44 protein-coding genes and 1 pseudogene (1 of these 45 only partly in view) are annotated in these 47,182 nt (G+C 68.0%); 21 read left to right on the top strand and 24 right to left on the bottom strand.

Translation table 11 applies throughout. The annotated features are described in order from the left end of the window. Positions 1–1,018 carry the 3' portion of an ATP-binding protein gene (locus ACQE3M_RS08845; RefSeq protein ID WP_430505231.1) on the top strand. 500 nt of this gene lie to the left of the window's left edge, so 1,018 of the gene's 1,518 nt are visible here — the last part of the coding sequence; its start codon lies off the left edge, out of view; the stop codon is at positions 1,016–1,018. Between the two features lie 100 nt (positions 1,019–1,118). After that, positions 1,119–1,541: a hypothetical protein gene (locus ACQE3M_RS08850; RefSeq protein ID WP_430505232.1), complete on the top strand. Its 423-nt coding sequence runs from the start codon at positions 1,119–1,121 to the stop codon at positions 1,539–1,541. A gap of 84 nt (positions 1,542–1,625) precedes the next feature. Here ACQE3M_RS08850 and ACQE3M_RS08855 read toward each other — a convergent pair whose 3' ends face one another. Together ACQE3M_RS08855 and ACQE3M_RS08860 are read right to left on the bottom strand one after the other, a co-directional pair. Next, positions 1,626–3,983 (bottom strand): AAA domain-containing protein, encoded by a 2,358-nt coding sequence (locus ACQE3M_RS08855; RefSeq protein WP_430505233.1) that lies wholly within the window; start codon positions 3,981–3,983, stop codon positions 1,626–1,628. Positions 3,984–4,118: 135 nt separating this feature from the next. After that, positions 4,119–4,604 (bottom strand): hypothetical protein, encoded by a 486-nt coding sequence (locus ACQE3M_RS08860; RefSeq protein WP_430505234.1) that lies wholly within the window; start codon positions 4,602–4,604, stop codon positions 4,119–4,121. Positions 4,605–5,084: 480 nt separating this feature from the next. Here ACQE3M_RS08860 and ACQE3M_RS08865 point away from each other — a divergent pair, with 480 nt between their 5' ends. Together ACQE3M_RS08865 and ACQE3M_RS08870 are read left to right on the top strand one after the other, a co-directional pair. Next, positions 5,085–5,441 carry a 4a-hydroxytetrahydrobiopterin dehydratase gene (locus ACQE3M_RS08865; RefSeq protein WP_430505235.1) on the top strand — a complete coding sequence of 119 codons (357 nt, stop codon included), beginning with the start codon at positions 5,085–5,087 and terminating at the stop codon, positions 5,439–5,441. A gap of 287 nt (positions 5,442–5,728) precedes the next feature. Next, positions 5,729–6,190, top strand: a complete 462-nt coding sequence (locus ACQE3M_RS08870) for a universal stress protein (protein WP_430505236.1) — start codon at positions 5,729–5,731, stop codon at positions 6,188–6,190. An 18-nt stretch (positions 6,191–6,208) separates the two neighbouring features. Here ACQE3M_RS08870 and ACQE3M_RS08875 read toward each other — a convergent pair whose 3' ends face one another. From ACQE3M_RS08875 to ACQE3M_RS08905, 7 genes are all read right to left on the bottom strand, one after another. Continuing rightward, positions 6,209–6,772, bottom strand: coding sequence for a DUF7261 family protein (locus ACQE3M_RS08875; RefSeq protein ID WP_430505237.1), 564 nt, complete (start codon positions 6,770–6,772; stop codon positions 6,209–6,211). Beyond that, positions 6,769–7,299, bottom strand: coding sequence for a DUF7262 family protein (locus tag ACQE3M_RS08880; RefSeq protein ID WP_430505238.1), 531 nt, complete (start codon positions 7,297–7,299; stop codon positions 6,769–6,771). The genes ACQE3M_RS08875 and ACQE3M_RS08880 overlap by 4 nt, the downstream gene beginning before the upstream one ends. Next, the gene (locus ACQE3M_RS08885) at positions 7,292–7,963 is read right to left on the bottom strand and encodes a DUF7263 family protein (RefSeq protein ID WP_430505239.1); all 672 of its coding nucleotides are present in this window, start codon (positions 7,961–7,963) and stop codon (positions 7,292–7,294) included. The genes ACQE3M_RS08880 and ACQE3M_RS08885 overlap by 8 nt, the downstream gene beginning before the upstream one ends. Then, complete coding sequence (locus tag ACQE3M_RS08890) at positions 7,960–8,454, bottom strand: DUF7266 family protein (RefSeq protein WP_430505240.1); 495 nt, start codon at positions 8,452–8,454, stop codon at positions 7,960–7,962. The genes ACQE3M_RS08885 and ACQE3M_RS08890 overlap by 4 nt, the downstream gene beginning before the upstream one ends. Then, positions 8,447–9,181, bottom strand: a complete 735-nt coding sequence (locus ACQE3M_RS08895) for a DUF7289 family protein (RefSeq protein WP_430505241.1) — start codon at positions 9,179–9,181, stop codon at positions 8,447–8,449. Before ACQE3M_RS08895 ends, ACQE3M_RS08890 begins: the two co-directional genes overlap by 8 nt. Before the next feature lie 65 nt (positions 9,182–9,246). Then, entirely contained in the window at positions 9,247–11,220 is a 1,974-nt protein-coding gene (locus ACQE3M_RS08900) for a type II secretion system F family protein (RefSeq protein WP_430505242.1), read from the bottom strand. Then, complete coding sequence (locus tag ACQE3M_RS08905) at positions 11,217–13,661, bottom strand: type II/IV secretion system ATPase subunit (RefSeq protein ID WP_430505243.1); 2,445 nt, start codon at positions 13,659–13,661, stop codon at positions 11,217–11,219. The genes ACQE3M_RS08900 and ACQE3M_RS08905 overlap by 4 nt, the downstream gene beginning before the upstream one ends. A 344-nt stretch (positions 13,662–14,005) precedes the next feature. Between ACQE3M_RS08905 and ACQE3M_RS08910 the strand changes: the two genes are divergently transcribed. The 3 genes from ACQE3M_RS08910 (at position 14,006) to ACQE3M_RS08920 (ending at position 17,612) form a co-directional block, all read left to right on the top strand. After that, positions 14,006–14,995: a hypothetical protein gene (locus ACQE3M_RS08910; protein ID WP_430505244.1), complete on the top strand. Its 990-nt coding sequence runs from the start codon at positions 14,006–14,008 to the stop codon at positions 14,993–14,995. Continuing rightward, a complete protein-coding gene (locus tag ACQE3M_RS08915; protein ID WP_430505245.1) occupies positions 14,992–16,965 on the top strand; it encodes an Asp23/Gls24 family envelope stress response protein in 1,974 nt (657 codons plus the stop codon). The genes ACQE3M_RS08910 and ACQE3M_RS08915 overlap by 4 nt, the downstream gene beginning before the upstream one ends. A 167-nt stretch (positions 16,966–17,132) precedes the next feature. Further along, positions 17,133–17,612 carry a hypothetical protein gene (locus ACQE3M_RS08920; RefSeq protein WP_430505246.1) on the top strand — a complete coding sequence of 160 codons (480 nt, stop codon included), beginning with the start codon at positions 17,133–17,135 and terminating at the stop codon, positions 17,610–17,612. Between the two features lie 533 nt (positions 17,613–18,145). On the opposite strand, the gene ACQE3M_RS08925 is transcribed toward ACQE3M_RS08920, so the two are convergent. Together ACQE3M_RS08925 and ACQE3M_RS08930 are read right to left on the bottom strand one after the other, a co-directional pair. Next, positions 18,146–19,468 carry an LVIVD repeat-containing protein gene (locus tag ACQE3M_RS08925; protein WP_430505247.1) on the bottom strand — a complete coding sequence of 441 codons (1,323 nt, stop codon included), beginning with the start codon at positions 19,466–19,468 and terminating at the stop codon, positions 18,146–18,148. A 320-nt stretch (positions 19,469–19,788) separates the two neighbouring features. After that, the gene (locus tag ACQE3M_RS08930; protein ID WP_430505248.1) at positions 19,789–20,406 is read right to left on the bottom strand and encodes a DUF6517 family protein; all 618 of its coding nucleotides are present in this window, start codon (positions 20,404–20,406) and stop codon (positions 19,789–19,791) included. Between the two features lie 275 nt (positions 20,407–20,681). Here ACQE3M_RS08930 and ACQE3M_RS08935 point away from each other — a divergent pair, with 275 nt between their 5' ends. From ACQE3M_RS08935 to ACQE3M_RS08960, 6 genes are all read left to right on the top strand, one after another. Continuing rightward, complete coding sequence (locus ACQE3M_RS08935; protein ID WP_430505249.1) at positions 20,682–21,614, top strand: DUF4382 domain-containing protein; 933 nt, start codon at positions 20,682–20,684, stop codon at positions 21,612–21,614. A gap of 276 nt (positions 21,615–21,890) precedes the next feature. Further along, complete coding sequence (locus ACQE3M_RS08940) at positions 21,891–23,162, top strand: digeranylgeranylglycerophospholipid reductase (RefSeq protein ID WP_430505250.1); 1,272 nt, start codon at positions 21,891–21,893, stop codon at positions 23,160–23,162. Between the two features lie 179 nt (positions 23,163–23,341). Beyond that, on the top strand, positions 23,342–24,127 hold the full coding sequence (locus tag ACQE3M_RS08945; RefSeq protein ID WP_430505280.1) for an aldo/keto reductase: 786 nt from the start codon (positions 23,342–23,344) through the stop codon (positions 24,125–24,127). 171 nt (positions 24,128–24,298) lie between these two features. After that, on the top strand, positions 24,299–25,075 hold the full coding sequence (locus tag ACQE3M_RS08950) for a hypothetical protein (protein WP_430505251.1): 777 nt from the start codon (positions 24,299–24,301) through the stop codon (positions 25,073–25,075). A gap of 1,315 nt (positions 25,076–26,390) precedes the next feature. Beyond that, on the top strand, positions 26,391–27,173 hold the full coding sequence (locus ACQE3M_RS08955) for a DUF7388 family protein (RefSeq protein ID WP_430505252.1): 783 nt from the start codon (positions 26,391–26,393) through the stop codon (positions 27,171–27,173). A 95-nt stretch (positions 27,174–27,268) separates the two neighbouring features. After that, positions 27,269–28,492 (top strand): NAD(P)/FAD-dependent oxidoreductase, encoded by a 1,224-nt coding sequence (locus ACQE3M_RS08960; RefSeq protein WP_430505253.1) that lies wholly within the window; start codon positions 27,269–27,271, stop codon positions 28,490–28,492. Between the two features lie 27 nt (positions 28,493–28,519). Here ACQE3M_RS08960 and ACQE3M_RS08965 read toward each other — a convergent pair whose 3' ends face one another. Both ACQE3M_RS08965 and ACQE3M_RS08970 read right to left on the bottom strand, forming a co-directional pair. Further along, positions 28,520–28,990: an Hsp20/alpha crystallin family protein gene (locus ACQE3M_RS08965; protein ID WP_430505254.1), complete on the bottom strand. Its 471-nt coding sequence runs from the start codon at positions 28,988–28,990 to the stop codon at positions 28,520–28,522. Positions 28,991–28,994: 4 nt separating this feature from the next. Further along, complete coding sequence (locus ACQE3M_RS08970) at positions 28,995–29,150, bottom strand: DUF7559 family protein (RefSeq protein WP_430505255.1); 156 nt, start codon at positions 29,148–29,150, stop codon at positions 28,995–28,997. A 130-nt stretch (positions 29,151–29,280) separates the two neighbouring features. Here ACQE3M_RS08970 and ACQE3M_RS08975 point away from each other — a divergent pair, with 130 nt between their 5' ends. From ACQE3M_RS08975 to ACQE3M_RS08985, 3 genes are all read left to right on the top strand, one after another. Further along, positions 29,281–30,210 (top strand): DUF429 domain-containing protein, encoded by a 930-nt coding sequence (locus ACQE3M_RS08975; RefSeq protein ID WP_430505256.1) that lies wholly within the window; start codon positions 29,281–29,283, stop codon positions 30,208–30,210. A gap of 90 nt (positions 30,211–30,300) precedes the next feature. Next, positions 30,301–32,115 carry a radical SAM protein gene (locus ACQE3M_RS08980; protein ID WP_430505257.1) on the top strand — a complete coding sequence of 605 codons (1,815 nt, stop codon included), beginning with the start codon at positions 30,301–30,303 and terminating at the stop codon, positions 32,113–32,115. 24 nt (positions 32,116–32,139) lie between these two features. Further along, positions 32,140–32,931 carry an MBL fold metallo-hydrolase gene (locus ACQE3M_RS08985; RefSeq protein ID WP_430505258.1) on the top strand — a complete coding sequence of 264 codons (792 nt, stop codon included), beginning with the start codon at positions 32,140–32,142 and terminating at the stop codon, positions 32,929–32,931. A 159-nt stretch (positions 32,932–33,090) separates the two neighbouring features. On the opposite strand, the gene ACQE3M_RS08990 is transcribed toward ACQE3M_RS08985, so the two are convergent. The 6 genes from ACQE3M_RS08990 to ACQE3M_RS09015 all read right to left on the bottom strand — a co-directional run bounded on the left by ACQE3M_RS08990 (position 33,091) and on the right by ACQE3M_RS09015 (position 38,098). Then, positions 33,091–33,957, bottom strand: a complete 867-nt coding sequence (locus ACQE3M_RS08990) for an adenosylcobinamide amidohydrolase (RefSeq protein WP_430505259.1) — start codon at positions 33,955–33,957, stop codon at positions 33,091–33,093. After that, positions 33,950–34,957 (bottom strand): threonine-phosphate decarboxylase CobD, encoded by a 1,008-nt coding sequence (gene cobD, locus ACQE3M_RS08995; RefSeq protein WP_430505260.1) that lies wholly within the window; start codon positions 34,955–34,957, stop codon positions 33,950–33,952. Before cobD ends, ACQE3M_RS08990 begins: the two co-directional genes overlap by 8 nt. Positions 34,958–35,071: 114 nt before the next feature. Next, positions 35,072–35,698 (bottom strand): NTP transferase domain-containing protein, encoded by a 627-nt coding sequence (locus ACQE3M_RS09000; RefSeq protein ID WP_430505261.1) that lies wholly within the window; start codon positions 35,696–35,698, stop codon positions 35,072–35,074. Continuing rightward, positions 35,683–36,489 carry an adenosylcobinamide-GDP ribazoletransferase gene (gene cobS, locus ACQE3M_RS09005; protein ID WP_430505262.1) on the bottom strand — a complete coding sequence of 269 codons (807 nt, stop codon included), beginning with the start codon at positions 36,487–36,489 and terminating at the stop codon, positions 35,683–35,685. Before cobS ends, ACQE3M_RS09000 begins: the two co-directional genes overlap by 16 nt. Then, positions 36,486–37,481: an adenosylcobinamide-phosphate synthase CbiB gene (gene cbiB, locus ACQE3M_RS09010; RefSeq protein WP_430505263.1), complete on the bottom strand. Its 996-nt coding sequence runs from the start codon at positions 37,479–37,481 to the stop codon at positions 36,486–36,488. Before cbiB ends, cobS begins: the two co-directional genes overlap by 4 nt. After that, positions 37,478–38,098 (bottom strand): HAD family hydrolase, encoded by a 621-nt coding sequence (locus ACQE3M_RS09015; protein ID WP_430505264.1) that lies wholly within the window; start codon positions 38,096–38,098, stop codon positions 37,478–37,480. Before ACQE3M_RS09015 ends, cbiB begins: the two co-directional genes overlap by 4 nt. Positions 38,099–38,392: 294 nt before the next feature. Between ACQE3M_RS09015 and polX the strand changes: the two genes are divergently transcribed. Further along, positions 38,393–40,141, top strand: coding sequence for a DNA polymerase/3'-5' exonuclease PolX (gene polX / locus ACQE3M_RS09020; RefSeq protein ID WP_430505265.1), 1,749 nt, complete (start codon positions 38,393–38,395; stop codon positions 40,139–40,141). Position 40,142: 1 nt separating this feature from the next. Next, complete coding sequence (locus ACQE3M_RS09025) at positions 40,143–40,634, top strand: Mut7-C RNAse domain-containing protein (protein ID WP_430505266.1); 492 nt, start codon at positions 40,143–40,145, stop codon at positions 40,632–40,634. A gap of 31 nt (positions 40,635–40,665) precedes the next feature. On the opposite strand, the gene ACQE3M_RS09030 is transcribed toward ACQE3M_RS09025, so the two are convergent. Next, a complete protein-coding gene (locus ACQE3M_RS09030) occupies positions 40,666–41,832 on the bottom strand; it encodes a cell division protein CdpA domain-containing protein (RefSeq protein ID WP_430505267.1) in 1,167 nt (388 codons plus the stop codon). A gap of 218 nt (positions 41,833–42,050) precedes the next feature. Here ACQE3M_RS09030 and ACQE3M_RS09035 point away from each other — a divergent pair, with 218 nt between their 5' ends. Together ACQE3M_RS09035 and ACQE3M_RS09040 are read left to right on the top strand one after the other, a co-directional pair. Continuing rightward, a complete protein-coding gene (locus ACQE3M_RS09035) occupies positions 42,051–42,335 on the top strand; it encodes a DUF5789 family protein (protein ID WP_430505268.1) in 285 nt (94 codons plus the stop codon). Between the two features lie 85 nt (positions 42,336–42,420). Then, positions 42,421–42,873, top strand: a complete 453-nt coding sequence (locus tag ACQE3M_RS09040) for a DUF302 domain-containing protein (protein ID WP_430505269.1) — start codon at positions 42,421–42,423, stop codon at positions 42,871–42,873. Positions 42,874–43,280: 407 nt separating this feature from the next. Here the strand turns inward: ACQE3M_RS09040 and ACQE3M_RS09045 are convergent, their stop codons facing one another. Beyond that, on the bottom strand, positions 43,281–43,535 hold the full coding sequence (locus ACQE3M_RS09045) for a DUF8066 domain-containing protein (protein ID WP_430505270.1): 255 nt from the start codon (positions 43,533–43,535) through the stop codon (positions 43,281–43,283). 77 nt (positions 43,536–43,612) lie between these two features. Here ACQE3M_RS09045 and ACQE3M_RS09050 point away from each other — a divergent pair, with 77 nt between their 5' ends. Further along, the gene (locus tag ACQE3M_RS09050; protein ID WP_430505271.1) at positions 43,613–44,251 is read left to right on the top strand and encodes a hypothetical protein; all 639 of its coding nucleotides are present in this window, start codon (positions 43,613–43,615) and stop codon (positions 44,249–44,251) included. Between the two features lie 15 nt (positions 44,252–44,266). On the opposite strand, the gene nreA is transcribed toward ACQE3M_RS09050, so the two are convergent. The 3 genes and pseudogenes from nreA to ACQE3M_RS09065 all read right to left on the bottom strand — a co-directional run. Next, a complete protein-coding gene (gene nreA / locus ACQE3M_RS09055; protein ID WP_430505272.1) occupies positions 44,267–45,541 on the bottom strand; it encodes a DNA repair protein NreA in 1,275 nt (424 codons plus the stop codon). Positions 45,542–45,624: 83 nt separating this feature from the next. After that, positions 45,625–46,770, bottom strand: a complete 1,146-nt coding sequence (locus ACQE3M_RS09060; protein WP_430505273.1) for an SPFH domain-containing protein — start codon at positions 46,768–46,770, stop codon at positions 45,625–45,627. A 55-nt stretch (positions 46,771–46,825) separates the two neighbouring features. Next, positions 46,826–47,182, bottom strand: a pseudogene (locus tag ACQE3M_RS09065) (IS6 family transposase); the annotation flags it as partial.

Raw genomic sequence — 47,182 nt, forward strand, 5'->3', positions numbered from 1 at the left:
ACGCGTCGCCAAGCGGGGTCGCAAGCGCGGCCTCGGGATCTGCGGCGTCTCGCAGCGCCCCTCGTCCGTGGACAAGGACTTCATCACGCAGTGCGACTGGATGGTCTGGCACAAGTTTACCTGGGAGAACGACCTCGACATCGTCCGTAACGTCATCGGTCGCGAGCGGGCGGACGAGCTCGAGAACTTCGACCCCGGTGAGGCGTACCTGATGACCGACTGGGACGACTCCCTCGAGCGCGTGAAGTTCCGCCGAAAGGAGACGTTCGATGCCGGCGCCACCCCTGGCCTGGAGTCCTACGAACGGCCCGACCTCCAGAAGGTGGGCCAGCAGCTGATCGCCGAGATCGAACGCGAGGACGGTGTCGCGCAGGAGGGCAGCGAGGAGTTCGATGGCCCGGAGTTCGACTCGTCGGCGGGGTCGGACGACCCGGATGCGACCGATCTCGGGAGCGAGGTCGTGGGGGACGCGAGCGACGACCTCGGCGACCTCCCTGCCGGTGGAGGAGGAGAGTCAGGCGAGATCCCGTCGGATCTGACGCCTGGCACCGACCCGGACGACCTCGCGGACGAGGACACGGAATCGCTCGACGAGGAGGAACTCGTGGAGCTGGTCGAACGGCTCCAGCGGCGCAACCAGGTACTGACCGACGAGATCGACGAACTGCGGGAGATAGAAGGGAGGCTCGACGAGGGCGCGACGTTCACCACCAGCCCCGGTGACCCAGGGATGGAAACCGGCGGTGGCGACTTCGGCAACGGCGATTTCGAGTCCAGGGACTTCGCCGACGGAAGCCCCAGCTACGGCGGCGACGCGTCCGGTAGCCCCCCAGAGAGCGACGAGGTCGACCTGGAACCGCCGACACCGCCTGAGCCCCCGGAGAACCCGCAGTCGGAGCCCGGACTGAGCCGAGTCCTGTTCGAGATCGGCGAGTTAACCATGTACAGCGGCCAGGTCGTGAGCTACCGACTGCGACGGGCCATGTACGGCGTGCGCAAGTGGATGCGGACCCGATGAACCGGGTGGTCTCCATCGAGTGAGAACAAGGGGTCGATCCGGGAGCCCACGGCCGGGGGCCCGCGCTGAATATAAATAGTGGGTCGGTAATGGTACGCCCATGATAGAGGATCCGCGTCGGCGCTACCTGGCGCGCACCTCCGGGCTCGCCTCGGCGTCGACGCTCGTGTTGACTGCCAGTTTCATCGGCGTGCTCTCGTTCGTCGAGAGCGCAACCGCGGGCATCTGGAACCGGGTTCCCTGGTACCTCGTCGGCGCCGCGGTGCTGTTCACGGCGACGGTCGTCCTGCTTGAACGACACGACGCGTCGGGGAAGGTTATCATCGGGACGGCGACGATAAGCGGGGCGATCGCCTTCGTCGTGATCACGTTGCTGGTCGAAGGGCTGTACTACACGGTCCGGTATCCGGAAGAGGTGTTCGTCACGCAGTACGTACTCTACTTCCTCACCGCCGGGCTGCTCGGCACGGGGATCGGCTACTGGGGGATCCAGCACTGGCGGGAGTTCACGCCGAATCAGTGACGTCCGGAGTCGACTCGACGTCCGACGTTGAGGATCGGTAGCGGTGGCTCGTTTCCAGGCCACTGAGGACGACGCCAACCCGACTTACTCCCTGAAGCAGTCGGTGGTTCGGAGGTGCTCGTAGAGGTCCCGGTAGTACCGTTTCGGCGACTCGGGGTCGTCGCCGCCCGCGGTCAACGTGTCCCAGTTCCCGACGAGGACGAGCCGCTTCTTCGCCCGGGTTAGTGCGACGTTGAGCCGCCGAGGGCCCTCGGTCGGCAACCCCAGGAAGCCAACCTCCCCATCGGGATTGCTCCGGACGAACGAGACGACGATCGCGTCGCGCTGCCCGCCCTGGAACGAGTCGATGGTGTCGACCTTGACCCCGGACGTCACCGCTTCCCCCAGATCCGACTGTAAGACCGACCGGATCTTCCCGATCTGGCCGTTGTATGGCGTAATAACCCCGATGTCCGTGGCCATCACCCCGTGCTCGAGCAGTCGCTTGACCTCGTTCGCAACGGTTCGAGCCTCCGCTCCGTTGATGTACGAGTACATCGGCGTCTGCGACTCCTCGCCGTCGACGGCGACGGCGACGAGCGGGTCCATCGACCCGATCGTCCACTGCCGATTGCGTTGACCGTGGGTCAACACGCCGTCGTAGAACGCCTCGTTGGGGAAGGCGGCGATCGCCTCGTGCATTCGATACTGCGTGGTCAGCGTGGTGCTGACCTCGGCGGGGCCGTAGGTCTCGAGCAGCCGTTCGAACAGCGAGAATTCCAGTTCCTCCACGTGCTTGCCGTCCCCGGAGTGATACGGCGGCAGCTGTCGGTGGTCCCCCGCGAGGATCGACGTCTCGGCCTTCGAGACCGGGATCAACGTCGACGGGATCGTCGCCTGCGTCGCCTCGTCGATCACGGCGACGTCGAACATATCGTCGGCGAGCTCGCTCGCGGCGCTCATCGTGGCGCCGACGACGTCCGCCTGCCACTCGTCGCCGTCGACGTAGTGATCGGTGACGACGTCGTTCGTGGAGTTCCTCCCCACCCGCGCGATTCGCACGTCGCCGTCGACGGCGTCGGCGTGGATCGACCGGGGGTCCGCGCGAGCGTCCGTGCTGTCGCCGACGAGCAGCGTGTCCACCGCCTGATTCGAGTGTGCGGCGGCGAGGACGCGGAGTCCCTCGTCGACGGCGGCCCGGATGATCGCCGTCAGCGTTCGCGTCTTTCCGGTTCCCGGCGGCCCGTGGATGCAGAACACGTCGTTCGCGCGGAGGACGCGGCGCGCGGCCGTCGCTTGCGACGCGTTGAGGTCGCTGCCGAGATGGTTGTAGCTCTTCTCCTCGGCCGACAGCGCTCGCTCGCCTGTGACGATCGCGCGCTTCCGCTCGTCGGACTCGACGGCGTCGATAGCGTCCAGTTGCCGGTCGAACGGGACGGGGTTGACGAGCGCACACACCGCGAACTCGCCGCCGGACTCGGCCTTGAATGCGCGTTCTGCGGCGGCCTTGTCGTCGGCGGTGTCCCAGTAGACGCCCATCTCCAGCTTCTCGCCGTCGACGGCGAACAGCTCTGCCTCGACCGGGAAGCCGGTGCCGTCGTCGGTCCGGTCCGCGAGTACCTCCATTCCCGAGTAGAGTTCCGACGACGGGTCGGCGCCGTCGGTCCCCGCGGCGTCGACTCCGGCGCCTTCGGCAGCCGTCCCGGCGCCATCAGCTTCCGTGACGGCGCTTTCAGCAGCCATGCCGGCGTCCCCCGCTGCGGGTACCCGGAGCGTGACGACCTGCTGGCCGTAGTCGTCCGTCCGCCGGCCGCCGGCGACCAGTCCCTGCACGCCCTCGTTGTTCGCGAAGAAGGCCCGACGCCGCATCGACTCGTAGGCGTCGCGCGTCGCCTGTCGCGCTGCTTCACGTTCGCGCTCGACGAACTCGCGGAGCGCGGTGAACTGTTCCCCCCTGTCGCCACCGTCCTCGCCGGTGTTCTCAGTCGTGCCTCCCGAGGCGACCCCGACCGCATCGAGCAGGCCGTCCGGCGAACTCGTCGTCGACCCCGCTGGGGTGCCGTCGTCGAGATACGTCGGAACGTCCTCCGGATTAGTGCCGGCCGACCAGAACCGGACACGCCTGGCTGGATACGTCCGCCCGAACTCCGCGAGGGGCAGCCGCCGAAACCCCTCGATGGAGAAATCGTAGAACAAGACGGCCGGCGCTGGGTCGTCGTCGAGATACAGCAGGTACTCCCCGGTGAGCTCCGCCGAATCCGGTTCGTGAAGCGGCACACGAACCCGCGACGGCGTCTCGTCGAACCCGCCGTGATCGACCAGTGACGAGATTACGTCCCGCACGTCGACGGGGTCGGCTAGCCACCACCGCCCGGCGGCCTGCCGTGCTTCACAGTCGAAGACGGCGGGCCGTTGTGGCAGCTGCCCGAACGCCCGCTGGATGTGGTCGAAGGCCCCGGTCATGGACACTCCCTTTCTCGGAGAGGTATTTGAGTGTTTTATCAGTAATGAGGGATGTACCGGGGGAACTACTCCGTCGTCCCCCCGACCCGCGATCGGACTGGCGAACGGGGGTCACGTTGCTCTCGGCTCCGTGACTCAGTCCCCTTCCGTTCCCGCCTTCGCTTTCGTTCGATGGCGACGCCGTTGGAGCAGGAATACGGGGCCAGCGACCACGGACGTGCAGACGAGCCCGACGACGAAGACGCCGACGAGTGCCGTCGGGCGTGCGAGCACGACGCTCGGGTCCTCGAGGGTGCCAACGACGAGCGCGGTGACGCCCATCGCACCGCCGAGGACGTACCACCAGGGGTTCGGGGCCCAGTCGACGTCGCTGTCGTGGAGCCGCGACGCTTCCGCAAAGAGGCGTTCCGTCGCCAGCGCCGCGACGCCGATCAGCAGGGCGTCGTACGCGACGGTGACGCCGCCGGCGACGCCCGCGAGAAGCAGCGCCCCGCGGCCGAGTGCCAGGAGTGCCGGGACCCCGATGACCCACACTGGAAGCAGTTCCTCGTCCGTTTCCGTATCGAACAGCGAGAGATCGTCCGACGCTTCGATCGTCGGGGTGTCGTCAATCGGCGTCACGACGCGGCCCCTCCGGACGGCAGGACACGCTGATCGTCGCGACGCTCGTCGCCTCCCCTCGGTCGTGGCCGGTGCGGATTCGGGTTGATATACATGAGTCTTCGGTCCGTGGAGCCGGTCACGGATCACCGCTCCGGCGGCGAAACTCCCGCTACAGCAGCCGCTCTGGGAGTAAAGCTTATGTGGCCGGAGAGGGAAGGAGAGGATGTTCCACCAACCTTTCCGTCCCTGCTTTTTGGATTCGTACGTTACGAACACGGATGTCTCCCGTATTAACTTTGTGAGTGGTTCTGGACATGTCAGATGTCGAGTTTCCAGAACACCCCCGTAGAGAGTCCTTCTGGAGGATAGGAACCCGGGTCTCTCAGTAGAATTCTCCTGTTGACATGATTTGCTGTCGGGTCGCCGTGTTGCAACGACGGTCGCTCGCCACGGCAGCCCCACCGAGTCGTTATATTGCCACGGTACCACCCTTCGACTATGCCCGAACTCGCCGACCGAGAATGTACGGCCTGCACGAGCGACGACGAGCCCCTCACCGGCGACGCTCTCGAAACTCTGCTCGAGGGAGTCGACGCTGACGTCTGGGACGTAGTCGAGGAACACCACCTCGAAGGTACCTACGAGTTCGAGGACTTCCGCGACGCGTTGGAGTACACCTACGAGGTCGGGGAACTCGCGGAGGAGGAGTGGCACCACCCCGACATACACCTGTCGTGGGGCGAGGTCGTCGTCGAGATGTGGACCCACAAGATCGACGGTCTCCGCGAGACCGACTTCGTCATGGCCGCCCGGATGGATCGGATCTACGACGAGTACACCGCGGAGGAGTCGTAACCGGATCCAGGCACGTTCTTGCTATCTGGTCACAATAGCTAATAACTCGAAGCCGCTATCTTCACCTACAGGCCGCAGCCCCACGCACTGGCCCACTGTGGCGAAGAACAAGGGTTTGCAGCCACACGCCGGTGCTACAACCGCGCTCGACCGGTCCGGTTTTCACCCTTTCCCGGGCCGGGAGCTGACAGGGGCAGGCCTACTTATCGCCCCACTGTCGCCTCGCCGTCGTGGCCATCGCTGCCGGTGCCATCGTCCCTTTAGTGATTCGGTGCGGAGTATCGGCAATGAGTCTGGAAACCGTCGTCGTCGCCATCGGCCCAACGGAGGAATCCCGGATCGAGCAGCTGAGTGACACGCTCCTCGACGTCGTCGAACCGTGCCGGGCGACGGTCGTTCTCTATCACGCGTTTTCCGAACGTGCGCTGGAACGCGGGGCCCAGGAAATCGGGATCGAGTCGGAGGGCATGCCGGACCCCGAAACGGTCGTCGGCCGCCTGGAGAGCGTGGACGCGATCACCGACGAGCTAGACGACGTTGGCGTCGACTACGAGCTCAGGAGTGCGGTCGAGCCCGCGCTCGACGGGATCATCCGCGTGACCGAGGAGACGGGCGCGGACATGGTGTTCATCGGCGGCCGGAAGCGCTCCTCCACCGGTAAGGCCGTCTTCGGAAGCACTGCCCACGGCGTGATGATGAACGCGCCGTGTCCCGTCACCTTCGTTCGAGAGGACCTCGACGACCACTGATCCGTTAGAGGAACCGCCTCACCCGTACACGTCGACGACGAGCGTGAGCTCGGTGACGCCGTCGGGCCGAGTAATGCGGACGTCGAACGCGACGGCGAGGATCACCGTCTCGCCAGCCCGCTCCTGCACGACGACGCCGTCGATCGCCTCGCAGGGACCGAACTCGCGGTTAGGTCCGCCCGGACACGAGCTCTCGGCGACCGTTCTCGCGACTGCCTGCCGATACTCGATCACCGCGGCAACGCCGCCGGACAGCCGTGCCGTTTCGAGGTCGGCCAGGTCGTTTCCGAGATCACTCCTGTACTCGACCACCGCCGCCTCGCGGTCTTCCCACGCGTACTCGCCGGCGACGTCGTCGGTCGCGGCGTGGGCCGCGCGGTCGAGTGCGCGTTCCAGCTCCGCGCTCGGCGCGTCCTCGGTCGGTTCGGCGGCGACGTCGCCGGCGTAGCCGAGCTGGAGATACGCCAGCGCGAGGGGGAAGATGGCGAGCGCGATGGCGGCGGCCGCGAGGACGACGAGCTGCGCTCGGTCACGTCCCCGGCGTTGCTCCCGATTCCCAGCTGTCCGTTCCGTCCCGATCATGCGTACCACACCGTGATCGAGACCGTTCCGTTTCGCGTCGGTACCGCCGCTCGCCCGACGGCGACCCCGGCCGGCTGCTCGAACCCGACGCTCCCGTGTGGCGTCTCGATCCGATAGAGCAGGTTCGCCGGCAGGATCCGATCGACTCGCCGGTCCAGTCCCTCGCGTTCCCGCTCCAGTGCCGCCGGCGACTGCGCCACCTCCGCGAGCCGCGTCTCGCCCGCGTGCCGCGGGGGCTCGTTCGCGAGCACCGTGGCCGTATCCTCAGCGTACGCGTCGAGCTGGGCCTCCGTCGCCCCGGTCGCCGGGAGCCCGAGGCCGAACACGGCCGCGACAGTCAGGATGAACAGGACGCCGATGCCGGCCTCGACGGCCGCGAGCGAGAGCTGGGCGCGGTCCGCTTCCGATTCGGCTTCCGATTCCGACTCGGGTTCCGATTCCGACGCGGATTCCGATTCCGACGCGGGTCCCGACCCCGTTCCCCATTCGTCGGCGGGCCTGGTGCGGTGGTTGGGACGGCTAATCATCGACGGTCACCACGATGAGCGCCTTCTCGGTCGTTTCCGGCGTCGCTTCCACAGTAACGTTGCCCTCGCCGGCAGCGGTCACCGCCAGCGTGTCGTACCGAGACACGTTCACGGTCGCTTTGCGGTCGAGGCCGTCCGGGTCGTGGAGGACGACGCGGCCATCCACCCGGACGGTTTCGACGTCGCCGCTCGGCGTGACCGTGATCCGGTCGGTTCGGCGCGGAACGGTGAGCGACTCCCCACCCGCGGGCACCGTTCCGGCCCAGGTGTCCGTCGTCGCGAGCAGCCCCAGTCGGCGGATCGTCGTGCCGCCCGTCGGGTCCCCGCGGTCGACGACCGCCACCCCGCCGATCCGGACGCGAACCGCGCGTCCGGCGAGTTCGGGAACGAGCCGCTCCAGATCGCCCGCCGTGAGGCTCATCGCTGCCTCGCGATCGAGGACGTTCGTGCGGCGAGTGACAGGGCTGTCGGCAGCGACGAGTCGCTCCGCGACGGCGACGGTGGTCGCTCGCTCGGCGCTGTCCCGCTCCGCGGTTACGAGGGCTCCTTCGGCCATCGCGACTGCCGTCCCGGTGACGGCGGTGAGCACGACCAGCGCGACGGCCACGACGAGCAGGTTCGCCTGCGCTCGGGTCCTCGGCGAGCCAGCGCGTCGTGGGCTCATTCGTTCACCAGGCGCACAACGACGCCATCACCCTCGGTTTCCGCGACCACGGTCGTTTCCGCCCCGCTCCGCCAGGCCCCTTCCACGTGACGGACGTAGCCCGGGAGTGCGAGCCGGTGTGTGCCGGCTATCTCGTCGTCGGGATGCTCGAGCCGGAGCGTCGTTCCGTTGGCAACGATCCGGTAATTCGCGTTGCGGATGGCGGACGGGAGCGTCACCCGCGTCTCGGCGGTGACGTCCCTCGCGTTCGGCGGGACGGCTCCCTCGATCTCGCCGGCGGCAGCGACGAGCGCGCGGTCCGCCACCTCGTCGCCGGCTGCGGCTTGGTACTCCGGGACCACCCCGCCGTACAGGGCCGTCGTCATCGTCCCGATGAACAGCACGACGATGGCGGCTTCCAGCGCCTTGCCGACCATGGGGACGACCGCGCGACTGCTCCCTCGCCACTGCGGTGGCGCCTCGCTGCCACGCTCCCGTCGAGCGCTACACATGGCGGACCTCCAGCCCGAGGGTGTGCCGGACGAGGTACCCCGTTCGAGTGCCGTCGAAGCGCGCGACGACGCTGTCGTGAGCGTCGCCCGCGAACGATTTCCGCTCCACATCGGCACCGATGCGCTCGAAATAGCGCTCCCAGGCTCCCGGCGCGTCGGTTTCGATGGCGACGGCGAACTCCCCGTCGCCAAGCGCCGCCCGTTCGTGTGAGACGTTGCTCGTAAGCGCGAGGGTCGTCGCGTCGTCCGCCGTGACCGAGCGCGTGTGCTCACCGTCGAGGACCGCGATTCCGAAGAGGGCGACGCCCTCGGAGACGGCGAAGGGCGGGTCGCGGTACATCTTCGCCCCACCGCCGTAGTCCCGGACGACGGCACCCGCCACGGCGAGCACCCGATGGGATCCAGACTCGTAGGCGACGCCGTCGGCCGCGTAGGCCGTCCAGCCGGAGCCATCGTGGATCCGCACCGTACGGTCGACCGTCCGGAACTCGCCGTCGGTGAAGGATACCCGTCCGGTGTGCCGTCCCGTCGCTTCGACCGGCTGGATCGCCGCTTCGAGGTCGTCGGCGACGCGGTCGGCGTTGGCGGCCGCGGCGTTGCTCTCGACCACGGTGCCGACGGCGGCCGTGAGCGTGCCCAGGCTGATCATCGTGAGCCCGATCAGGACGGCGACGCCGATCACGTTCGACTGGCCGCGGTCGGCGGCGGTTGGGACTTCGATCGACACCGCGGGCGGTCGGGCGCCGCCTCGGCGTGAACGGGTACGTGGTCGACTCTCCGAGTCGTCTGCCGTCATATCATCCCCACCCCGGCGAAGATGACGTAGCAGATGCCGACGAGGAGCCCGGAGTGGAGCAGCGCCTCGTACCAGCCACGGCTCGCCACGCCGGCGAACCACCCCGAGGAGAGCATCGTCGCTTGCGTCACCACGTAGAACCGGAATCGCTCCCGGGCCGGCTGGATGGCCGTCGGGTCGAGCGCGGAGCCTGACATCGACGACAGCTGCGCGAAGCCGTCGATGACGTGGAGGTTCACGGCCGCGACGATGCCGATGACGAGCAGCGCCGTCGTCCAGCCGACGGCGACGTAGACTAACATTGCGGAGCGGAGCGCCTGCTTCTCGTGGTAGAGGCGGCCGATCTCGGTCTGTAGCGTCTCGAAGACCGTCTCGGTGTCGCTGCCGGCGTCGAGCGCGCCGGTGACGAGGCCGACGGTCTGCTCCGACAGTGGCGTGCCGACCGCCGCGACGAATTCCTCCAGGGCAGCCGTCCGGAGTTCCGCCTCGTCGTCGTGCGCCGAGAGCGCATCCCGGTCGTCACCGGACGCCTCGGTCGCCGCGGTGGTCAACCCGAGATTGAACGCGAGGTCGGCGACGTCGTCGTCGAGCGCGCCGAGGTCGACGTCGCGTGCGACGATCTCGACGGCCTCCGAGAACGGGCGCCCGAGGCTGACGTGGCCCGAAACCGCGTGGACGAAGTCCTTGATCTCGCGGTCCTTCGCGTCGTCGAGGCGAGCGCGACGGACCGCGACGGAGCCGACGGGCACGGCGAACGCGACGTAACCCAGCAAGGTCACAGTGATGGGACTGGCACCGCCGACCGCGACCGCGGCCGTGAGCACGACGCTCGGAACCGCGACCACGACGGCAGCGGACGCCGGGTTTCGCGTCGCTGTCGCGAGTACCGCAAGTGACTCGGACGGGAGCGCGTACGAGATTTGCTGGTCCGCCGGTCGGAGGGTTTCGACGGTAGCCGCGGCGGCGAGGCCGACGACGAGGATGAACGCCGCGCTCCCGTAGACGATGAGCGCGCGGGTCGAAACCGCGCCGACTGGCGTCGCTATCGGCGCGGAGAGCCCCGGCGCGAGAACGCTCATCACCGTCAGGACGATGACGAGCAGCGCCGGGAGGACGAGCAGGACGATGAACAGCTCCGCGAGGAGCTCGAGGAACCCCTCCGCGCGCTTACGGGCGCGGTCCTGCCGATGGCCGAGCATGCGGCTCTCCATCCGCAGGTAGTTCGCCAGCTCGTCCTCGCCCTGACTCGCGTGCTCGCGGAACTTGAGCAGGAAGGGCGCGAGTAAGTCCCGTGACGGCGTGTCGCGGGCAGTCCGTCGGAGCGCGTCGTCGAGGCTCCCCGTCAGTCGCGTCGTGTTGAGCGCCGTGCGGAACGCCACGGCCGTTTCGCCGTAGGCGTCGTTGGCGGCGGTCTTGCGGAGCATACTGCGGGGATCGTCGCTCCCGGAGGAGAGCGCGTGGAGATACCGTACCGCGCCCGGCAGCGTTCGCTCGATGTCAGTCCGGCGGGCGCTCGCGGCCCACTTCAGGTAGCGACCGCCGGCCCTGACAGTGACGCCCTTGGCGACGGCGCCGATACCGCCGGCGCCGACGACGGCGACCCAGAACCGGGGAACCGACGCCAGCGCCGGAACCTCTCCCGGCACGAGTCCGTCGAGGAAGGCGTCGACGCCGGCGATCGTTTCGGCCGGGAGGCTCGCGAGCACGACCAGCGTCGGCACCATGACGAGGACGCAGACGAGCCACGAGAGCCCGTAGACCCGTGCGAGGTAGACGTCGAAGCTCACGCGGAGATCCGTCCCGCGGTAGCGCTTCCGGTCGGCGGTGTGTTTGCGGGCGTCGGCGTGTCGCGCGAACAGCGCGTACAGTGCCCGGTCGAGCACGGAGAGCCGGGTGTCGGGGTCGCTACCCGGGAGCCGCGCTCCCGCGGTGAGCCCGGCGCCGTCAGGGACGCCGCTTCCGCCCGTCATCTTCCAGTTCCCCCGTTGCCGTCGGTTCTGCCCCCGGTTCCCGCGTCCGTCGTCCGCACGGCGCGTTCGACGGTTGCGGCTTCGTCCGTTCGAAGGTCGGCGAGGAACTCGAACAGCTGGTCGAAGTCGGCGACGCCCTCGTTCACGAGGTACTGGACGTACCGGTGTTTGCGGTGGAACTCGTCCTCGACCGCGGCGACGTCGCGGTCGGTCCGTTCGGCGATACGGTGGAGGAAGCGGAACCGGAGGGTGCCCTCGGTTTCGGCGGATGCGGCAGCGGACTCGTTCGCCGCGGCGGTCGCGTCCGCGGCAGCGGTCGCATCCGTGGCAGCGGTCGCGTCCGCGGTATCGACGTCGTCGCCCAGGTCCGGATGGTCGTACTCGAGGTGGAAGCTGCCGTCGGTGTCCCGCCAGCCGACCGTGTTCCAGTGGATCGTGGCACCGTTCTTCTCGACGGTTCCGGCACCGCCGCGACGGGCGAGCGTGCCGTCGCTGTCGTGGGCGGCGTCGTCCAGCGCCTCGAACTCCGCGTCCGACAGCAGCTCGACGACGTGGGAGACGTAGCGGTCGCCGTCGACCTCGTGCGGGAAGGCGACGAGGTCGAGTTCGCGCAGCAGGTAGGCCGGAAGCCCCTGTTCGATGACCCGGTTAACGAGGGTCTCGACGTCCTCGGCGTGGGTGGTGCCGACGACGCCGTGGCCCGTGTTCAGCGTCTCCGCGAACGTCTCAAAGCTCTCCGGCGTGTTGATCTCGGCGATGACCTCGACGTCCGGGTTCAGGTAGTTCGTCTCGGTCATCAACTCGGCCATCGTCACGCGCTTGTACTCGTTCTCGTGGTCCCGCGTCGTCAGCGAGACGCCCGTCTCGTGGGGGAGTCGCACCTCGCGGGACCCCTCGTCGATGGAGATCGGCCGGTCGTCGAAGGGGACGAACGGCATGTGCGCGTTCATCAGCGTCGTCTTCCCGACCCCGGTCGGACCGGAGAAGAGGACGACGCCGTGATGCTCGTAGAGGAGCCAGAACAGCGCGACCAGCTCCGTCGACAGCGACCCGCGCTCGACGAGGTCGACCGGGGTCATCGCGTCGGGCGACTGCTTCCGGATGGAGACGTAGGGGCCGCCCTCCGAGATGGCCGGCAGGGCGACTGCACAGCGCACCGTTTCGGGCACGTCGTCGAGGTCGATGTTCACCTTCGCGGACGGCGCGGAGGCGTTCAGCTCCGTGCCGTCGTGGGCGGCCAGCTGCGTGACGACGTTGACGAACGTCGTCTCGGACTCGAACGAGAGGTTCGTCGGAACGCGGTCGCCGGGACTCGCCCCGCGTGGGCCGTCGCTGGCAACGCTATCGGAGTTCGTGTCGCCGGTACTCGCGTCGTAGATGGACGCGCGCGGGACGACCTTCACGCGTTCGCCCACGCGGTTGGCTTCGACGTCCTCCAGGTGCGGGTCGCGGATCGGGACCGAGAGGATCCCCTCGCCGACGTAATCGCGGAGGACGTAGTAGACGAGGTCGTCGAGCCGATCGCGGGCGAACCGGGAGTCGACCGGCGGGACGACGAGGTCGTGCTCGGCCAGCGCCGCGCGGAGCCGGTACTCGGTCGCGTCGACCCAGGCCCGCGTGTTGCGAGCGGTAAGCCGTCGCGAGAGGAACTGGCGCGCGCGGTCGGCGACGAACGTCCGGCGGTCCTCGACGACGCGGTCGACGTTGGCCTCCCAAATTCGCTCCTTGCACTGCTCGATGAGGTCGTCGTCGCCCGGGAGGAGGTCCGGTTCGAGGACGGCGTACTTCGTGGTGAACTGGTCGGAGCCGAGCAGGTGCTCCCGGTAGACGACGACCTCGACGTCGAAGTCGAAGAAGTCGACCTCGTAGGTCCGGAGTCGCTCGCCGGCGACGCGTTCGACGTACTCCGTCCCCGCGTCGACGCCGGTCCGAACCGGCGCGAAGGCGTCCGTGTGGACCACGAGCTCCTCCTCGTCGCCGACGTCGGCCACCTCGATGCGGTCGTCGACGGCCAGTGGCGTCACCTCCCCCAGCAGGCGGAGCTCGCTCAGCGCGTGGTAGTCGATCCGCCGCCGCGCGGCCGCGGAGGTGTCGAGCAGCCGGTTGAGCGCCCGCTCGTACTTCGGCTCGAAGCCCGCGTCGGCGCGCTCGACGACGCCCTGCCTGGTGAGCGGGCGCCGGTGCCGGACCGCCGAGAAGTGGTCGCGCACGCTCTCGAGGGCGGCCTCGTCGCCGACGTCGAGGGGCGGCTCGCGGGTGTCGTAGGCGAACCCCGTCCCGGTCTCGGTCACCGTCGCGACGACGCCGGGGATCGGTTCGTACTGGGCCCGCACGTCCTCGGCGTACCAGGCTTCCGGGTCGTCCGGCGGCACCGGCGCAGGAACTGTTCCCAGGTCAGTTTGCCCCTGTCCGCCGATTTCGAGCGTTGGCGCGGAGTTCACGTGAGTTACCTCTGGATGAAAATTTAGTCCCTCAGTATCGTATTTAAATGTTCAGATCGGTAGAAATAGAACTTTCCCGCCGGGATGTTGGCAGTGATGACTACCGGGGCAACGGTGTCGGGCGGAGAGTTGGGTCAAAGGAAAAATTGATCGGCTCTACGTTCATTTTCGAAGGCTAGATAGGTTTTAATTAATATTGTTAACTTATAAAACATCTCGCTGTGAGAGACGGGGCGTGATACGTTGGATTGGAGTTATTTTCACAAATAAAGCAACATTTATTATTCAATTGTCTGTAAATTACTAACTTTTATTGTTATGCATATATAGATTCCATTTAAATTATGAATGGATTACCGACAGAGAGGCGAACATTTGTGAAAGGTGTCGGTTCGAGTATGCTCGGGTCGCTACTACCGGCAACGGTTGTCGATGCGGCGGAGTCGGATACAGTGACGATACTTGGTGACTTCGAGGGTTCGCTCGACAACTGGAGGACCAACGGGGGCAACACGCTCAAACAGCAGTCCAGTGACGAGTGGAACCGTCCGGTGACTAACGGCGAGGGTGTGCTAAAAGTTCACGCAAGTGGCGACCCCTATCCAATGGTATACAACCGCAAGCGTGTCCGGGCAGCAGATCTGATTGAAACACCGTACCTGCTCGCGGACGTGACGGTCGGTCAGTTCGAGAACGATTCCACCGACCTTGCATTCAATTTCCGGTACCATCGTTTGCCAGGAGAAGATGCGAACCACGGTAGTAACTCTACCAGCGGAAAAGGGGGCAGTGGGGGTGGCAACAACGGCGGAGTCGGAGCGAGTGGCAGCAGCAACGGTGGAAGTGCCAACGACAAGCCCGGACAGAGTCAGTCGCCGCTGGTTGCGGCCTCCGAGACGATGGTAGTTCCTCAGTACGTCAAGACGACGCTTACGTGGGACCTCAGCGATCTTGCAAAGATGAAGCGGGACGAGTCCGACCGCATCGATCTCGCATGGCACGCCGCGGGCGAGGAGCCGAAAACGGGACCGTCGGGACGAGGGCCAGGGGCGCCGTTGAACGGGAGCGTCTACCTTGATAACATTCGGCTCGTTGATAGCATCACGGAGCTATCCGAGCGGGCAATGGCGCGGAAGCTGACTCGACTGAAGGCCAAGCACGGGACACTGGAGTACAGGAACGAGAGATCCGATGTTGAGTCACTCACCGAGCGCGGCCGGTTCGTATTCAACGATGGCACCGAGGTCGGCGTCGAGTTCAGCGCCGAGACGGTGAATAAGTGGCACTACAGCATCGGTGAGGAGACCTACCGTCTCGGAGGTGGGTGGGAATGAACGTCGACCGCCCCGAGAAGAGTTTACCGACGGGCGCGGACGGCGACAACAGCATCTACCTCGACAATGGCCAGTACAGCGTCGACGTGGGCGAGACTGAGTCTGGCACGTGGGTCTGGCAGTTCGATGGCCACACGACGCTGTATCACGAGTACTTCGCGATGCAGGACGAAAGCGGCAACGACCGGTCGGTTGTCCCTTCGTACAAAGAAGGACCGCTCAAGCGCGTCGAGGACTTCCCGAACACTGGAGAACCCGGCGAGCAGCACCAAGCCGTGATGAAGTACGTCGTTGGCAACAACATCCTCGCGGTGAAGCGGACAGTCAAGCTGGCTATCGACAAGCCGACGCTGATCGTCAAGTACGATATCAAGAACGATTCCGTCATTGACGACTCGAAGGATGAGACGGTTGACCTTGATTTCTTCCAGTACGCTGACTTTGACGACGGATCTTCCGACTTTTGGGATGATATCGCATACTATGACGACGCTGCGGAGATGGTGTATACTCGCGACAGAGCGGGTGGCGCTTACTCCGGGTTCACTACCAATAAATCACCAAAGAACCACCACGTCGGCGAATACCCTGGCTACTGGGCTGTCAACAATGATCAGTTGAACAACGACGATAAGTTCCCCGATAGTGGATCCGACGACCCGGTAGTCGCGATGGAGTGGGACCTAGGCGAGTTGGAACCCGGCGAGTCGACCAGCATCACGGTCCAGTTCGGGGCCGAAACTACGTTCACAGACCTCGAACAGAATATCGAGAACCCTCCGGAGATTCCGACCGACCCGCCGCTCAGCAGTTCGATACGAGGGTCGGCCACAGTCTTGAGCTACGCACCCGCGCTCAATGAGAACTCCAACTACTCCGGGAACAGATTCCACGCTGTTTTCCCAAACAAGGCGGTCTCGCCTGTGCCGCTCCTCAAAATGCCACAGGACGGTGCCTACTTTGGCGACCACGTTACGTCCCCGCCGAAGGACCTCGTGGAGTTCCTCTCGATGCGTAAGGAGGTCGACGGACTCAACGAGGTGTTCCGGAACTACCGGGTGCGCAACTCCGTCAAGGTCGAGTTTGACCCCGACGACGGTGGAACTATCGACGGCGGCGTGACCGTGAACACGAACGTTCCTGAGGATAACTGGAAGATCGAAATCGGCGACAACGTGGACGCCGAAGTCGAGACGTTCCTGCACGCCCCCTCCCACACCGTCGTCCACGAGGAGATGGTAGACAAGTCTTATCCGAACCTCGTCGGGAACATGGTCCAGAACGATGCGGATCGGTCGCTGCGCGCCCACACGCGAAAACGGTTCCTTACGGTCACCAAGTCGACGATGAACGATCCGGATGGCGGTGAGATAGATGCAGTGACAGTCTCGGCACTCTACGGCAGTGAAAATCCCTACACCCGCGCCCTTGTGAACGCGACCGGCTTCAACGACGTGCCGATTGCTGAGGAACTGGTTCAGGACAACCCACGAATCTACACTTGGATCGAGTTGACGGTCGGGGCCGACGGAACCCGCGTCGTCCGCGTCCCGGACGCCAGTGTCTTCCCGAAGCATTTGGGCTATGTCAACCGGCAGTCGGAACCGCCGGAGGGGTACCAAGTCAACGGCCGCCGTGAGGACCAGAACGGTCTGGAGGTTCTGTACGACACCAGCGCAGAGTCGGGAGACGGCTACGACGTGGCGGTCAATGAGCAGACAAACAACGTCTGGAACAAATTCAAAGGGGAGGTCGAAGCCGGAAATACTCCCTACGCCTCGTCGCACCTGCTCTACTACTTAGGGTACAGCGACGAAAACTACGCGCATCCCGTAATGCTCTACGGGGCAGGCACAGAGGGTGAGTCCCTCTCGAAGAGCGAGTGTCGGAACCGACTCACTAATGAGTTCCCACAGTCGCCGTTCCCGGCACTGCTGGGCATCAGCGAGGTGGTAGCTGACGAGCAGTAGTCAGAACTGAGCTCTCTTCGGGATTGATCCCGGACTCGCTGGGGCAGACCATTTCCACAGAATCGGCTGACGAACGCTGCGTGGGGAGGTGGGACAAACTACACCTCCACCACAGCGATATTGAGATAGCCACGGGTTTTATTTCACAGAGACGTAACAATTGTAGTATGTCCCGAGCGACGGCTGACGAAGGACGCGGCTGGACGAACGCGGTCGCTCGACTCTCTACAGGCGTCGGCGTTCTCTACTTCGTCGGGTACACTGTCTACGTCCTCACCGAATTGGACCCGTCGTTCTATCTCCCGCCGGTGGTGCTGCTGGGCTACCTTCTGTCACGGAGTCCCATCGACGACCGCTACGAGGGGACGTCGATGCTCCGGGTCGTGGGCCTGTACGCCTGGGTAATTCCGGCGGGTGCGGTCGCCGTCGAATTACTCCTCCTGTTCTGTCAGGCGCTGGCCTTCTCGTTGCTCGGGTGGATTCCGCTGGTCGCATGGTACCAGCGTCAGTGGCTCAGCGTCACTGGGTTCGCGGGCCCGCTACCGCTACTGGTGTACACACTGCTGTCCGCCATGGTCGTCGCCCTGGTGGCAGTCGGGATACGGACGGTGCAGGCCGAGACCGGGTCGCGACTGCTGGCCCGGTAGTCGCGGAGAATGTCGGTCACCGGATAGCGACGGTCACGCTTCTGTGAGGGGATTCATCTCACAGCGATTGGGGTGGGAGTGGCGCTGCTCGCCGGTATCGGAGGAGCCGGCGCTTCGGCCCGTTAGCGGCCCCAGCAGTCAATTTCTCTCAGAAGGGTTTACTCGGACACATGGCGGACCAACCGGATTCCGAACGACTGTCTCCCGGCGGTCTTCTCTACATAAACGCGCACCTCTCTTGCTGTCGGCTTCCTGAGCATCGCGCTCTTCGGCTGGCGGGGTATCGAGCGGTTCATCGAATTTCTGAACATCCTAGTCGATCCGACGAATGGGTTTATCGGGGGCTTCTGCTGATCGGAATTGCCGTCGTCATCGCCATTGTCGACGAGAACGAATAGTAATCGCCGGACTCGGTCCGCCGCCGAGCGCTCCGTCGCCGAATTCGGCTGCGCCGACGACGATGGCGACCGAATGCTCAGGCTTGCGCGAGTAAGTCGATGTGAGGAAAAGAAGGGAACCCAACGCGCCCGGAACTACAGCGGGTTCTGCATCGTCGGCTCCAGCACGTCCCGCGGGCCCAGGTTCTCGTCCGTGTCCCAGTTCTGAGTGCCCGGCGTTTCGTGGTTCAACTCGAGGATGGTGAGCCCCTTGCCGATGTCGCTGCCGAGGTTGTACGTCGTCGTCCCGGATTCCGGCAGGTCGACGTTCGTCCAGTAGGCCGTCCCCAGCGGCGCGAAGGCGGCCAGCTCCTCCGGAGCCGTCGGGTCCTCGATGCTGTAGGCTCGAATCCCGCCCTGGTAGAAGCTCGCGAACACCTTGTCCTCGCGGACGTCGAAGTTGTGGGAGGTGCGAAGCCCGTCACTGGGGCGGTCCGGCGACGGAATGAAGCCGATCTCGTCCTCGGTCGGGTTGCTCGGCGACGAACTCGTGGAGACGTCGCTCGTGTCGAAGATGCGGATGCCGCCGTGGTCGCCCGGGATCACCGTGTCCTCGAAGGGGCCCGGGAACGTCTCGGCGCCGACGAGCGTGTAGTCACCGCTCGGGGTGGGCTGGACGTAGTGCGCGTTCCCCGGCTGGCCGAGGTAGCGCTCCTGGCGCTCCTGCGTCCCGGCCGGTTCGACGCCCGCGTCGTCGGTCGCGCCGAAGTGGGCGACCGCCTGCGGATCCGACGGGTCGGAGACGTCGGCGACGACGACGCCGGCGTCCCAGAAGCACATGTACGCGAGGTCGTCCTGGACGTAGAGGTCGTGGATCGGGTTGATACCCGCCTTCGCCATGTCGGGATGGGCGTCCCGGAGCATCCAGGCGCCGCCGGAGCCGCGTTCGGTACCCTCGAGGCTCACCGGGTTCGCCGGGTCGCTGACGTCGAGGACTACCATGCGGGCGTACCCGAAGTCGTCGTTGATACAGAGGTACGCGTAGTCGCCGTCGAGGAAGCAGTTGTGGACGCCGCTGGCCGCCTCGTAGAAGGACAGCTCGACGGGCGTCGTCGGGTCCGAGACGTCGAAGAACGTGACGCCGGCGGGGTTCGTGTCGCTGCCGGCGTCGCCGTCGTTCGCGAGCGCCGCGAGGTTGCCCTCGACCTTGACGTCCAGGTTGTCCTGGCCGTGACCGGCCGCGGTGCCACCGAGGAGCGGGGTCGAGGGATCGCTCACGTCGACGGTCGATATCTCCGCGCCGTTCGCGGAGTACGCCCAGTCGCCCTGGACGACCGCCTCGTAGGTGCCGGCGTCGAGCGCCTCGCCGACGAGTTCGTAATTCCAGTCCGATTCGGCCGTGGCACTGGCGCTCGTGACCGCGAGGCCACCGAGCGCCGCACCGGTCGTCTTCAGGAACTGCCGTCTGTCGAATGTCACGAGTTGAATCCGTGTCGGAGGCGGGAATCGGTCGTCGACATCACAGTCGACACCGTCCGCAATTCGCGTATGGCTGGCTGCCCGGGCCCCGACACCAGTCCGAGTGTGTCGTCTTGTTCCCTTGACCTGTGTCCCTAATTTATCGGGTGTCGTAGGATAATAATAGGGCGGCTGGTCGACCGTCGTCGCCAACAAGTGGAGAGTGCTGGTGAGCACTCATCGAGATAAGAAGGCGACGGCGTGGCGGCTCCGTCAGCGTAGCTTACCGAATCAACCTCCCGCGCCAGGCTGAGAAATATCGGCCGCAGCCGGGATCGACGCTACTCCTCGTCGCCCTGGTGGTCCACCGATTCCATCAGCGTCAGCTGGGTCGACCGCTCGTCGACTTCCTCAGGGTGAACGCCGACGAGGACGACGGCGTCGCCCTGGTGTGAGACACTCGCCAGGTGGATGCGGATCGGCACGTCGCCCTGCTCGGTCGACGCCGTCGTCGCGAAGGTGGTCACCTCGGTCTGCGTGCCGAGGATCTCCCGGTTCTCGCGCTGGACGACCTCGACGTCCTCGAGGTCGACCTGGTCACGGTTGCCGATCTCCTGTGCGACGCGCTGGAGGAGCTCCTTCCCGGTGAGCCGCGCGATCGGGTTCACCGACTGCCCGGCGACCGTCGCATCCGGCGTGCTCGCGACGACGAGCGTCGCCGGCGTGTCGTTGGCCGCGTAGCTCGCCGTCCACGTCGTCGCGGAGACCTGCTTGCTCATTCCGGCGACCTCGACGGTCTCGTTGATCGTTACCTGCTCGGGTGCCTGCCCGGTGTAGTTGGCCTCGTCCAGCGCCGCCTCGTCGACCGTCGCCGGTGACGCCGCGAAGCTGAGCGCCCCGCCGGTACAGCCCGCGAGGAGCACGACCACAGCGAGTGCAGCGATTGCCCGTGGTTGCATACTCCGTGATAGTCGCTCGGGCAGTTATAAAGAATACGAGGCGGACCCGTCCGCCGCCGTAACGGGGCAGCTCGGACTGCGTCGCCGCGGCGACTATCGGGGCGACGATGGCGACAGGCGACCCGAAGATCTTCGGTTTCGGTGGGTTGCCGTCCGTCGCTTCGCGCGATACGGGCGGCCGTGAATCCGGACTCGACTACCGGATGGTGTTGCTGGATCCATGGTACGCGTACCCTCGCAGATGGTTTACGTCCGGGGAGTTAATTTCAGTTACAATGACTCAGCGACGAAACGTCATCAAGGGCGTCGGGGCAGCGGTGACGGCCGGGCTTGCGGGTTGTACGGGCAACGATTCGGCGTCGGACGGCACGACGACGGATGGGTCGACGGAGGACTCGTCGGACGACGACGCGTACGGGCTGCTGTCGACGAGCATCACGGACCAGCCGAACGACATCGGCGACTTCGAGTCGCTGATCGTTACGATCGACGGGATCTGGGTGAAGCCGGACGCCGAGGACGCCGAGGACGGCGACATGGACGGGACGGAGACGGAGACCGCGGACGAGACCGAAACCGCCACCGCGACGGAGTCCACCGAAACGGCGACGGAGACCGACTCGGACGCGACCGAGACTGAAGAGGAGGACGACATGGAGGACTCCGAGACGGAAGAGGACGACATGGAGGACTCCGAGACGGAGGAAGACGGCGAGAACGGTCGCCGGTACATCGAGTTCGAGGAGCCGCAGGAGGCGGACCTCGTGGAGCTCCAGGACGGGAATACGGCGCTGATCGACGAGACCGAACTCGAGGTTGGGACCTACAAGTTCCTCCAGCTGAACGTCAGCAACACCGAGGGCACGCTCACTGACGGCTCGGAGGCTGAGGTTGAGACGCCGGGCAACGCGCCCCTCAAGTTCAACCAGTCGTTCGACATCCGGCAGGACGTCGTCACGAACTTCCTCGCCGACTTCGCGCCGCACAAGCGCGGCAACGGCTCGTACATCATCCGCCCCGTCGCGTCCGGCACGGAGGTCACCTACACGGATTCGACCGCGACGGCGGACGGCACGGAAACCTCGACGACCGAGGCTGAGGGCGACGCGACCGCCACGGAGACGACTGCGACCGAGTCGACTGCAACGGAGTCGACCGCAACCGAGTCGACCGCGACAGAGCAGGCCGGCACCGAGGACGGCTCCTAGTCGGACTGGACGCGTTTCGCGTAGAGTTCGTTTTTCGTAGCTGATTCCGAGAATCTGAATCTGTGTCGTCCGATCAGGAGCGCCAGCGCTCGGTATGGACAACAATTGGTCATCGGCTCGCAGCTTCGGTTTTATACTCAGTCACAACGGCGTCAGTCGACCGACTCGGTGTGGGCGACGCGTGCCTGAGCGCGGTTACCGTATCCCTTTTTGACTCCCTGAGAGGACGCGTATTCGCCTCGTAGTCTTTATAACCACGAGGTGAAACCATCCCCTATGGCTGACCGTTTCGACGTCGTGATCGCTGGCGCCGGCCCCGCCGGGGCCCAGTGTGCACGCGATCTCGCTGCGCGGGACTACGACGTCGTCGTGCTCGAAACCGAACCCGAAGACGAGTTCCCACGGCAGAGCAACAAATCGACCGCCGGGACGTTCCCGTCGATGATGGCGGCCTTCGGCGTTCCCGACGACGTCGTGATGCAACACACGGACAGCGTCGTGCTCGAGTCCACGAACGAGCATTTCGTGCAGGACCAGGCCGGCGCCGTGCTCGATTTCGGCGAGTTCAAGCAGTGGCTGGTCGCCGAAGGGCGCGAGCACGGCGCGGAGTACCGGTTCGACTCCCGGGTCGCTGCCCCCGTGATGGACGACGACGGCGACGAGATCGCCGGCGTCCAGTACGACGGCCAGGAGGAAGTGTACGGGGAGATCGTCATCGACGCGACCGGGCCCGCAGCCCCGCTGGCGAAGGCACTCGACGTCACCGGACTGGAGCGGGAGAACCAGGCCATCGGCGTCGAGTACGAGATGCGCGGCGTCGACGTGGACCACGACGACTACGCCGACCTCTCGGACGCGATGATGCTCCGGCTGGACCACCACATCGCCCCCGGCGGCTACTCGTGGATCTTCCACACCGGCGAGGACACCGCGAAGGTCGGGCTCTGCTACATCCAGAACAACCGCCATCGCGAGTACGGCGACGAGGGGATGAGCATCGACGACTACCTCGAACGCTGGCTCGCGGAGGACCCGCGCTTCGAGGACGCCGAGCGCATCGAGGGCGGCCAGCACCGCGGCTCCGCGCACATCCAGATGCCGAGCAGCTTCAGCACGGACCGCTTCATGGCGATCGGCGACACCGTCCCGACCATCGACCCCCTCTGGGGCGAGGGCATCCACAAGGGGATGCTCTCCGCGCGTGCCGCCGCCAAGACCGTCGACAACTGCCTCACGCCGAAGGAGCAGGAGCCGGACACGTCGGCCGAGGCGATGTCGTTCTACGACGAGCTGTGGCGAACCGAGGTCGCCCCCGACATGCGATCGCGGCTCCTCATGACGGAGCTGCTCTACCTCGCGCCGAACGAGCGGTACGACGACATGATGCGGGACCTCCAGCGGCTCGACGACGACACGCTGGCGAAGGCGAACGCCGGCAACAAGCTCGCCATCGCGAAGCTGCTTCACCTGAAGGACCTGCCGCACATCGCCAAACTCGTCCGCGAGTACCTCAACGGCGACACGGGGCGCTGGCAGCAGCCGGCCTGAGACGGGGGCGACGCCGAGAGCGAACGTCCCCCGGCGGCGATTCCCGGCCGTCGGAAGAACGCCCCGATGCCACAATCTCTTTCCCCCCGCCGGGCGTCCATTCGAGTATGCCCGAAGAGGTCGAAGTGACGACGGTTGACGGAGTGCCGACTGCTGGTGATACGCCGCGGCTCGGCGGGATGCCGATGTTGGGGCTCGGGACGTGGAAGCTCGAGGATCCCGAGAGCTGTGAAGAGGCCGTCCTGACGGCGCTGGACCTCGGCTACCGCCACATCGACACGGCGCAGGCGTACGGCAACGAGGAGGACGTCGGCGCCGCCATCGAGAAGTCCCACGTCGACCGCGAGGACGTCTTCCTGGCCACGAAGGTCTGGATCGAGAACCTCGAGCACGAGGACGTGCTCAACACGGCCCACGAGAGCCTCGAGAAGCTCGGCGTCGACTACGTCGACCTGCTGTACGTCCACTGGCCGGCCGGCGAGTACGAGGCCGAGAGTACGCTCGCCGCCTTCGACGAGCTCCACGCCGAGGGCGTGGCGGAGCGCATCGGCGTCTCCAACTTCGAGCCCGACCAGCTCGCCGAGGCCTGCGAGCTGACCGAGGCGAACATCTTCGCGAACCAGTTCGAGTGTCACCCAATGCTCCCCCAGGAGGAGATCCGCGAGGCCTGCGAGGAGCACGACGTCTACCCGGTCGCCTACTCGCCGCTGGCTCGCGGCGAGATCATCGACCACCCCGTCATCTCGAACATCGCCGGCAAGCACGAGGCCAGCGAGGCGCAGGTCGCGCTCGCGTGGCTCCGCCAGCAGGGCATCACCGCGATCCCGAAGGCCGAAGCCCACGCGCACATCCGCGACAACTGGGGCTCGCTTGCCGTGCGCCTCGACGAGGGCGACATGGCGAAGATCGACGACATCGACGAGCGCGAGCGGATGGTCGACCCCGACTTCGGCCCCTGGAACTGAGATCCCCGGTCGGCTCCACTCCCGCCCCCCCCCTTTTATAAGCACGCCGTCCCGCCGATCGCGCAGTATTCCCGCCGGTCCGTTCAGCGTCGGACGCGCGCACGGTAGATCGCCGCCGCGCCGACGAATGAGGCGCAAAGTTCAATTCCCAGCGCGTGAGAGTAAGGTTCGATGGAACGACGGACTCCCGGGCTCCTCGGCGCGATACGCATCGACGTCGCCCGGCTCCACGACACCTGGATGGAGCTGGCGTTCCCCCGTCAGCTCGACGCCAGCGCGGTCCTGGGCAAGTGGCAGCCGGAGACCCTCCCACAGAAGATCGCGTACTACCTCTGGGCTGGACTGGGCCTCCCGCTCCTGTTGATCGGCTACCCGCTGCTGCTGTTCGGGTTCGCAACCCGGTTTTACGCCGCACGGCTCGACTCGGCGGCGACCAGACTCGGCGTCGCGGGCGCCGTCGCCGTCGCGGCCCTCGGCTGGGGGATCCTGACGCTGATCACCCACCTCCAGCTCTCCTTCAGCGCCGTCAAGGCCGTCGGCGCCGCGAGCATCGTCGCGACCGTGTCGGCCGCGCTCGCGGTCGTCTTCTCGAGGGTCGGCGGGCGTGGCACCAGCGTCGCCCTCGCGTACCCGTTCGCGATGACGGCGCTGTTTCTCCCCCCGGTCGTGGCCGCGCTGGTCACGCCGACGCTGGAGGCGATCATCATCCCGCCGAGCTACGATCTCTCGATCTGGATCCTCGACACCTTCCTGTTCGTCGGCGGGCTGAACGAGTGGCTCCGCGCCTCGTTCAACCTGGAGACGTTCGGAGCGGCCTACGGACTCGAGGGGATCGGCTACCCGCTGATGTGGTTCGCCATCGCGGTGCCGACGGGCTGGCTCCTCGGCGCGCTCGTCGCGCTCGCCGACGTGGTTCGGCCGAAAGAGGACGATTCCGGCCTGCGATAACGGCGCGATTCCGGGCATTTCGTTTCGCAGGGCTCAGGTAGCGAGTACTTACTGTGACAGCACCTTTTCTGGGGTGGGGCGTGACGAAAGGTGCCGACTGGTCTTTTTAATGGAGTCGTCGTTGTCGACGCTGGCACACTTGCCAACGACGGCGAGAAAGCCCTCGGCCGCTCTTCATAAGTCGATTTGAATGGACGACACGGTCTTACTCTTGACGGCACGGCAGACTCCTTGAAAGCCCTCGGCCGCTCTTGTTTATAAACTGGATGCACAGGTGCAGACGCTGCTGCGCTTGACAGCAACGCAAACGCCCAGAAAGCCCTCGGCCGCTCGCGGTCGCTGAGCAGGATATCCGCGCCTCTCCGCACCGCCCGGCGCGGATAGTGCCTGTCTCAGCGACTCCGCTACGCCGCGACCACTGGAAGACGGTCCGGGCTGCTCGCTACGCTGCGCTGCCGGGCTGCGACTTCCAAGCTCTCGTTCACTTCGTTCACGAGACCGGCCGTCGCCCTTTCAGTCCGCCAGGACAGCACCACACAGCAACCGCCACCGCGACAGCACCGCACAGCAACCGCAAGCCTCGGCCCTCCCCAGCCTCGGCCGGGGCGCGCCGGCACAGCACAGCGCGGCGCGCCACCGGCCTCCCTCGCACGCGTTGCTCGCGCGCGCCGACCGCTCCGCACCGCACGCCGGGCAGCCGGCGCACGTCGGCGGCCACCCAACCGCCGCGAGCGACGCCCGGCGACAACTCCGGGGCGGGACTGAAAGGGGCAGCCGCTGAGCGCGACGCCCTGCGACGTAAGCGACGCGAGAGCGAAGCTCTCGCTAGTCTGAGGCTTCGCCTCAGGCACCGAGCCAGCGAACGAGCGAAGCGAGTGAGCTGGCGAGGCGCGCAGCGAGCAGCGCGAGCGCTCAGCGGCTGGGGCTTTCCGAGCATGCTGAGTGGTGTCGCCTCCGACGAGGCCCGGCTTCATTTATAAACTCGACCGGTCAGCGGCTGGGACCTTCCCCTCATACTGAGTGATGTCGCTCGCGTCGACACGCAATTTTATTTATAAGTACGACCGGCTCAGCGACCGGGGCTTTCGGACCCCAACGGGCGGCGTCGCTGGCGACGAATCGTCCACCGAGACGCACGATGGCCTTCCGGACGACAGGTGCCCACGTGCCACGAACCGCCAATATTGCCGCGCCCCGATGCGCTTAACAGGCTCTCGCCGCTACGGGGAAGCACATGGCCGCACAGGCAATGGATCGCGTTCCGCAACGGTAACGAATTCTCCCCAAGCGACGCCTGTCTCGGCGGTGATCACCGATGTTAACCGAAGAGCACCCAGTCCAGAGTACCGGACTCGACGCCGTAGCGCTGAAGCCCACCGAGTGTGACGTCTCGCGAGCCGCCTCGCTCCCGGTCGACACGCTCGCCATCGACTACGAGGGCCGTGAGCACCTCCCGGACACGGAGACGCTCAGTGCGCTCGCCGCCGAGAAAGACGTCTACGTCACGACGCCCGTCCGCGCCGACGGGTTCGACCCGCTCGGCGACGACTCGCTGCTCGACCAGCTCCCGCCGGCCGTGAACCGCGTGCTCGTCGCGGGCCACAGCGCCTATCTCTCCGAGGAAGAGGCCGAGCGCGCCGTCGCCCCGCGACTCGGCGCCGCCCGCGAGCAGGCACCGGACGCGTGGGTCGGCACGGAGGGCGTCGAGCGCGTCGCGATGGCCGCCGGGGGGACCCAGTACGACCTGCTCTCGCGGTCGACCGACCGCGACCTGCAGGCGCTCCGCGCGGCCGGCTTCGACGGCGAGGTCGTCGTCTACGCGCCGACCGTCCTCACCGACGACGAGGACGCCGCCCTTGACGCCGTTGGGCCGTACACCGCCCGGCGTCGCCCCGCCGCCAGCGCGCTCCCGGACGACGCCGCCACCGACGCCGACGCCGAGGGCCGCGCCCGCGACGTGCTCTCGAAGGCCGTCCGTGACTACGCGCTCGTCGGGACGCCCGACACGGTGGCCGACCGCGTCGCCGACCTGAAAGCCGCCGGGGCCGACGCGGTCGTCGGCTACCCCGCCCGCGGGCTCGACGAGTTCGGCACGTAATCCGAGCGACCCGCCTTTTTAATGGCGACTGAGCCGCCACTCCCACTCTCACTGGTTCCCGAACAGGCTAAGTGCCGTCCGGCGAAGCCCCGGCTATGGACATCGACGTCGCGGTCGTCGGGGGCGGTGCCGTCGGGGTGACGACAGCGGGCGACCTTGCCGAGCGCGGAGCGAACGTGACGCTGTTCGAACGCGACGCCGTCGCCAGCGGCAGCTCCGGGCGCGCCGCGGGCGTCCTTTACGACGCCTACGCGGACGCGGTCGACGCCGAGATCGCGGGGCGCTCGATGGAACGATTCCGACGGCTGGCCGACGAAGCAGGCTTCGAGTTCACGCAGTGTCCCTACGTGATCGCGGTTCAGGAGGGCGACGACGGCGCGGACGCCATTCCGGAGATGGTCGAGCGCATGCGCGCGCACGGCGAGGACGTGACCCAGGTCGACCCCGTGGAGCTCGGTAAGCGGTTCCCCCTCGAAACCGACGACCTCGCGACGGCCGCGGTGGCGACGGGCGCCGGCTACGTGGACCCGGCGGAGTACACTGCCGCGATGGCCAAGCGCGCCCGAGCGGCGGGCGTGACCGTCCGCGAAGGGACGCCGGTCGCGCTGGCTGGACCGGGAGACTCCGAGGATCGGGAACCGGGAGCGACCGTGCCCACTCCCGACGCTCCGGACGTGCTCGCGACCGACCCACCGGCACTCGTCGTCGACCCCGACGGGGACGCGACGCGCCGCGAGTTCGACGCCGTCGTCGTCGCGACCGGCGCACACACGCCGAGCCTGCTGGCCGACGCCGGCGTGTCGCTGGCGACGGTCCCGTATCGCGTGCAGGCGCTGACGAGCCGTGGCGCGTTCGAGGGACCGATGACGTACGACGCGAGCGCGGGAGTGTACCTCCGCCCGCATCCCACCGGCCTGCTCGCCGGCGACGGCACCGAGCCGGTGCCCGCCGACCCGGAGACGTACGACCGCGAGGGCGACGACTGGTTCGTCGAGAACGTGCGCGAGGCGGTCAGACAGCGCGCGGACTACGAGGTCGACCCCGAACGCGCCTGGGCCGGGCTCTGTACGGCCACGCCGGACGGCGACCCGCTGCTGGGCGAGGTCGCACCGGGCGTCGTCGTCGCAACCGGCTGGCAGGGCCACGGGTTCATGCGCGCGCCCGGCCACGCCGAGCGCCTGGCCGAGCAGGCAATCGCGCGGGCGACGGGCGACGCGGAGCAACTCGCTGCGGCGACTATCGACGCGTTCGACCCCACGCGCTTCGACGGCGACGAGGAGTTCGAGATCGTCGAAGGGATGGACGTCGAAAACAGATAGCGACTGCGAAGCCGGGGGCGGTCCGGCTCAGGCGTCGCCGCCGCCGACGGCGTCGTTGCCTTCGTCGGCGTCGTCGGCGTCAGCGTCTTCCCCCTCCTCCGCGACCTCGACGGTTTCAGCGCGCTCGTCCTTCGGGATTTCGACCTGTAACGTCCCCGAGCGCGTCAGCGTCGCGTTCGCGCCGGACGGCTCCACGCTGGCGTCGGCCGGGAGGTCGGCGGAGCCCGACAGCGTCAGGCCGCGACCCGGGAACACCAGGTCGAGCCCTTCGCGGACGTCCCGGAAGCGGTCGAGGCGGACCTCGACGGTGTTCTCCATGAACTGGACCTGCACGTCGTCGCCGCGGACGCCGGGCGCGTCGAAGACGACGAGGTAGGCGTCGTCGCTCTCGAGCAGGTCGTACGACAGCGGGCGGCGCTCCTGGAGCTTGCTCCAGCCGCGACCGACGGTCTCGAGGACGTTCCGCACCGCCTCCCGGCCCGTGTCGAGCAGTCGCACCGGCCTACACCTCGATTTCGCGGAGCGAATCGCCGCCACAGAGGGGACAGTTGAGGTCCGCGACGGTGTGGTCGTCGGCGATGTCGTAGGTGTAGTGATTCTCGAACATGTCCAGCTCACAGTCCTCGCTCTCGCACTTGACTTCCTTCGTCGCAGGCATAGCAAGTGATTGGGGAGGGAAACTAATCAACATTGGCCTTCGGGCGATGAACGAGGCGGCCGCCGGCGACCGATCCGCGACCGATCCGCGACCGGTCCATCCTTTTGCCCGTCGACCCCGTACCGAAGGTATGAGCGAACCGCCCGACAGGGTCTATGGGGTCGACTTCAGCGCGGCCGCCCGCGACGCCGGCCGGAACGTCTGGATCGCTGCGGGCGCGCCGACAGGCGGGGGCGACCGACTCGTCGTCGACACCCTCGAACCCGCGGTCGACTTCTTCGCGGGCGACCCCACGGCGCGCGAGGAGACCCTCGAACACCTTCGAACGTTCATCGCCCGCGAGGAGGGGGCCGCGTTCGGCCTCGATTTCCCCTTCGGCGTCGCCAGCGAGGTCACGGACGCGACCGAGTGGACCGAGTTCGTCGCGCGGTTCCCCGAGTCCCTCGACGTCGACGTCTCCGCTGACGGCGGCGAGAAGGCGGCCCGGCCAGCGAAACGGTTCTACGACGCGATGGACGCAGCCTACGAGGACGCGACGGCGGCCGCCGCCCGCGACGTCGACGCGGTCGGGCTCTCACCGGTTGACTGGCGAATGAAGGAACTCACGTTCTACGGGATCCGGGACGTCCTCCGCCCGCTCGTGACCGGAGAAGAGATCGAGTCTGTGAGCGACGAGGCCAACACCAGCCACGTCGCCGTCGTGCCGATGCAACCGGTGGCAGACCGATCGACAGTCGTCTTCGAGACGTATCCATCGGAGGTGTTCCGCGGACTCGGCGCGAACCCTGACGGGTACAAGGGGCGACGGAATGCCCACCTGCAGGCCCGACTGGAGAACCTGCACGCGCTCGAAGCCGCCGGCGTCGCGCTCGCCGGCGACGGAGAGAGAGCCGAAGATGACGACCCCGCCAGCGACGACGCTCGCGCCCTCCGGATCAAGGCCAGCGCGTACGACGACGCGCTCGACGCGCTTGGGGCGTGTTACGCGACCTGGACACACACCGCGGCCGGGACCGACTTCGACCACGCGCCGGAGTCGTTCGGCGAGATCTACGTCTGAGCGGCCGGCTACCGTCGCAACGAGCGCCGTCGCGGCGCTGGCCCGCCATCCACACTGCTTTACCGTATCGGGGGAGTAGAGGGGCGTATCATGACCGACCCGGCCGACCTCGACGTCACCATCGTCGACGGGTACGTCGACGAGCCGGCTCACTTCGGCGTGCCGCCGTACATCTCCACCTATCCGCGGTACACGGCCGGCGCGCTCGTCGACGCCGGCGTTCCCGAATCGGCGATTACGTATCACACCATCGACGAACTCCGCGAGGACCGCCAGAAGTGGGGCGACGTCGCCGACGCCGAGCTGTTCATCTACGTCGGCGGCATGACGGTCCCAGGGAAGTACGTCGGCGGCACCCCCGCCGAGCCCGACGAGGTGCGCGAGCTCGCGTGGACCGCCAACGGCACGACGCTGCTCGGCGGGCCCGTCCGCTTCGGCGTCGGCGACGAGAACGCCGGTGCCCAGGAGATGGAGCGAGACGACCTCGACTACGACTTCGTCGCGAAGGGCGACGTCGAAGCGGCCGCCTTCGACCTCGTCGACGCCGGACTCGAGGGGTTCAACGACCGCATGCGCGACAACCGCGAGGTCGACCACTGGGCCCGCGACGGCGCGTTCGTCGTCGAGCAGCATCCGAACCACCCCGACTACCTCATCTGCGAGATGGAGACCTCCCGCGGCTGTGCCTACCGCTGCTCCTTCTGCACGGAACCGCTGTACGGCGACCCGGCGTTCCGCGACGCGGGCTCCGTCGTCGGCGAGGTCGGCGAGCTGTACGACCGCGGCGCGCGCCACTTCCGACTCGGCCGGCAGGCCGACATCCTCGCGTTCGGCGGCGACGGCGAGGCGCCGAACCCCGACGCGCTCCGGGACCTCTACGGCGGCATCCGCGAGGTCGCCCCCGACCTGGAGACGCTCCACCTCGACAACATGAACCCCGTGACGATCACGGACTACCCCGAGCAGTCGCGGGAGGCCATCCGAGTCATCGCCGAGCACAACACGCCGGGCGACACGGCCGCCTTCGGCCTCGAGTCCGCCGACCCGGTCGTCCAGGAGCAGAACAACCTCCTCGTCACGGCCGAGGAGTGTCTCGAGGCTGTCCGCATCGTCAACGAGGAGGGTGGCTGGCGCCCCGGCGACGACCCCGACCGCGGCGGAGATTCCGGCACGGTTTCGATGAGCGACCCGGACCGCGTCACCGGCCCGTCGACCGGTCCCGACGCCTCCCCGCGACTCCCCAAGCTCCTGCCCGGGATCAACCTCGTCCACGGGCTCGAGGGCGAGCGCCCGGAGACGTACGAGCACAACAAGGAGTTCCTCCAGACCGTCTACGACGAGGGGCTGATGCTCCGCCGGATCAACATCCGGCAGGTGATGGCGTTCGCCGGCACGGAGATGTCCGACACCGGCGCCGACGTCGCCCGCGAGCACAAAGAGCAGTTCCAGGCGTACAAGCGGGAGGTCCGCGAGACCATCGACAACCCCATGCTCGACCGCGTCGTGCCGCCGGGCACCGTCCTCCCGGACGTCCACCTGGAGTACCACCAGGACGGCAAGACGTTCGGGCGCCAGCTCGGCACCTATCCCCTGCTCGTGGGCATCCCCGGCGAGCGCGAGCTCGGAACGACCCTCGACGTCGCCATCGTCGACCACGGCTACCGGTCCGTCACCGGCGTCCCCTACCCCCTCGACGTCAACAGCGCCTCGATGAGCGAGCTGACGGCCATCCCCGGGATCAGCCGGAGCAAGGCCGGCGACATCACCGTCGGGCGCCCGTACGACTCGGTCGCCGACGTCGACGACGGCGTCGTCGACCTCTCGAAGTACTGCGTCGTCGACGATGCGACCGGCGTCCGCATCCCGGGCGTCGGCGAGGCGACGCTCCGGACACGCGGCGACTAAGTTCCCCCCGGCTCGTTTGCAGCTATGCGCCGTTTCTCCATCCCCGTCGACACCCGCGCGCCGACCGGTACGACCAACGGCTACCTGCTGGGTGGCGCCTCCGGCACCCCGACCAGCGAGACGCTGCTCGTCGACCCCGCAGGGACCGACGACCACCTCGACACCGCCCTCGAGTCCCACGGCGTCGACCACGTCGCCGTCACCCACACGCATCCGGACCACGTCGGCGCGGTCGACCACTACGCGAGGAATCGGTCGAGCGACGCCACCGTCTGGGCGCACGCCGACTACGTCGACGAGTTCCGAGCGGCGACCGGCGTCCAACCTGACCGGACCTTCGCCGACGGCGACCGGGTCGGCCCCGCGACGGTCGTAACGACCCCGGGTCACGCGCGCGACCACGCCGCCTTCGCGTTCACCGAGGAAAGCGCGCGGGAACAGTTCCTCGTCGGCGACCTCGCCGTCGCCGACGGGAGCGTCGTGGTCGGCGGCGACGGGGGCGACCTGACCGAGTACCTCGAGAGCCTCCGCCGGGTCCGCGAGCGCGAGCCCCTCCGGCTCCATCCGGGCCACGGGTCGACCATCGACGATCCCGCGTCGACCATCGACCGCCTGATCGACCACCGACTCGACCGCGAGGAGAAGGTCTTCGGGGCGGTCGAGGACGGCGCGACCGACGTCGACGGCGTCGTCGACGCCGCGTACGACAAGGACCTCACCGGCGTCAGGGACCTCGCCCGGGCGACGACGGTTGCCCACCTCGAGAAGCTGCTCGCGGACGGCCGGATCGACGCCCGCTGGCGCGAACGTTTATAAGGCAAAGCGGGGCGATCGAGCCGTGTCGGGGTTTCCCCCTGAATCGGTTCGCTCCGTCGATTCGAGGCGCCCCGACTCCCCCGGTAGTCCCGACTCAACGGTGTCCAAGTCGATCATTCGGACTCGACGCTCGCGTTCACTCGGAGCCGTCGCCCGCGATCACCCCGAGTCGTCGCCCGCGATCGGCTCGACCGTCGCCGTCTCGTCGGTGACGACGCCGTGTTCGGCCTCGGCGACGGAGGTCGGTAGCGCCGCGTCCAACTCGTCGACGTACCGAGAGTCGAGCGCCGCGGTGATCGCATCACGGACGCAAGCCCGGGCCGAGGCCCCGACCGACGTCGCCGCGCCCGAGAACGACGCTGTCTCGCCGTCCGGGTCGCAGCCGACGACGACCGCGTCCGACGTGGTTCCCGGGAACCCCGTCGTCGCGAGCAGCGTCGTCGCCTTCGCCTCCGCGGCGACGGCGACGAGGTTCGGCAGGGCTCCCGGCGCGAGCGACCGCGTCGTCCCGACGAACACGTTGACCGTACCGGGCCGGTTGCAGTGCGTGGTCGTCGGGACGTCGCCGGCCACACCGTCGGCGGCGCCGGCGCCGGCACCTGCCACCGGGAGCTGTGCCGGGTTCGACAGCCCGGCGGTAGCGACGGCTTCGACCGAGCCGTGCCGAGCGCGGTGGGCGTGCCGCTGGTCCACGCCCGTCAGCAACACCGGCGGCGTGTCGGTCCCGGTGTCGTCCCCGGAGTCGCCTCCGAAGTCAGCCCCGGAGTCGTCCCCGAAACCGGCGGCCGTCAGCCGCCGCTCGACGTAGGGCTGTAGCGGCTGCTCCGGCCAGCCCTCGGGAACCGTCACGTTGTACGCTGCGTCGGCGACGACCTCGCCACCGTCGAACCCGGTCGAGAGGAACCGCGTTCCCGGCCGGTGCAGGCGACAGACGCCGTCGCTCACCGTCGCGTCGAACGCGCTGTCGCTCGCCGCCTCGGCCGCAGGTCCCGGCTGCGGTCCGGATTCGGGGTCGGGGTCAGACATTGAGCGCGGCGAGACACTGGTCGTTCTCGTCCGGCCGCTTCACCGCGACGCGGACGTGGTTGTCCAGCGTTCGGAAGGTGCGAGCGTCGCGGATGGCGACGCCGTCGGCCCGGGCCGACTCGATGATGGCGTCGACGTCCTCGTCGCCGACATCGAGCAGGAGGAACGGGGCGTCCGAGGGGGACACGTCGAACCGCGTGGCGAGCCGCGCTGCCATCCGCTCGCGCTCCGATGCGACGATTGCGCGCGTCTCCTCGACGAACTCGGTCTGTCGCAGGCAGTGCGCGCCGACCGTCGCGGCGGGCGTGGAGAGCCCCCACGGCACGCGGGCGGTGTCGAGCCGGTCGCGCTGGTCGCCCGTCGCGACGAGGAACCCCGCGCGCAGCCCCGGTAATCCGAACATCTTCGTGAGCGAGCGGGCGACGACGACGCCCGGCTCCCCGGCGAGGCTCGAGCGCCCCGTGAAATCGAGGAACGCCTCGTCGACGAGCAGCGTCGTGTCCGCCGTCCGGCAGCGACGGGCGAACGCCTGCAGGTCGCCGGTTTCGTACGCCTCGCCGGTCGGGTTGTTCGGCGTACAGACGACGACGAGCGCGTAGTCGGCGGGGTCAGCGTCGAGGATCTCGTCGTGCGCGACGAAGGTCGGCGTGCCGCCGTGGATCTCGACCTCCTTCGCGTACTCGCCGAACGAGGGCGCCGGAAGCAGCACGTCGTCGCCCTCGTCGAGGGCCGTCGAGACGACGAGGCGGATCCCGGCCATCCCGCCGGCGGTCGGGAGCACCTGTCGACCTTCGCAGCCGACGTACTCGGCGGCGGCGTTGCGGAACTCGGGGTAGTCGGACGACGGATAGCGCCGCGAGCTCGAGAGGGCTGCGTCGTAGGCGGCCACGACGCCGGGTGGGGACCGCGGATTCGTGTTGGCGCTGAAGTCCAGTACGTCCGGATCGCTCGTTCCGCCGTGGGTCACGGAATCGAGCCGGTCCAGCGCGTCGGTGTCCATGCCTCGTCCCACTGCGCCGGTCCGTAGAAACCTTCCGCTCCGCCCGGCTGCTGCCGGTAGCCCGGAGGCGGGGACGAGAGGAGGAGGGGGATCGGGGCGCCGAAATCGACCTGATCAGTCCCCGTCGTCACCGGCCAGCGCCCGGGCGACGGCGAGGTCGCCCGGGCGGTTGACGTTCACTGCCAGCGCCTTGCTGTCGACGACGTGGACGCGGTCGGCCTCGCTCCCGACGACGTTCATCCCCGTTGGCGCGACCGTCGTCCCGTCGTGGTCGAACGTCGTGTCCGCGCTCACGCCCAGCTCCTGCTTCAGCGTGCGCGGGACACAGACGGACAGCGACTCGCCGGCCGCGCGTTCGACGGCGAGGTCGACCGCCTCCCCCGAGAGCAGCGGGAGGTCGGCGGCGACGGTCAGTGCCGGCGTCCCCGTCCGCTCCAGCGCGTCGTTCAGGTCGGCGACGTACCCCCCACCGGCCCCCTCGTGGACGACGAGCTCGTCCTCGCCGGCCACGCGGTTCTCCAGAAGGTGTGCGTGTGTCTCCGGTGCCTTCGGGGACGTGACGGCGTGGATCCGGCCCACCCTGTCCGCCGTCCGGAGCCCGTCGAGGACCCGGTCGATCATCGGTTCGCCGGCGACCTCGACGAGGGGTTTCTCGACGTCGCCGCCGAGGCGCGACCCCTCCCCGCCGCAAAGGACGATGGCCGGGAGAGGGGCCGCCGACGTCCTCAGAGGATCGCCCACGCGATCACCCCCGCGTGGAGCGCGACGGCGCGCCCGAGCTCGTTGGCCGCGCCGAGGACGTCGCCGCTGACGCCGCCGAGCCACGAGCGCGTGCCAACGAGGAGCGCGACGGCGACGGCCGGACCGCCGAGCAGCGCCGCGACGAGCGGGACCACGGCGCCGAACGGCGGGGCGACCAGCACGGCGCTGGCGACGACCACCGCGGGCACGAACGAGAGCCGGCCGACGACGCCGACCAGCTGTGACCCCAGCCCCTCGTGGGCCGGCTCGCCGAAGCAGACCAGCAACGCCATCCCGAGCTTCGCGCCGACCTCGGCGGCGATAACCATCCGAACGGCGAGGGAGCCGGCAGCGAGTGTCGTCGCGACGCCGGTCGCCCCGAGCGCGAGCGCGATCAGGGTGAGCCCGAGTGCCAGCGCGCCGCCGACCCCGGTCTCGGAGTCCTTCAGCACCTCCCGGCGCGTCTCCGGGTCGTGTGCCGCGATCGCGTCCCCGAGGTCGGCGAGCCCGTCCGCGTGCGTGACGCCGGAGACCAGATAGACGACGGCGAGGTATGCCGTCACTGCAGTGGGCCACGGGACCGGGAGCGAGAACCCGATGCCGGCGAGGGTGCCGACGATTGCCCCGACGACCGGGAGTGTCCACGGCGATCGACGGAAGGCGTCCCAGTCGGCTCGCGTGCCGCCCGGGATCGGGATCCGGGTCAGGAAGGTGATCGCGCCACGGAGCGCCGGGATCGGGCTCGGGCTGGGCCTCCGGGCGGTGGCAGTCTCGGAATCAGGATCGCTCATACGGCGACGGACACCCCCGAAGTGAGCCCGGCGGCCGCGGCCGTCGCGAGGCCCGCGAGGACGACGGCGAGCCACCCGGCCCGGTCGACGACGGCCACGCCGCGGTTCGCCTGCTCCGCATCCGGGAGCGACCTCTCCGGATTGAGCGTGTACGTTTCCGGCTTCTCCAGTCGGACGTCGAGCACGGTCGCCAGCGTCGCCATCGGCCACCCGGAGTTCGGCGAGTCCGGAACCCGGGCCCAGGTGCGTGCTCGGCGGAGCGCGCCAGGGGCGAGCGCGGCCACGGCGATCAGCAGCGCGGCAACCCGTGCCGGAATCCACATGACGATGTCGTCGAGCCGCGCGGGCGCCCAGCCGACCGGCTTCGACCGGTAGCCGAGCATCGAATCGAGCGTGTTGACCCCCTTGACCCAGGCCGCGGCGGCCGCAGCGGCTGGAAGCGCGAGTTCGGGAACCCCTGCGAGCGGAGCCACAGCGGCACCGACGGCGAAGCCCAGGAGCGGGGCGACGTGACCGTCGGCCAGGTTCTCCGCGGCGCTCTCGACCGCTGCGGACCGAACGAGCCCGGCGGAGAGGTCGCTCGCTTCGCGGCCGGCGAGCGCGAGCAGGGCCTCGCGAGCGGCGTCGAGATCGTCGGTCGACAGTGCGATCACGTCGTCGGCGACGTCGACGAGCATGCGCAGGCTGGCACAGACGAAGAGGACGAGCGCGGCGAGCGCCGTGGCGACGGCGAGCCCGAATCCTGCGGAGAACGGGGAGGCGGTTCCCGCCCGCGCGCCGGCGAGGACGACGCCGGCCGCGACGCCGGCGAACGCGACGGGGAGCAGGACCGCGGCGGCGACGCCGGCCAGCCGCGAGTCGGTGAACGCGCGGTCGACGTAGCCGACCGGCTTGCCGAGCCAGACGACCGGGTGGACCCGAGCCGGCGGTTCGCCGACGACGCGGTCCAGCGTCGCGGCGGCGAGGACGGCCATCGCCGCGGCGGCGCTCACGGTTGCGCCTCCAGCAGTCGCTCCAGGTCCGAAAGTGGCGTTTCGGTGACGTCGACGAACCGGCCACCACAGTCCTCGATACCCCCGTCCGTGCGCGGGTCGTCGCCGACGTGCGTGAGGTCGGCCGCGGTGCAGTCGAGGGACGCCGCCGCCTCCGCGAACGCCTCGGCGTGAGGCTTCCGCCACCCGCAGCCGATGCTCGTCGTCACGGCGTCGAACTCGCCGCGCAGGCCCGCGCGGATCAGCGTCCGCGGGACGAGCTCCGGCACGGAGCAGTTCGAGAGGATCCCGACCGGGCCCTGCTCCGCGGCCGCCCGAACCGCCGCCAGCGCGCCGTCGCGACGGATGACCTCGGGGTCGAACGCGGCGACGACGGCGTGGCGCGGGGTGTTCCCGGGCGCATCGACGTCCCGCGAGGCCAGCGCACGGGCGACGTGTGCCGGGAGCGGGGTCTCGGCGCCGTCGGGTGCGCCGACGTGGTCCTCACGGTAGGCCGCGTGCCAGTCGTCGGGGACAGCCACGCCGCGCGATTCAAGCTCGCGAGCGACCGCCTCCGCGGGGTCCGGCGGGGTCTCGACGTCGACGAGCGTCCCGAAGAGATCGAACGTTACAGCCACGTTGCTCGGGTACAGGGAGAGGGACAGATTCAAGGCTTCGATCGGATCAGTTCCGTGACTGAGCGGTGCTTCGCTCGGGACGCGCGGCGGTTCGAGGCTCTTATTTATAAATAGGACCGGGAAGTGCAGCTGGCGACACCGCTCAGCGCGCCTGGAGAGCCCGGGCCGCCGCGCGGACGGGCTGCTCGCTACTGCGGACGCCGCTACCGTTCCTTTTTATCCGAAAACGCGCCCAGTCACCCACACCGACACCCGCTTATAAGACACCACGCACCGGATAGGGAACCAGCCAGAATGAGCCGGAACGACGAGGTGGCCGACTTACTGGAGGAGTTCGCGGACCTCCTCGACGCGAAGGGCGTCGAGTACAAGCCGACCGCGTACCGCCGGGCCGCGGAGAACGTCCGCGACCACCCGGCGCCGATCGAGAACCTCGCCGGCGAGGGCGAGGACGCGGTCGCGGAGATCGACCGCGTCGGCGACGCCATCGCCGCGAAGATCGTCGAGTACTTCGAGACGGGCGAGATCGAGGAGCTCGAGGCGCTTCGCTCGGAGCTGCCGGTCGACATCGAGGCGTTGACGCGCATCGAGGGCGTCGGCCCGAAGACGGTCGGGACGCTGTACGAGGAGCTGGGGATCACGACGCTCGACGAGATGGAGGCGGCGGCCGAGGCCGGCGAGATCACGGAGGTGAAGGGGTTCGGCCCGAAGACGCAGGAGAACATCCTCGAGAACGTCACCTTCGCCCGGGAGGCGCAGGAGCGTGAGCGCGTCGGCGACGCGCGGCCCGTCGCGGACGACGCGCTGGGCTACCTCGCGGACGTGGAGGCAGTCACCGAGGTCGAGGTCTGCGGCTCGATCCGCCGCTGGAAGGACACCATCGGCGACGTCGACGTCCTCGCCGCCAGCGACGAGGAGGAGGCAGTCGTCGACGCCTTCACCGACTGGCCCGCGGCCGACGCCGTCATCGAGGCCGGGACGAACAAGGCGAGCGTCCGCGCGGACGGCCTCCGGGTGGACCTGCGCGTCGTCGTCACCGAGGAGTTCGGCGCCGCGCTCCAGTACTTCACCGGCTCGCGCGACCACAACATCGCCGTTCGCAATCGCGCGATCGACCGGGACCTGAAGGTGAACGAGTACGGCGTCTTCGACGTCTCGGACGTCGAGGACCCCGATTCGGGCCAGCGCGTCGGCGACAAGGTCGCCGGCGAGAGCGAGGAAGGGGTCTACGACGCGCTCGACATGGCCTGGGTCCCGCCGGAGCTCCGGGAGAACAACGGCGAGGTCGCGGCCGCGGCAGACGGGGCGCTTCCGGACCTGATCGAGCAGGAGGGGATCAACGGCGACCTCCACACGCACACGGACTGGTCCGACGGCGGCCACACCATCGCGCAGATGGTCGAGGCCGCGGCCGAGCGCGGTTACGACTTCCACGCGGTCACCGACCACGCGGAGGGGCCCGGAATCTTCGGCAACACCGGGCTTAGCGAGGCGGACCTCGAGGAGCAAGCTGAAGCCGTCGCCGAGGTCGCCGAAAACGTCGACATCGACGTTTTCCACGGCGTCGAGGCGAACATCGCAGAGGACGGCGCCATCTCGACCGACGACGACGCGCTCGCCGCCCTCGACTTCGTCGTCGCCTCGCCTCACTCCGCGCTGCGGGAGAGTGAGGACGCGACCGACCGACTCGTCACCGCCATCGAGCACCCCGAAGTCGACGTCCTCGGGCATCCGACCGGCCGGATCATCAACAGCCGCGCGGGGCTCGACGTCGACTTCGAGCGCGTCGCCGAAGCGGCCGCGGCCGAGGACGTCGCGCTCGAGGTGAACGCTAACCCGGCCAGGCTCGACTGCAACGGCGACGCCGTGCGCGCCGCCATCGACGCCGGTGCCCCGATCGCCATCAACACCGACGCGCACAGCCCCCGCGAGTTCGACCACGTCCGCTTCGGCGTCCACACCGCGCGGCGCGGCTGGGCGGAGGGCGCCGACGTGCTCAACGCGCGTTCGCCCACGGAGCTCCGCGAGTTCTTCGCGGATTGAGATGGCGGACGGCGAAACTGATGGGGCGGGGCCCGCCGATCGAACCCCGGAGTCGACGCCGCTGCTGCTGGACGTCATGTGCGGCACCCTGGCGACGTACCTGCGCATGTGCGGCTACGACGCAGTGTACGCGCTCGACCGCGACGTCGAGGCCGACGAGCGGATCCGCGAGATCGCCGCCGCGGAGGACCGGACGGTGCTCACGCGCGACGAGGAGCTCGCTGCCCGGGCGGACGACGCCGTCCTGCTGACCGAGCGCGACCCGCTCGACCAGCTTCGGGAGCTTCGCGAGGACGGGTTCCAGGTCGAACTGGACGAAACACCGAGTCGGTGCGGGCGCTGTAACGGCCGGCTCCGGAGGCTTCCAGCCGACGCGGAGCGCCCGGACTACGCGCCCGACGAGGGACCCGTCTGGCGGTGTCGCGACTGCGGGCAGTGCTTCTGGAAGGGCAGCCACTGGGAGCGAGTCGAGGACCGGCTCGAAACGCTGTGAACCGCGAGAAGGGGTTCCGCCGCCCGCGATGCTAGTTGATGAACTCGACGTCCTCGTCGTCGTCCGCGCCGGCGTCGCTGCCGTCCCTGCTCCGGCGGGACGACGACGAGGAGTCGGCCGAGGGGCTGTAATCCTCGACTTCGGACGCTCGTGGTCCGGTCTCGGACGTCGTCGCGTCGGTCGAGTAGTCCGGGTCCGGGAGGCTTCCCGTCCCCGTGCTGGTCGTGTCGATCCGGTCCGTCGACCCGGTCGAGCGCGACGAGTCGCCGATGGCGCCCCGGGATGCCGCGTTGCCGGTCGAGGAGTCGCGGGATCGGTCGTCGCTGGAGGTCCTCTCGGTCGACGTCTCCTCGCGGTTCGACACCCACTCCCGGGAGCGCGTGTCGTCGACGGTGTCCACGCCGGTGCTTGTGTCCGTGCCAGCGTCGTCCATCGGCGAGCTGATGTCGGTATCGCTCGCGCCGCCGTCGCTCGCGCTCGCCGCCGTGCCGCCGACGCCGGCGCCCGTTCTCGGTGACCGGCCGGAGTCCGACGCGGTGCTGGGCCGGCCGGTCCCACTGGTCCCGCCGGACCCCCCTGCGCCCTTGCCGGGCGCGTTCGTCTGCGTCTCGACGTCGCCGTCCGGCGTGCCGCCGAGGAAGCCCATCCCGCCGAGTCCGCCGAGTCGACCCTTGTCGACCTCGACGACCTTCGTCTCGCCCTTGTGCGTGACCTCCATCGTCACGGTGCCGCCGGGGTCGTTCCGCGTCTTGAAGTTCGCGACGCCGACGAAGAGACACCAGAACGTCGTCGCGGCGCCGAGGAAGTAGATGCCCGCGGTCGGCAGCGTCAGGTCGGTCAGCTCCACGGCGCAGGTGTTACCGATCCACTGGCAGGGATACGCGTGGGCGAACATCGCGACGCCGAGGCCCATGATCGAAGCGCCGACGATGGCGGCCGCCCGAGTGTTACGGCTCGCCGGCAGCACGGCCATCACGCCGAGCATCACCAGCGGGACGCCGACTCCGCCGAACACCCCGCCGAAGAGACGGGCATCGCCCAGCGAGTAGCCCATGCTCGTTACGAGTCCGGTTCCGGCCGACAGGATACCCGCGACGACGAGGGCCACGCCAGCGACGAACAGTCCGACTCCGAGGTACAGCTGCCGGAGGCTCGTCGTGCGCCCCCCGTCTTCGTACACCTCCGAGAGACTAGTCATAGCGGACCATATCGCTCCACCGTGAAAACTCTATGTCAGACATCCGCCGAGCGGGGGGCGGCTGTCGACCGCAGCGGCCCGGCGCTCGACCGCAGCGGCTCGGCGCTCGACCGCAGCGGCTCGGCGCTCGACCGGAGGGGCTCCCCGCCGCCGGGCGTGCTCGGCCCCCAGCGACGGCCTTCGAAAGTATTACCCTCGCCGCCGCGGAACGCGCAGCCATGAGCGAGGACGAGGAACCCGAGGCGGAGCCTGCCGTCGAGCTCGGCGAGGGCCCCGACGTTGCCGGCCAGCCGATCGCCCGCGTCGCGTCGCGGCTGACGTGGCCGAAACCGAAAAGCGAGATCGTCGCCCGCGAGGGCGACGTCGAGATCCGGACGCCCGAGGGCCCGCGCGCCCTCGACGACGTGCTCGACGCCGTCGGCGTCGACGTGTTCGACACCCGCGGGACGTTCGTCGAGGCCGTCCAGGAGGAGGTCGGTCGCGGCCCCGTCGCCACCGAGTAGGCGTCTTCGGCCCGTCGAATCCGGCGCCACCGAAGCGGACGCAAATACCGCGCGGCTTTTTGTCGCTGCCCACCCACTACCAGCCATGACGCTCCCGTTCGATCCCGCAGCGCTCGACGGCGACGACTTCGGCGAGGAGGAGGTAGTCCTGGAGATGGACCACGAGGAGGCAATCGAGCACGTCCGCGAGGTGTGTGCGGACGCCGGCTTCGGCTTCCCGACGGAGTTCTCCCCCTCCGAGCTCTTAAACGAGAAGGTCGACGCCGACCGTGACCCCTACTACGTGCTCGGCGCGTGCAACCCGAACATGGCGAACCGCGCGCTCGACGCGACCGGCGGCGACGTCGGTGCGCTGTTCCCCTGCAACATGGTCATCGAGCAGATCGAGCCCGGTCGCCAGCGCGTCTACCACGTCTCCATCATGCGGATCGCGCGCCTCCTCGGCATGGTTGAACCCGACGAGTCGACGGAGATGGACGCGATCATCGCGAGCACCGGCGAGATGGTCGAGGAGGTCTTCGACGAGCTGTCGGACTGACGGTCGTAGGCGTCTGGTTTCGTTAAGCGGGGACGGCCTGAACCAGCCGTTATGTGCAGACAGCGAACCACCAGTTCGTCTGAGACTTCTCGTGCAGAACGACGTTGACTCGGTTACTCAGTAATCAATGCTATCGTGAATTCCCAGCGGAATTTTATGCTTATAGTGGATATATACTGACAGGGGTTGGTGGTTATTTACATAGAGTGTGAATCGTGTGGGTTCGTACTGAAAGCCGCAGCATCGGAGGACAGGACCCCAAAGAACTGGGATGATTGTCCGAATTGTGATGGTACGCAGTTCATGCAACCTGCCGAGTGAACCGCCTGCACGGACCGATTCAGCTGGAGCTCCCTCTCCACAAACGCTAAAACCCGAAACCGGATCGGCACCCTGGAAAGCGGACGCTACTCCACTTCGCGAGTCGAGCCGCCGTCGTTCGCGTCCCTCTCACCAACGTCCGCGGGCGACGACCCCTCCGCGGCGAGCCGTTCGAGCGACGTCGCCATCGACTGCGTATCCTGCCGAATTCGATACAGCAGATAGATCGCCGCCGCCGCGAGCACCAGCGGCACGAACCCCATCAGCACGTACACGATAAAGACGACGAACATCTCCGGACCACCGGGCATCTGGAGGGGCATCACGTAGCGGTCGACCACCGGCTCGCACTTAAACACGGCGCCGCTCCCGCCCGCAGGCGACACCTCTAAGCGAACCGGCCCGGAACGGGCGCGACATGGACTGGCAGGCGCGGGCGGGCGAGCTGCTCTTCGACGGTGAGTCCATCCGCGAGCGAATCGACGCCGGGGGCGACCGCGTCGTCGTCACAACGCACCGAGTGCTCGCGTTCACGCCCGGTAGCGACGGCGCGAACTTCCGGGCAATCGACCGACCGAACGTGACCGGCGTCCGGGCCGGGACGCGGGGGAACGCGGACCAGCTCCGGGGAGCCGGCGTCGCCGGCGCCGGGGGCCTCGGCGCGCTCGCGCTCGGACTGCTCCTGGATCTCGACTCGCTCGTCCCGAAGGGCGGCGTCGACCTCGCCGGCGGCAGCGCAGCGGGCATCGGCGGCCTGCTCGCAACTATCGAAACCCTGTTGCGGATCGTCGCGCTCCTCGACGACCTGCTCGTCTTCCTGGGGGTGGTGGCGCTGCTGGCGGCCGCGGTGCTGGTCGGCGTTTACTGGACCCGGCGGGAGCCGGTGCTGACGATCGCCGTCGCCGGCGACGACGACGTTCAGGTTGGGTGGGCCGCCGGCGACGACGACGTTCAGGTTGGGTGGGCCGCCGGCGACGAGCGCAACGAAGAGGAGGTCGACGACGCCGACAGCGCCGAAGCCGCGGCCAACCGACTCCGCCGGGCGGTGTACTCGTAGCGCGTCGAGCCCGCCTCAGTCGCCGTCGAGGAAGTCCGCCAGGTTCGCCTGTAACCCGGACACCATCGTCGACTTCCGGCGGAGCCGCGCCAGCGACACCGGGAGGTGGTCGCTCACGCCACGAACCGCTTGCTCGAACGTTTCCGCGGTGCCGAACTCGCTCAGGTCGAAGGCATCCCTGACTGCCTCGCGGACCTGCCAGACGCCGACCGGGCCCCAGTACTCGTCGGAGACGTGCCGGAGGACGATGGCCTTCGCCTGTCGGTTCCGGTCCGAGAGGTGCTCTAAGACGCCGAGGCGGGCGGCGTAGTACGCGCCGGCCGTCTCCTCGACGTAGCCCGTGCGCCCCTCGCGGCCTTCGTGGGCCGCAGCAAGGTAGATGCCCGCCTCGGGGTCGGGGTTCCAGATGCTGCCCGGCGCCTTCATCTCGACGAGCTCGTACTCCCACTGGCCCGGGACGAGCACGACCCAGAAGGCGTTGCCGAGGTACTCGTTGCGGTGGACCTCGACCCGGTCGATCGACGGCGCGTCGCGGATGGTCCCGCGGAGGAACTGCCCGACGGTGTCGTCGACGGCGGTGATCGACCAGCGCGTCGGGACCAGCCGGCGGTTCTCCCCCCGTCCGAGCGCACCCGCGGAGAGGACCGTGTTGATCTCGTAGACGTCGAAGCCGCGCCGATAGAGGTAGTTCATCGCCCCCTGCGCCTGCCAGTCGTCGTCTTCCAGGGTCTTTTTGACGGGGCGCGGGACGTGCGGGTTCTCGCCCAGCTCCGCGCGCTCGGCGCGGGCGCGGGGGCCCGTCGGGGTCTTCACGTCCTGCGCGCCCACGTCGAAGTCGAGGTCCGGCGTCTCGTCGAGGCCGATCTCGACGTCGACCGAGCGGTCGGCGATGGCGACCTCGCGCTGGGTCCCGAGCCAGCCGTCCCAGGCGTCGTGGACGCTGTCGACCGCGGCCGTCCGGTTGGAGTTGAGCAGGCTCGTCCGGCGCTCGAAGACGTCCGCGATCGAAACGCCCTCGTCGTACCACGCGCCGGAGGTCTCGAACTGCTCGGCCGAGTTCTCGTGGCCGACAGGCGAGAGGATCCCCGTCGAGACGTTCGGGTAGTTCGACCGGCCGACGAAGATCGAGGGGGAGACGCTCCCGACGAGGGCGTCGTCGGTGACGTGCTCCTCGAAGCGACGCTCGAAGGACTCGAGGTGGTCGAGGATCTCGTAGTCCTTCTCCTGCGCGAGCCGCCGCTTCTCGGCGCGCTCGTTCGCCTCGAAGTCGATGTACTCGTCGAGCCGCATTCAGTGGCAAAAGGGACCGCGCGCGCTTGAACCTTCCCCGAGCGAGGCGGTGGGTGTGCGGATGGGTCGGTCCGGCGGAGTGCCTACTCAGTCTCCGTTTCCGTCTCGGTCCCGGCCTCCGTCTCCGACAGCTCCTCCTCGTCCATCTCCTCGATGACCTCGTCGGCGGACTTGATCCCCGCCTCACCGGTCTTGACAGCCTCGGCCTCCTGCTCGAGCTCGTCGACGTCCATCTCGGCCGCCTCGTCGATCTGGCCGAGGATCTCGTCGATGTTGTCGAGGCCGAGCATCTGGCGCGTCTCCTCGTCGAACTCGAGCCCTTCGAGCCCCTCGCCCTGCGACTCCACGTCGGACCCAGTCAGGTGCTTGCCGTAGCGCCCGACGAGGCTGGTGAGCTCCTGCGGGAGGACGAACGTCGTCGACTCGCCCTGGCCGATCTCCTCGAGCGTCTCCATCCCGCGTTCAATGATGGCGCGCTCGCCCATCGACTCGGCGGACTTCGCGCGCAGCACCGTCGAGATGGCGTCACCCTGCGCTTCCAGGATCTGGCTCTGCTTTTCACCCTGCGCGCGGATGATGTTCGACTGCTTCTCGCCCTCGGCCTCCTCGACCGCGGAGCGCCGTTCGCCCTGTGCTTCGAGGATCATCGCCCGCCGGCGCCGCTCCGCGGACGTCTGCTGCTCCATCGCCTGCTGGACGTCCTTCGAGGGGTTGACCTCGCGGACCTCCACGCTCTCGACGCGGATCCCCCACTCGTCGGTCGGCTCGTCGAGCTCCTGGCGGATCTTCGCGTTGATCTCCTGGCGCTTGTTCAGCGTGTCGTCGAGCTCCATGTCGCCGAGCACGGCTCGCAGCGTCGTCTGTGCGAGGTTCGAGACGGCCTTCTTGTAGTCGTCGACCTCGAGGAACGCCTTCTTCGCGTCCATCACCTTGATGTAGACGACGGCGTCGGCCGTGACCGGCGAGTTGTCGCGCGTGATCGCTTCCTGCCGCGGGACGTCGAGCGTCTGCGTTCGCATGTCGAACGCGTACGTCCGCGAGACGAACGGCGGGATGATGCTGATCCCCGGCTGGAGCAGCTTCCGGTACTCGCCGAAGACCGTCAGCGCCTCCTTCTCGTACGCGTCGACGATCTCGACGGATTGCCAGACGGCGACGATGATCAGCAGGAGGAACAGCAGGCCGATCGCCGCGACGCCGAACCCGAGCTGGAGGGGCACTGTTACCATAGTGAGACGTTGGCTGGTTTGCTTATAAGCGTTCGGCCGGTCGCGGGGGTAGTGTTCAGATAAGCTGATTCCATGCGAAAGCGAACGCTTGCAACCAGTTTTCGACGGTCTCTGCTCTGGCATGGCTGAAACAGTTTGAGAACTGGTTGGTTCGGCGTTTGACTTCTCGGAAGACGCGCTCCACGCTATTCCGATTCCCGTGGGTTTCATGCTGGAATCGTAGTCCATGACGGTGACAAGCCGCCTGCAGCCATGGCGCACCGTCGACGAGAAAGATTGAATCATCGACCTGATGTTTCTCTCGAAGTTCTGAGAGAAACATCGAGCTGACTGCGGTAGTTCTCGTCGGGTAGAGTCGAGCGTGAAGCAGGCGATTCGTCGCGGGATCGACAGCAGCGTACAGCCAATACTG

The sequence above is a fragment of the Halosubterraneus shenae genome, from assembly GCF_050510935.1.
Lineage (GTDB): Archaea > Halobacteriota > Halobacteria > Halobacteriales > Haloferacaceae > JBDGPU01.

What these genes read in the sequence shown, in the direction of transcription:
- ACQE3M_RS08850 (WP_430505232.1), top strand. Translation starts at nt 1,119, where the DNA reads ATGATAGAGGATCCGCGTCGGCGCTACCTGGCGCGCACCTCCGGGCTC.
- ACQE3M_RS08855 (WP_430505233.1), bottom strand. Translation starts at nt 3,983, where the DNA reads ATGACCGGGGCCTTCGACCACATCCAGCGGGCGTTCGGGCAGCTGCCA.
- ACQE3M_RS08865 (WP_430505235.1), top strand. Translation starts at nt 5,085, where the DNA reads ATGCCCGAACTCGCCGACCGAGAATGTACGGCCTGCACGAGCGACGAC.
- ACQE3M_RS08870 (WP_430505236.1), top strand. Translation starts at nt 5,729, where the DNA reads ATGAGTCTGGAAACCGTCGTCGTCGCCATCGGCCCAACGGAGGAATCC.
- ACQE3M_RS08875 (WP_430505237.1), bottom strand. Translation starts at nt 6,772, where the DNA reads ATGATCGGGACGGAACGGACAGCTGGGAATCGGGAGCAACGCCGGGGA.
- ACQE3M_RS08880 (WP_430505238.1), bottom strand. Translation starts at nt 7,299, where the DNA reads ATGATTAGCCGTCCCAACCACCGCACCAGGCCCGCCGACGAATGGGGA.
- ACQE3M_RS08885 (WP_430505239.1), bottom strand. Translation starts at nt 7,963, where the DNA reads ATGAGCCCACGACGCGCTGGCTCGCCGAGGACCCGAGCGCAGGCGAAC.
- ACQE3M_RS08890 (WP_430505240.1), bottom strand. Translation starts at nt 8,454, where the DNA reads ATGTGTAGCGCTCGACGGGAGCGTGGCAGCGAGGCGCCACCGCAGTGG.
- ACQE3M_RS08900 (WP_430505242.1), bottom strand. Translation starts at nt 11,220, where the DNA reads ATGACGGGCGGAAGCGGCGTCCCTGACGGCGCCGGGCTCACCGCGGGA.
- ACQE3M_RS08910 (WP_430505244.1), top strand. Translation starts at nt 14,006, where the DNA reads ATGAATGGATTACCGACAGAGAGGCGAACATTTGTGAAAGGTGTCGGT.
- ACQE3M_RS08915 (WP_430505245.1), top strand. Translation starts at nt 14,992, where the DNA reads ATGAACGTCGACCGCCCCGAGAAGAGTTTACCGACGGGCGCGGACGGC.
- ACQE3M_RS08920 (WP_430505246.1), top strand. Translation starts at nt 17,133, where the DNA reads ATGTCCCGAGCGACGGCTGACGAAGGACGCGGCTGGACGAACGCGGTC.
- ACQE3M_RS08930 (WP_430505248.1), bottom strand. Translation starts at nt 20,406, where the DNA reads ATGCAACCACGGGCAATCGCTGCACTCGCTGTGGTCGTGCTCCTCGCG.
- ACQE3M_RS08935 (WP_430505249.1), top strand. Translation starts at nt 20,682, where the DNA reads ATGACTCAGCGACGAAACGTCATCAAGGGCGTCGGGGCAGCGGTGACG.
- ACQE3M_RS08940 (WP_430505250.1), top strand. Translation starts at nt 21,891, where the DNA reads ATGGCTGACCGTTTCGACGTCGTGATCGCTGGCGCCGGCCCCGCCGGG.
- ACQE3M_RS08945 (WP_430505280.1), top strand. Translation starts at nt 23,342, where the DNA reads ATGCCGATGTTGGGGCTCGGGACGTGGAAGCTCGAGGATCCCGAGAGC.
- ACQE3M_RS08950 (WP_430505251.1), top strand. Translation starts at nt 24,299, where the DNA reads ATGGAACGACGGACTCCCGGGCTCCTCGGCGCGATACGCATCGACGTC.
- ACQE3M_RS08955 (WP_430505252.1), top strand. Translation starts at nt 26,391, where the DNA reads ATGTTAACCGAAGAGCACCCAGTCCAGAGTACCGGACTCGACGCCGTA.
- ACQE3M_RS08960 (WP_430505253.1), top strand. Translation starts at nt 27,269, where the DNA reads ATGGACATCGACGTCGCGGTCGTCGGGGGCGGTGCCGTCGGGGTGACG.
- ACQE3M_RS08970 (WP_430505255.1), bottom strand. Translation starts at nt 29,150, where the DNA reads ATGCCTGCGACGAAGGAAGTCAAGTGCGAGAGCGAGGACTGTGAGCTG.
- ACQE3M_RS08975 (WP_430505256.1), top strand. Translation starts at nt 29,281, where the DNA reads ATGAGCGAACCGCCCGACAGGGTCTATGGGGTCGACTTCAGCGCGGCC.
- ACQE3M_RS08980 (WP_430505257.1), top strand. Translation starts at nt 30,301, where the DNA reads ATGACCGACCCGGCCGACCTCGACGTCACCATCGTCGACGGGTACGTC.
- ACQE3M_RS08985 (WP_430505258.1), top strand. Translation starts at nt 32,140, where the DNA reads ATGCGCCGTTTCTCCATCCCCGTCGACACCCGCGCGCCGACCGGTACG.
- ACQE3M_RS08990 (WP_430505259.1), bottom strand. Translation starts at nt 33,957, where the DNA reads ATGTCTGACCCCGACCCCGAATCCGGACCGCAGCCGGGACCTGCGGCC.
- cobD (WP_430505260.1), bottom strand. Translation starts at nt 34,957, where the DNA reads ATGGACACCGACGCGCTGGACCGGCTCGATTCCGTGACCCACGGCGGA.
- cobS (WP_430505262.1), bottom strand. Translation starts at nt 36,489, where the DNA reads ATGAGCGATCCTGATTCCGAGACTGCCACCGCCCGGAGGCCCAGCCCG.
- polX (WP_430505265.1), top strand. Translation starts at nt 38,393, where the DNA reads ATGAGCCGGAACGACGAGGTGGCCGACTTACTGGAGGAGTTCGCGGAC.
- ACQE3M_RS09025 (WP_430505266.1), top strand. Translation starts at nt 40,143, where the DNA reads ATGGCGGACGGCGAAACTGATGGGGCGGGGCCCGCCGATCGAACCCCG.
- ACQE3M_RS09030 (WP_430505267.1), bottom strand. Translation starts at nt 41,832, where the DNA reads ATGACTAGTCTCTCGGAGGTGTACGAAGACGGGGGGCGCACGACGAGC.
- ACQE3M_RS09035 (WP_430505268.1), top strand. Translation starts at nt 42,051, where the DNA reads ATGAGCGAGGACGAGGAACCCGAGGCGGAGCCTGCCGTCGAGCTCGGC.
- ACQE3M_RS09040 (WP_430505269.1), top strand. Translation starts at nt 42,421, where the DNA reads ATGACGCTCCCGTTCGATCCCGCAGCGCTCGACGGCGACGACTTCGGC.
- ACQE3M_RS09050 (WP_430505271.1), top strand. Translation starts at nt 43,613, where the DNA reads ATGGACTGGCAGGCGCGGGCGGGCGAGCTGCTCTTCGACGGTGAGTCC.
- nreA (WP_430505272.1), bottom strand. Translation starts at nt 45,541, where the DNA reads ATGCGGCTCGACGAGTACATCGACTTCGAGGCGAACGAGCGCGCCGAG.
- ACQE3M_RS09060 (WP_430505273.1), bottom strand. Translation starts at nt 46,770, where the DNA reads ATGGTAACAGTGCCCCTCCAGCTCGGGTTCGGCGTCGCGGCGATCGGC.